The 53,915-nt window shown below is 63.8% G+C and carries 67 protein-coding genes (1 of these 67 running past the window's edge); 34 read left to right on the top strand and 33 right to left on the bottom strand.

What is annotated here, in order from left to right; all coding sequences use genetic code 11:
• The 14 genes from FIU88_RS18045 to FIU88_RS17980 all read left to right on the top strand — a co-directional run.
• Positions 1-73, top strand: the end of a protein-coding gene (locus FIU88_RS18045) for a thioredoxin domain-containing protein (protein ID WP_152480334.1). The gene continues 536 nt to the left of window position 1, outside the view; 73 of the gene's 609 nt are visible here — the last part of the coding sequence; its start codon lies beyond the left edge, outside the window; its stop codon occupies positions 71-73.
• Entirely contained in the window at positions 73-717 is a 645-nt protein-coding gene (locus FIU88_RS18040; RefSeq protein WP_152480333.1) for an OmpA family protein, read from the top strand. The genes FIU88_RS18045 and FIU88_RS18040 overlap by 1 nt, the downstream gene beginning before the upstream one ends.
• On the top strand, positions 714-1,499 hold the full coding sequence (locus tag FIU88_RS18035; protein WP_152480332.1) for a hypothetical protein: 786 nt from the start codon (positions 714-716) through the stop codon (positions 1,497-1,499). Before FIU88_RS18040 ends, FIU88_RS18035 begins: the two co-directional genes overlap by 4 nt.
• A 10-nt stretch (positions 1,500-1,509) precedes the next feature.
• Positions 1,510-1,923, top strand: coding sequence for a lytic transglycosylase domain-containing protein (locus FIU88_RS18030; RefSeq protein WP_022524272.1), 414 nt, complete (start codon positions 1,510-1,512; stop codon positions 1,921-1,923).
• The gene (locus FIU88_RS18025; protein ID WP_152480331.1) at positions 1,920-2,282 is read left to right on the top strand and encodes a TrbC/VirB2 family protein; all 363 of its coding nucleotides are present in this window, start codon (positions 1,920-1,922) and stop codon (positions 2,280-2,282) included. Before FIU88_RS18030 ends, FIU88_RS18025 begins: the two co-directional genes overlap by 4 nt.
• Positions 2,283-2,298: 16 nt before the next feature.
• A complete protein-coding gene (gene traL, locus FIU88_RS18020) occupies positions 2,299-2,592 on the top strand; it encodes a type IV conjugative transfer system protein TraL (protein WP_152480330.1) in 294 nt (97 codons plus the stop codon).
• Positions 2,592-3,149, top strand: a complete 558-nt coding sequence (locus FIU88_RS18015) for a TraE/TraK family type IV conjugative transfer system protein (protein ID WP_152480329.1) — start codon at positions 2,592-2,594, stop codon at positions 3,147-3,149. The genes traL and FIU88_RS18015 overlap by 1 nt, the downstream gene beginning before the upstream one ends.
• On the top strand, positions 3,146-3,838 hold the full coding sequence (locus tag FIU88_RS18010) for a type-F conjugative transfer system secretin TraK (RefSeq protein WP_152480328.1): 693 nt from the start codon (positions 3,146-3,148) through the stop codon (positions 3,836-3,838). The genes FIU88_RS18015 and FIU88_RS18010 overlap by 4 nt, the downstream gene beginning before the upstream one ends.
• Positions 3,831-5,318: a TraB/VirB10 family protein gene (locus tag FIU88_RS18005; RefSeq protein ID WP_152480327.1), complete on the top strand. Its 1,488-nt coding sequence runs from the start codon at positions 3,831-3,833 to the stop codon at positions 5,316-5,318. Before FIU88_RS18010 ends, FIU88_RS18005 begins: the two co-directional genes overlap by 8 nt.
• Before the next feature lie 4 nt (positions 5,319-5,322).
• Positions 5,323-5,820, top strand: coding sequence for a TraV family lipoprotein (locus tag FIU88_RS18000; RefSeq protein ID WP_152480326.1), 498 nt, complete (start codon positions 5,323-5,325; stop codon positions 5,818-5,820).
• 1 nt (position 5,821) lies between these two features.
• Positions 5,822-8,434 (top strand): TraC family protein, encoded by a 2,613-nt coding sequence (locus FIU88_RS17995; RefSeq protein WP_152480325.1) that lies wholly within the window; start codon positions 5,822-5,824, stop codon positions 8,432-8,434.
• Between the two features lie 9 nt (positions 8,435-8,443).
• The gene (locus FIU88_RS17990; protein WP_152480324.1) at positions 8,444-9,226 is read left to right on the top strand and encodes a M48 family metallopeptidase; all 783 of its coding nucleotides are present in this window, start codon (positions 8,444-8,446) and stop codon (positions 9,224-9,226) included.
• On the top strand, positions 9,223-12,369 hold the full coding sequence (locus tag FIU88_RS17985) for an HD domain-containing protein (RefSeq protein ID WP_152480323.1): 3,147 nt from the start codon (positions 9,223-9,225) through the stop codon (positions 12,367-12,369). Before FIU88_RS17990 ends, FIU88_RS17985 begins: the two co-directional genes overlap by 4 nt.
• A gap of 443 nt (positions 12,370-12,812) precedes the next feature.
• The gene (locus FIU88_RS17980; RefSeq protein WP_152480322.1) at positions 12,813-13,091 is read left to right on the top strand and encodes a hypothetical protein; all 279 of its coding nucleotides are present in this window, start codon (positions 12,813-12,815) and stop codon (positions 13,089-13,091) included.
• 249 nt (positions 13,092-13,340) lie between these two features.
• Here FIU88_RS17980 and FIU88_RS17975 read toward each other — a convergent pair whose 3' ends face one another.
• Positions 13,341-14,180, bottom strand: a complete 840-nt coding sequence (locus FIU88_RS17975; RefSeq protein ID WP_152480321.1) for a hypothetical protein — start codon at positions 14,178-14,180, stop codon at positions 13,341-13,343.
• 149 nt (positions 14,181-14,329) lie between these two features.
• Here FIU88_RS17975 and FIU88_RS17970 point away from each other — a divergent pair, with 149 nt between their 5' ends.
• The 14 genes from FIU88_RS17970 to FIU88_RS17905 all read left to right on the top strand — a co-directional run bounded on the left by FIU88_RS17970 (position 14,330) and on the right by FIU88_RS17905 (position 24,406).
• Positions 14,330-14,683: a hypothetical protein gene (locus FIU88_RS17970; RefSeq protein ID WP_152480320.1), complete on the top strand. Its 354-nt coding sequence runs from the start codon at positions 14,330-14,332 to the stop codon at positions 14,681-14,683.
• Entirely contained in the window at positions 14,676-15,071 is a 396-nt protein-coding gene (locus FIU88_RS17965) for a DUF6573 family protein (RefSeq protein WP_152480319.1), read from the top strand. The genes FIU88_RS17970 and FIU88_RS17965 overlap by 8 nt, the downstream gene beginning before the upstream one ends.
• Before the next feature lie 307 nt (positions 15,072-15,378).
• Positions 15,379-16,617, top strand: a complete 1,239-nt coding sequence (locus tag FIU88_RS17960) for a hypothetical protein (protein WP_152480318.1) — start codon at positions 15,379-15,381, stop codon at positions 16,615-16,617.
• A 187-nt stretch (positions 16,618-16,804) separates the two neighbouring features.
• A complete protein-coding gene (locus FIU88_RS17955; protein ID WP_152480317.1) occupies positions 16,805-17,269 on the top strand; it encodes a hypothetical protein in 465 nt (154 codons plus the stop codon).
• A gap of 147 nt (positions 17,270-17,416) precedes the next feature.
• A complete protein-coding gene (locus tag FIU88_RS17950) occupies positions 17,417-17,761 on the top strand; it encodes a single-stranded DNA-binding protein (protein ID WP_172977774.1) in 345 nt (114 codons plus the stop codon).
• 65 nt (positions 17,762-17,826) lie between these two features.
• Positions 17,827-18,396, top strand: a complete 570-nt coding sequence (locus FIU88_RS17945; RefSeq protein WP_152480315.1) for a hypothetical protein — start codon at positions 17,827-17,829, stop codon at positions 18,394-18,396.
• A 95-nt stretch (positions 18,397-18,491) separates the two neighbouring features.
• Positions 18,492-19,313: a thioredoxin fold domain-containing protein gene (locus FIU88_RS17940; RefSeq protein ID WP_152480314.1), complete on the top strand. Its 822-nt coding sequence runs from the start codon at positions 18,492-18,494 to the stop codon at positions 19,311-19,313.
• A gap of 125 nt (positions 19,314-19,438) precedes the next feature.
• The gene (locus FIU88_RS17935) at positions 19,439-19,765 is read left to right on the top strand and encodes a hypothetical protein (protein ID WP_152480313.1); all 327 of its coding nucleotides are present in this window, start codon (positions 19,439-19,441) and stop codon (positions 19,763-19,765) included.
• Entirely contained in the window at positions 19,762-20,214 is a 453-nt protein-coding gene (locus FIU88_RS17930) for a hypothetical protein (protein ID WP_152480312.1), read from the top strand. Before FIU88_RS17935 ends, FIU88_RS17930 begins: the two co-directional genes overlap by 4 nt.
• A complete protein-coding gene (locus FIU88_RS17925) occupies positions 20,211-20,585 on the top strand; it encodes a hypothetical protein (protein ID WP_152480311.1) in 375 nt (124 codons plus the stop codon). Before FIU88_RS17930 ends, FIU88_RS17925 begins: the two co-directional genes overlap by 4 nt.
• A 440-nt stretch (positions 20,586-21,025) precedes the next feature.
• Positions 21,026-21,961, top strand: a complete 936-nt coding sequence (locus FIU88_RS17920) for a recombination-associated protein RdgC (protein WP_152480310.1) — start codon at positions 21,026-21,028, stop codon at positions 21,959-21,961.
• 219 nt (positions 21,962-22,180) lie between these two features.
• The gene (locus FIU88_RS17915) at positions 22,181-22,954 is read left to right on the top strand and encodes a ParA family protein (RefSeq protein WP_152480416.1); all 774 of its coding nucleotides are present in this window, start codon (positions 22,181-22,183) and stop codon (positions 22,952-22,954) included.
• Between the two features lies 1 nt (position 22,955).
• Positions 22,956-24,131 carry a ParB/RepB/Spo0J family partition protein gene (locus tag FIU88_RS17910; RefSeq protein WP_152480309.1) on the top strand — a complete coding sequence of 392 codons (1,176 nt, stop codon included), beginning with the start codon at positions 22,956-22,958 and terminating at the stop codon, positions 24,129-24,131.
• 5 nt (positions 24,132-24,136) lie between these two features.
• Positions 24,137-24,406, top strand: a complete 270-nt coding sequence (locus FIU88_RS17905; protein ID WP_074211810.1) for a helix-turn-helix domain-containing protein — start codon at positions 24,137-24,139, stop codon at positions 24,404-24,406.
• Between the two features lie 62 nt (positions 24,407-24,468).
• Here the strand turns inward: FIU88_RS17905 and FIU88_RS17900 are convergent, their stop codons facing one another.
• The 32 genes from FIU88_RS17900 to FIU88_RS17755 all read right to left on the bottom strand — a co-directional run bounded on the left by FIU88_RS17900 (position 24,469) and on the right by FIU88_RS17755 (position 45,714).
• The gene (locus tag FIU88_RS17900) at positions 24,469-24,735 is read right to left on the bottom strand and encodes a hypothetical protein (RefSeq protein ID WP_152480308.1); all 267 of its coding nucleotides are present in this window, start codon (positions 24,733-24,735) and stop codon (positions 24,469-24,471) included.
• A gap of 14 nt (positions 24,736-24,749) precedes the next feature.
• Positions 24,750-25,709 (bottom strand): tyrosine-type recombinase/integrase, encoded by a 960-nt coding sequence (locus FIU88_RS17895; protein ID WP_152480307.1) that lies wholly within the window; start codon positions 25,707-25,709, stop codon positions 24,750-24,752.
• A complete protein-coding gene (locus tag FIU88_RS17890; RefSeq protein WP_152480306.1) occupies positions 25,702-26,022 on the bottom strand; it encodes a hypothetical protein in 321 nt (106 codons plus the stop codon). Before FIU88_RS17890 ends, FIU88_RS17895 begins: the two co-directional genes overlap by 8 nt.
• 140 nt (positions 26,023-26,162) lie before the next feature.
• A complete protein-coding gene (locus FIU88_RS17885; protein WP_152480305.1) occupies positions 26,163-26,441 on the bottom strand; it encodes a hypothetical protein in 279 nt (92 codons plus the stop codon).
• Between the two features lie 250 nt (positions 26,442-26,691).
• Positions 26,692-27,165, bottom strand: a complete 474-nt coding sequence (locus FIU88_RS17880; RefSeq protein ID WP_152480304.1) for a hypothetical protein — start codon at positions 27,163-27,165, stop codon at positions 26,692-26,694.
• 313 nt (positions 27,166-27,478) lie between these two features.
• On the bottom strand, positions 27,479-27,703 hold the full coding sequence (locus FIU88_RS17875; RefSeq protein ID WP_152480303.1) for a hypothetical protein: 225 nt from the start codon (positions 27,701-27,703) through the stop codon (positions 27,479-27,481).
• Positions 27,704-27,905: 202 nt separating this feature from the next.
• Entirely contained in the window at positions 27,906-28,796 is an 891-nt protein-coding gene (locus FIU88_RS17870; RefSeq protein WP_152480302.1) for a hypothetical protein, read from the bottom strand.
• A gap of 1 nt (position 28,797) precedes the next feature.
• Positions 28,798-29,028, bottom strand: a complete 231-nt coding sequence (locus FIU88_RS17865) for a hypothetical protein (RefSeq protein ID WP_152480301.1) — start codon at positions 29,026-29,028, stop codon at positions 28,798-28,800.
• Between the two features lie 25 nt (positions 29,029-29,053).
• Positions 29,054-29,674 (bottom strand): hypothetical protein, encoded by a 621-nt coding sequence (locus FIU88_RS17860; RefSeq protein WP_152480300.1) that lies wholly within the window; start codon positions 29,672-29,674, stop codon positions 29,054-29,056.
• Between the two features lie 27 nt (positions 29,675-29,701).
• Positions 29,702-30,058 carry a hypothetical protein gene (locus FIU88_RS17855; RefSeq protein WP_152480299.1) on the bottom strand — a complete coding sequence of 119 codons (357 nt, stop codon included), beginning with the start codon at positions 30,056-30,058 and terminating at the stop codon, positions 29,702-29,704.
• Positions 30,051-30,212: a hypothetical protein gene (locus FIU88_RS19240; protein ID WP_172977773.1), complete on the bottom strand. Its 162-nt coding sequence runs from the start codon at positions 30,210-30,212 to the stop codon at positions 30,051-30,053. Before FIU88_RS19240 ends, FIU88_RS17855 begins: the two co-directional genes overlap by 8 nt.
• Entirely contained in the window at positions 30,209-31,255 is a 1,047-nt protein-coding gene (locus tag FIU88_RS17850; protein ID WP_152480298.1) for a hypothetical protein, read from the bottom strand. The genes FIU88_RS19240 and FIU88_RS17850 overlap by 4 nt, the downstream gene beginning before the upstream one ends.
• Positions 31,255-31,671 carry a hypothetical protein gene (locus FIU88_RS17845; RefSeq protein WP_152480297.1) on the bottom strand — a complete coding sequence of 139 codons (417 nt, stop codon included), beginning with the start codon at positions 31,669-31,671 and terminating at the stop codon, positions 31,255-31,257. The genes FIU88_RS17850 and FIU88_RS17845 overlap by 1 nt, the downstream gene beginning before the upstream one ends.
• Positions 31,664-31,984 (bottom strand): hypothetical protein, encoded by a 321-nt coding sequence (locus FIU88_RS17840; protein WP_152480296.1) that lies wholly within the window; start codon positions 31,982-31,984, stop codon positions 31,664-31,666. The genes FIU88_RS17845 and FIU88_RS17840 overlap by 8 nt, the downstream gene beginning before the upstream one ends.
• 210 nt (positions 31,985-32,194) lie before the next feature.
• Entirely contained in the window at positions 32,195-32,836 is a 642-nt protein-coding gene (locus FIU88_RS17835) for a helix-turn-helix domain-containing protein (protein WP_152480295.1), read from the bottom strand.
• A 157-nt stretch (positions 32,837-32,993) separates the two neighbouring features.
• Entirely contained in the window at positions 32,994-34,349 is a 1,356-nt protein-coding gene (locus FIU88_RS17830) for a helix-turn-helix domain-containing protein (RefSeq protein WP_152480294.1), read from the bottom strand.
• Positions 34,350-34,604: 255 nt separating this feature from the next.
• Entirely contained in the window at positions 34,605-34,979 is a 375-nt protein-coding gene (locus FIU88_RS17825) for a hypothetical protein (RefSeq protein WP_152480293.1), read from the bottom strand.
• Between the two features lie 10 nt (positions 34,980-34,989).
• A complete protein-coding gene (locus FIU88_RS17820; RefSeq protein ID WP_152480292.1) occupies positions 34,990-35,220 on the bottom strand; it encodes an AlpA family transcriptional regulator in 231 nt (76 codons plus the stop codon).
• Positions 35,221-35,554: 334 nt separating this feature from the next.
• On the bottom strand, positions 35,555-36,901 hold the full coding sequence (locus tag FIU88_RS17815) for a site-specific integrase (protein WP_172977772.1): 1,347 nt from the start codon (positions 36,899-36,901) through the stop codon (positions 35,555-35,557).
• A 467-nt stretch (positions 36,902-37,368) separates the two neighbouring features.
• Entirely contained in the window at positions 37,369-38,109 is a 741-nt protein-coding gene (locus FIU88_RS17810) for a hypothetical protein (protein ID WP_152480290.1), read from the bottom strand.
• A 113-nt stretch (positions 38,110-38,222) separates the two neighbouring features.
• On the bottom strand, positions 38,223-39,011 hold the full coding sequence (locus tag FIU88_RS17805; RefSeq protein ID WP_152480289.1) for a hypothetical protein: 789 nt from the start codon (positions 39,009-39,011) through the stop codon (positions 38,223-38,225).
• A gap of 160 nt (positions 39,012-39,171) precedes the next feature.
• Positions 39,172-39,654: a hypothetical protein gene (locus FIU88_RS17800; RefSeq protein WP_152480288.1), complete on the bottom strand. Its 483-nt coding sequence runs from the start codon at positions 39,652-39,654 to the stop codon at positions 39,172-39,174.
• Between the two features lie 93 nt (positions 39,655-39,747).
• Positions 39,748-40,191: an AlpA family transcriptional regulator gene (locus tag FIU88_RS17795; RefSeq protein ID WP_152480287.1), complete on the bottom strand. Its 444-nt coding sequence runs from the start codon at positions 40,189-40,191 to the stop codon at positions 39,748-39,750.
• Positions 40,191-40,334, bottom strand: a complete 144-nt coding sequence (locus tag FIU88_RS19235; protein ID WP_172977771.1) for a hypothetical protein — start codon at positions 40,332-40,334, stop codon at positions 40,191-40,193. The genes FIU88_RS17795 and FIU88_RS19235 overlap by 1 nt, the downstream gene beginning before the upstream one ends.
• A complete protein-coding gene (locus FIU88_RS17790; RefSeq protein WP_152480286.1) occupies positions 40,331-40,513 on the bottom strand; it encodes a hypothetical protein in 183 nt (60 codons plus the stop codon). Before FIU88_RS17790 ends, FIU88_RS19235 begins: the two co-directional genes overlap by 4 nt.
• A gap of 72 nt (positions 40,514-40,585) precedes the next feature.
• The gene (locus tag FIU88_RS17785; protein ID WP_152480285.1) at positions 40,586-40,819 is read right to left on the bottom strand and encodes a hypothetical protein; all 234 of its coding nucleotides are present in this window, start codon (positions 40,817-40,819) and stop codon (positions 40,586-40,588) included.
• A 109-nt stretch (positions 40,820-40,928) separates the two neighbouring features.
• The gene (locus tag FIU88_RS17780; RefSeq protein WP_152480284.1) at positions 40,929-41,171 is read right to left on the bottom strand and encodes a hypothetical protein; all 243 of its coding nucleotides are present in this window, start codon (positions 41,169-41,171) and stop codon (positions 40,929-40,931) included.
• Positions 41,172-41,204: 33 nt separating this feature from the next.
• The gene (locus tag FIU88_RS17775) at positions 41,205-41,849 is read right to left on the bottom strand and encodes a ParA family protein (RefSeq protein WP_152480283.1); all 645 of its coding nucleotides are present in this window, start codon (positions 41,847-41,849) and stop codon (positions 41,205-41,207) included.
• A gap of 193 nt (positions 41,850-42,042) precedes the next feature.
• Entirely contained in the window at positions 42,043-42,318 is a 276-nt protein-coding gene (locus tag FIU88_RS17770; RefSeq protein ID WP_152480282.1) for a BrnA antitoxin family protein, read from the bottom strand.
• The gene (locus FIU88_RS17765) at positions 42,296-42,571 is read right to left on the bottom strand and encodes a BrnT family toxin (RefSeq protein ID WP_152480281.1); all 276 of its coding nucleotides are present in this window, start codon (positions 42,569-42,571) and stop codon (positions 42,296-42,298) included. Before FIU88_RS17765 ends, FIU88_RS17770 begins: the two co-directional genes overlap by 23 nt.
• A gap of 46 nt (positions 42,572-42,617) precedes the next feature.
• Positions 42,618-44,012: a MobV family relaxase gene (mobV, locus tag FIU88_RS17760; RefSeq protein WP_172977770.1), complete on the bottom strand. Its 1,395-nt coding sequence runs from the start codon at positions 44,010-44,012 to the stop codon at positions 42,618-42,620.
• A gap of 760 nt (positions 44,013-44,772) precedes the next feature.
• Positions 44,773-45,714, bottom strand: a complete 942-nt coding sequence (locus FIU88_RS17755; protein ID WP_216647332.1) for a replication initiation protein — start codon at positions 45,712-45,714, stop codon at positions 44,773-44,775.
• 1,676 nt (positions 45,715-47,390) lie between these two features.
• On the opposite strand from FIU88_RS17755, the gene FIU88_RS17750 reads away from it, so the two are divergent.
• The 6 genes from FIU88_RS17750 to FIU88_RS17725 all read left to right on the top strand — a co-directional run bounded on the left by FIU88_RS17750 (position 47,391) and on the right by FIU88_RS17725 (position 51,348).
• Positions 47,391-48,332: an integrase domain-containing protein gene (locus FIU88_RS17750; RefSeq protein WP_152480278.1), complete on the top strand. Its 942-nt coding sequence runs from the start codon at positions 47,391-47,393 to the stop codon at positions 48,330-48,332.
• A complete protein-coding gene (locus FIU88_RS17745; protein ID WP_152480277.1) occupies positions 48,329-48,601 on the top strand; it encodes a hypothetical protein in 273 nt (90 codons plus the stop codon). The genes FIU88_RS17750 and FIU88_RS17745 overlap by 4 nt, the downstream gene beginning before the upstream one ends.
• A gap of 222 nt (positions 48,602-48,823) precedes the next feature.
• Positions 48,824-49,168, top strand: a complete 345-nt coding sequence (locus FIU88_RS17740) for a type II toxin-antitoxin system RelE/ParE family toxin (protein WP_152480276.1) — start codon at positions 48,824-48,826, stop codon at positions 49,166-49,168.
• A gap of 10 nt (positions 49,169-49,178) precedes the next feature.
• Positions 49,179-49,481 (top strand): helix-turn-helix transcriptional regulator, encoded by a 303-nt coding sequence (locus tag FIU88_RS17735; RefSeq protein WP_152480275.1) that lies wholly within the window; start codon positions 49,179-49,181, stop codon positions 49,479-49,481.
• 436 nt (positions 49,482-49,917) lie between these two features.
• Entirely contained in the window at positions 49,918-50,277 is a 360-nt protein-coding gene (locus tag FIU88_RS17730) for a histone-like nucleoid-structuring protein, MvaT/MvaU family (protein ID WP_152480274.1), read from the top strand.
• Between the two features lie 36 nt (positions 50,278-50,313).
• On the top strand, positions 50,314-51,348 hold the full coding sequence (locus FIU88_RS17725) for a plasmid replication protein (protein WP_152480273.1): 1,035 nt from the start codon (positions 50,314-50,316) through the stop codon (positions 51,346-51,348).
• Positions 51,349-53,915 lie beyond the last annotated feature (2,567 nt).

Below are 53,915 nucleotides of genomic sequence, written 5' to 3'. Positions count from 1 at the left end.
TGAGCTGCTGAGCCTGTCTGGAGACGTGGATGGGAAGGCCGAGGCGGTAATCACGTATCTGGAGAACCTTTGATGTCCTTGCGAAACCCTGTGCTGGCCGCCTCGCTCGTGGCCACCCTAGCCGGCTGCGTGGCCCAGCCACCGGCTGAGGAGCCCAAGCGCCGGGAGGTGTTGCCTGACGCCTACAACACCGTGACCAGTCGCTATGTCCTGGTCCCGGGCTATGAGCACCTGGGTGTCTACGCCAACCGGACCTACAACTGGTACTACGGTGCCGGCAAAGGCCTGGAACGGTATGCCCGGGGCGGCACCATCTATGACGAGGCCTACTGGCAAGCCCGGTACGCGGCCATGCCGGATGAGTACAAGGACGCCCTGGATTCTGTGCCGCTGGCGCGATTCCACTTCGAGTTCGACTCCACCGCCCTGACCCCGGCCTCCCGGCGAGAGCTTGTGTCCTTCCTGGACGGGGAAGCCCTGACCGGCCGCGTGCTCGTGGTCGGGTACACCGACCATATCGGACCCGAGACCTACAACGGTCCCCTTTCCCAACGCCGAGCCGATGCGATCGCCCGTGAGCTTCGCCAGGCCTGGCCTGATGTCCGCTTCCTGACGGAGGGGCATGGCACTTACCCCAAGCTGGTTGACGGCACGACCGATGCAGCGCGGGCGGCCAACCGTCGCGCCGAGATTTTTCACCTGGAGGCAGATCAATGAACGTCTTTATCGCCCACGCCCAGATTCTCCGTAAGGAGCCGCCCAAGGAGTCCGGTCGCTCCGGCCTGATGGTTCTGAAGGTCGGCAAGAACAAGCGCACCACCGACGCGCTGATTCAGTCGGTGAACCAGATCATCGTGCGCATCCCGGGGCACCTGTCCGACCGTGCGGCCAAGCTGCCGGTGGATTCCTACATCGAGATTTTCGGCCATGTGGGCGGCATTGTTCGGCGCTCCCAGGTTTCCGGCGAGCAACACCTGAGCGCTGAGCTGGTTGCCAACAACATCCAGCCGGCCACGCCGATGATCGAGGGCAACATCGAGAAGCACCTGTTCAACCGCTTCATCGCGGTGGGCCTGCTGCGCGGCGTAAAGAGCCCGGAGAAGGAGGGGCCGCCCTCCACCGCCTACCTCCAGATTGGCCCGGATCGCCCGGACCTCGGCCGCTCGTTCCAGCATACCGGCGTGATCGGTATGGCGGCCTTTGGTCGTGTGGTCGACCGCCTCGCGGAGTATTCGGCCGGCACAGCTCTGCATGTCGAGGGCCGCGTTACCGGCCTGCTGCGCAAGATTCCCAAGCCAGGCGCCGAGGGCGGGTTCGAAGAGAGCCTGGAAGTCGGTCTGGTGATGGATCGGGTCACCCCGACCGCGATGGTCGCCGAGCGCATGCTGACGCCCTTCGAGGCGCCCAAGCCGCCCGCCGAGCGCCAGCAAACCACCCCGCAGTCCAGCGCCGAAAGCGAGCGCCAGCCGGCGACGGCTGCTGATCAGGCTCAGAGCTAGGAGGTCGTCAGTGTTCGCCCTACCCGATTGTGCCGTTGAGATCGCCGCCTACTACGAGGTGCCCATCCAGGTAGTCGCTGCTGTCCGCCAGCAAGAAAGCGGAAGCCGCGGCCAAGCAGTCGGCCGTATCGGGCCGAACAAGAACGGCACCTATGACCTCGGTGCCATGCAGATCAATACATGGTGGCTCGATCCAGAGACCAACCGGAATCACCTCCAGCAGTGGGGGATTACCGAGCAGGAGCTGCTGGAAAACGAGTGTACGAACATCGCCGTTGGAACGTGGATTCTCTACGAGAACATCACGCGCTATGGCGACTGGGAAGCGGCCTTGGCCGCTTACAACGCAGGGTCACCGGAGAGCCCGGTAGGCCAGCAATACGCAAACCAAGTCCTTGCGACACTAGGAGATCAGTACCAATGACTACTTCCGTCGAGATCCGCGGCACCAAGCCCAGCAAGTTCGCCCAGCTGCGGGAGTCGCTGACGACCAACAAGAAGCGCATCGGGGAGCGTTCCCTGCTGGTGGCCACCACGCTTTTCATGGCCATGCCCGCCTGGGCGCAGTCCACCGAGTTCCAGGACTTCGCCGACAAGGTGGAGGAGCTGGCGCATGGCCCGTTCGGTATCGGCATCTCCATCCTCGCGCTGATCATCGGCTGCCTGGTGGGCCTGGGTCGCCAGTCCGCCGCCCCCGCCTTCCTTGGGCTGGGGATTGCCGGCGCGTTCGCTGTCGGCCCCTTCATGATCAAGGAAATCTTCAGCTGGTTCTCAGGCACCTGAGAAGGAGTAACGGGTCATGTCCAACGAGTCCTATCGGATTCCACAAGATGTCGACGCGCCAATCCCCATCTTCGCGTGGGAAATCACCGAGGTGGTCGTGGCCATCATGGTTATCGGCGTGGGGATCATCATGCGGTTCTTCATCCCGGGCCTGGTGGCCGGGATCTTGCTCATGATGGCGGCCAAGAAGATGCGTTCCGGCCAGAAGCGGGGGCAGGTACAGCACGTCTTGTGGCGCATGGGGCTGCGGCTTGACCCGTTACTTGGCAAGTACGCCCCCCGTCCCATGCGCCTGGAGTACATCCGCTGATGAAATACCTCAACGCACTCCGTAATCAGTGGATCGCGGCCCGGGGCTGGATGTTCTGCACCCTGCTCCTGGCTGGGCTGCTGATCTACGTCATGCAGAGCTATGTGCAGCTGAGTGCCAACATGCCGACCCGGCTGGTCCCCTATGACCTGCACCTCATGGAGGGGCCAGTCGAGGTGGGCGCCAGCGCCGGTTACACCGATGAGGACTACCTCACCGAGATAGCCGTAGCTGACACCCAGCTGCACAGCACCTGGACCCCGAACAACGTCGAGAGCCAGTACGCACGCTTCCAGAACCGGATGACCCCGGCCCTGTACGCGAAGGTCGGCAACGACCTTCAGGGCCGCCTGCCGGACCTGGAAAACTCCGAGCGCTCCCAGGCGTTGTTCGTAGAGCACACCGAGGCCCTGGACGACACCGTTCGGGTCACGGGACGGCTTCGTGCCTGGATTGGCAGCGAGCAGGTTGAAGACCGGCCGATTGCCTACCGGGTCCGCTACGCCTTCAGCGATGGCGTGCCCTACGTCGCTGGTTTCTCTGTGGAGGAAGAATGAACAAGCCCAAGATGCTGGGGCTGATCGCGGCGGCGGCCATGGTCGCCGCCCCCTTCGCCAGCGCCAGCGATGAAGTCCAGACGGTGGCCGTGTCCACTGATGCCTATAACCGGCTCGTGTTCCCCGAGCCGTACTCGCAGATCGTGATTCCCCCCGAAGCCGAGCTGCGGGATAACCCCGTACCCACTGATGGTAAGCGGGGCCTGTTGATTCGGCCGGCTGATGATGCAGAACCCTTCTCTGTCTTCATTCAGCTGAAGAGCGGCGAGGCTTTCACTGTGAAGCTGGCGCCTGAAGCTGACATCGAAGCTCAGGTGTTCCGCTACCGGAATGCCCCCGACCTGTCTGAAAAGCCCGAGCAGGAGAGCCGGCCCAAGGATCGCTGGATTGCCGACACCATCCTGTCCGCCTTCCAGGGTGACCGCCCTGCCGGGTTCGAGCCATCGGGTCGCCCCTCCAGCGCCCGCATGGAAATGCCCAACGGCGGCACTCTCAGGCTTGCCGCCCAGGACCAATACCGTGGCTCCGGCCATGTGGTGAATGTCTATGTCCTGTCGGCAGACACCTCTGTTGAGGTCGAGCCTCGAGACTTCTACCGGGCCGGTGTCGTGGCCATCTCCCTGGATGGGGATGTGGTGAGCGAGCGCCAGCGCCCTCGGATGATCGTCGTGGAGGTGGACCGTGGCTGAAGAGCAAGGCACACAACAGCCCGAGGAAGCCGGTGGCGGCAAGGCCTCTGCCGTTTCCAAGGCCAAGTCCAAGATCGTGTCTCAAGGCCTGCTGGAGCGGGCACAGACGCGCAAGTGGCTCCTCTATGGAGGGGTTGCCTGTCTGGTGGTGTGGCTGGTGGCCAGTAAGGCGATCAGCGAGCGCAACAGTGATGATGACCGCGCCCCGCCGCCACCCGAGTTCGTAGACACCTCGCCGAACACTCGCGAGGGCGAGGAAATCACGATCGCTCGGCTTCAGCGCCAGCTCCGAGACGCCAATGAGCAGATTGCTCAGCAGCGTGAGCGCCAGGAGCAGCGTGACGAAGAGTTCATGGAGCAGTTGGAGTCGATCAAGTCCTCCATGGAAACCGAACGCGAGACGATGCAGACCACCATGGCGGAGCTTCGCGAGAGCCTGGTGAATGCCTCGGATAGCGACGGCGATGCTGGGGTGCGCATTGGCACCGGGTCACGCGGCAATGACAGCAGCGCCAATCGCTCGCCGACTGATTACCTCCGGCCGCCGCGGGGCGATGACCCCGGCGTGGTGCCGCCGCCCCCGCTGGCGCGTCGTGATAGTGACTCAGGCCGAGGCAACCTCCCCCCGCGCCAGCAGACCACCTCCAGTTCGAGCGGTGGGGTTATCCCCTCTCAGCTGCCCCAGCTGCGGCAGTCCGACGAGCCTGCCGACCCCATCGTGCTCGATGGCTCGAGTGGTGAGTCCAATGCCCGGATCATCCGCAACGAGGAAGTCGCCCAAGAGGACGACGAAGAGAATATGGGGCCGCCGAAGGCTGGGTTCCTCCCGATGGGCTCCTTCTCCGAGGTCGCGATGCTGACCGGCGCCGATTTTGGTGCCGCCGAACGGACGCGCAACAACCCGCAGCCGGTGCTTTTCCGCATCCAGAACGACGCCTTCCTCCCGGGTAGTGCGCGGTATCGCCTCGCCGACTGCTTTGGCATGGGCGGTGGCTACGGCGATCTCTCGAGCGAGCGGGCGCACATCAATGTCACCCGGATTTCCTGTGTCGATACCCAGACCGGGATGATGCTCGAGTCTCCCATCAATGGGTACATCGTGGACTCCGATGGTCGCCTGGGGCTGCGCGGCAAGGTTGAGCGTCGTGCTGGCGCCCTGCTGGGTAAGGCTATGCTGGCTGGCTTCGCCGAAGGCGCCAGCAGCCTCGCGGCGACCGCTGCCCAAGGCGCCGAGCAGACCGTGACCGGCAGTGGTGTGGTGACCGCTGTTGACCCCGATAGCGTTGCCGAGGTTGGCATGTACGGCGGTGCTGGCCGCGCCATGGAAATCCTAGCCGAGCGCTACATCGAAGAAGCCGAATCCATGTTCCCGGTGATCGAGGTTCCCTCTGGCCGCCGCGGGACCGTTGTGATCCAGGAAGGTCAGCAGCTTGAGTGGGAAGCCTACGAGCTGGCCGACAAGATGCCGACCCAGGAGTAACCCGATGACCAAGAAGCTGTTGATCCCCCTGGGCGCCCTGCTGCTCCTCGGCGGCTGCGCCACCGTCAAGCATGATTGCGACCTCGGCGAAGAGTGCGTGGGCACCAGCGATGTCTACACCGCGGCTGTGGCCAATGAGGGCTCAAGCGAGTCGGTGATGGAGGGCGTGGAGCCCGCCTCCGAGGCTGAGGAGGCGCAGATCGAGCAGTGGCGCCCCTACAGTGGCGGCGGTCTCACCGACCAGCCGGTATACCAGCCGGGCAAGCCCGTGCGTATCTGGGTGGCCCCGTGGCGCGGTGACGATGGGATTCTCCGCTCAGGCGAATACCTCTACGTCACCCTCCCCGATGCGTGGCGCTATGGCGAGCTGCGTAAGGAGGGCGTCGGCGCCGGCATGATCGGTCCCGCGCCGGGCGCGCTGCATATTGCACCTGCGGGCCGTGGCCGCCAGCCGAACCCGAACCGCATCCAGCCGCAAATGCAGATCGTCCAGGAGGACTGAGATGAAGATCACTGCGATGACTCGCATGCGGCACCAGTTGCGCCGCATGATTCAGCAGGGGGCACCCGACTACGGAGAGCGTGCTCTCCCTCTCCAGGCGGCTGAGGCGCTGACTGAGCGGGATGATCCGGCCAGCCTGCTGCCCTACCTCGACTATGAGGATGGCTACTGTGTCAGGGATGATGGCAAGCACCCTCAGCTGGGGTTTGGCATCCAGTTCTCTCCGCTCATGGTCGCCGGTAAGGACATCGAGGAGCAGATCGAGTCGCTGATTACCCGGGCGCCAGCTGACACGGTGATTCAGTTCGTCGCGCACAGCTCCCCAGCGATCGAGGACCGCATTCAGACCTGGGAGGCGCGGCGCCTGCGCTACTGCAAAGACCCCATGCTCAAGGAACTGGTGGAGCGGCGCAGCCAGCACATGCTCGATGCCGCGGCCAACAACAAGAGCCTGTTGCCGAACGAGCGCCTGTACCCTCGCGAGGTTCATTACTTCGCCTTCTTCACGATGACCTTCGACGGTGACCCGGAGCATGCTGAGGAGATCCGTTCATGGCGCCACATGTGCGACGAGTTTCGCCAGTCGGTGCAGGGGGCCTTCGCGTCGATGGGCCTCGGCCCCGCGCTGATGAACGAGCTGGGCGCCCGGCGCGTTCTGCGCCGGATCGCCAACCCGCAGATGGTCCCTGGTGAGCTTCAGCGCCTCGAGGAGGAGGACGGGAGCTTTGTCGATTCCATTTTCGACAAGCGGACCCGCATCCGCGTGAAATCCTCTGGCGCCATCCAGTTCAGCGATGACGAGCGCGAAGTCGACGTGGTGCCGATCACCATCGACACCTACCCGGACTACCTGCGGCTCTTCATGACGGGCGACCTCCTGGGCGAGCTGAAGTCGGCCACTGACCGGATTTCGCCGGCCTACTGGATGCACACCACGATCTACAAGCCGTCGACCGAGAAGGCGCGGAACGACATCACCATGCGCATGGGGATGATCTCCAAGCAGTGCATGAGCGATTCCGAGTGGTACAAGGGCATGATGCCCCACCTGTTCACTCGGCGCCGGGACACCCAGCAGCTGCTGAACGACACCCGTTCGAGCTACTGCCCGGTGCGCATGTGGTCAGGGATCAACATCATCACGGAGCCAGAGCGTGCTGCCTCGGATGCCGATTACGTTACCTCGCTGTGGCGGAAGGCGGGGTTCCGGGCGTCCCGTGAGCGCTACATCACCCTGCCGATCTGGCTGTCCTCGCTGCCCTGGGGCTACAACCCGCGCATGGATAAACCGACCTCGGGGCTCCAGCGGGCGCAGATGGTCTCGAGCCTTAACGGGGCCTGTGCGTCGGTCTGCCAGGGCGACTGGGGCGGCAATGGCCCGGTGGTCCGCAAAGACCCCCAGGGCAACCCGTACCTCTATGCCAACGGCCTGCTCCTGATCTCGCGCCGTGGGCAAATGTCGTGCATCGACATTTTCGACTCGGCGACCTCCTACAACTTCTCGGTTATCGCGACCTCGGGGGCGGGCAAGTCCTTCCTGGCCAACGAGTTCGTCACCGACATGCGTTGCCGGGATGGCGTGGTGCGGATCATCGACGTGGGCGGTTCCTACAAGGAGCTGTGCGAGCTGCTGGGCGGCCAGGAGCTGCGCTTCGACCCCAACTACCCGGTGTCCCTCAATCCCTTCTGGGGCATCCGCGGCAAGCAGCGCTACGACGATGATGACGGGGGGAGCGAGATCGCAGAGATGATCCCGGTCCTCAAGGACGCTATCTCGCAGATGGCCTTCCCGCTTGGGGAGCCGGACAACTACGAGTACCAGCTGATCGAGAAAGCCATCCTGGAGACCCATGACACGCATGGTGAGGTCATGGAGACTAAACACGTCTACCAGTGGCTGGAGAAGCGGGCAGACAGTGATCGGGTGGCCAAGAACATCGCGTTGCAGCTGGAGCCCTATGCGGTAGGCCGCCATGCCGCCTGGTTCAACGGCGAGCCCCAGCTGGACCTTTCCAACGAGTTCACGATCCTCGAGCTGGAAGAGCTGAACGTCGACCGCGAGCTGCGCAACGTGGTGATGACGCTGCTGATGGCCCGGACCACCCGAGACATGTACCTGAGGCCCCGCAACATCCCGAAGATGATGCTGATCGATGAGGCCTGGGATCTGCTGGCAGACCCCAAGAGCGGCAAGTTCATCGAGACCGCTTTCCGCCGTATCCGTAAGTATTACGGCAGCGCCGGCTTCATCACCCAGGGCTTCAAAGACACCGACCTCTCGCCGGCTGCCCAGGCCGCCTTCGATAACGCGCCCTGGACGTTTGTGCTCAAGCAGTCCGGCCCCTCGCTGGACTATGCCGAGAAGAACGGCAAGCTGGGCGGCGAGGACGAGTTCCTGTTCGACATGCTGCGAGGCGTTAAGCCCGGGGCGGGCTACTCTGAGGTGTTCGTTAAGCACGAGAGTGGTGGTGGTCTCTTCAGGTTCGTGGTCGACCCCTACTCGTACTTCCTCTACTCGACCAACCCGAAGGATCAGGCTCGCTTGATGAAGCTCACCGAGGCGGGTCACAGCACGCAGGAGTCCATCCGCATGCTTGCCGAAGGGCAAGGGTAGGGCTGTCTGGTGCTGGCGCTTCTATCCGCCCTGTCGGCCTGTCTCGCCGGGGCGGTGGGCTACTCGGTCATGGTGGTGCTGCCTGTGGTGGTGTTCATCGGGGCGCCTCTGGAGCTGCTGCGACCACCGGGCGAGATGGCCGTCTCGCACACCCTGGCCCAAGGCACCATTCTGGCGGGAGCCGCCGTCTCCATCCTCGCTTGGCTAGGGTATCGGCTGGCGCCAGCCAGCTATCGGGTCGGTCGCCTGTTCCCTGGGGCTCGCGAGCTGGCTGATCGCGTCTGGGTCTACGAGTCCCCTGCCCTTCAGGCCTATGCCATGCCCAGCCCCACGGGTGGCGTGGTCGTCCTGACGCGGGCTGCCCTGAACCTCCCCAAGGCAGAGCTTGACTGGCTGCTGGCGCATGAGCGATCGCACCTGCGCCGGGGGGATGCCTCGGCCAATCTCTGGTGGTGGACCCAGCACCTCATCCTGCGGTTGGCACTCCGCGTGGCCCTGGTGATTCACACGCTGCTGCGTCCCGTACCTGTCCTGGGGCTGGTCAGCCGCCTCTATTACAACGTCGCCTTCCTGGGCTTGCGGATGGCGCTGTGGCTGTTCAAGGCGCTGGACCGGCACCTGGGCCGCCTCATGGAGTATCGCGCCGACAGCGATGCAGCACGCGCCACCACGGCGGTGGCCGGCTGCTACCTCCTGAGCCGCCTGCCAGCCGGGCTCGAGCCAAGCTGGGGGCTTTTCTCTACTCACCCGCCCACCTATCGGCGGATTCGGCGTCTGGAGCGCATGATATGAGCCTGATGGGCTATCGCTCGACTCTCCTGCGATCCGTCATTGCACTGACGGTCTTCTACAGCCTCGCTGGCATGGTGGCCTTTTACGCTATGGGGCCAGAAGCTCTCCAGGCGTGGCTGGAGGCTCGTGGTTTCTGGGATGCGGGCAGGGGCGACATCAATCCCGCGAACGCCGCCTCTGCCGCCACAGAAGCGGTGGTGGCCAGGGTAGATAATGTCTGGCCCTGGCTGGTTGGAGGCATGGGCGTGGGGACGCTGATCGTCCTCATGGTGGTATTGGTCGGCCGGGTCGTGCGTCGTTATCGAGCGAAGTCTCGGGGCGAGTTTCGCGGCATGGATCTCACCATCACGTCCATGCCCACGCTGGACCTAGTGAAGTTCAACCCGATCAAGGCGCAGCTGGCGGGCGAAGTGCCCCGTCATCATCGCCCGCTGATTCACCAGCTGCTGGGCTACCTGCAAGCACATCCTGACGCCTACTGCGGGGATGGCCATGGGACGACGCTGCTCGAGCACCACCTCGGCGTCATGGATCAGGCCTTCGAGTATGAAGGGGCCGACCCGCTTCTGGCCCTTGCAGCGGCAGCGCACGACATCGGCAAGACGATTTCGCATGCGAAACAGGACGGCGAGTGGGTGCGGCTTTCCCCGCACGACAAGGAGGGCGGTCGACTCCTGCCGAAGTTTCCCGCCTGGTGGGAGTTGCCCGATGATGAGCGGGCGATCCTGCTGCTGGCGGTCAAGTATGAGCACTCGCCCTCCAAAATGCCGCGCACCTTTCCAGGGCTCACCGGCAAGGACTTGCGCCGAGCGACCACCCTCCTCCATCAGCTACGGGAGATCGATGGACTCACCACGCGCAGCGAGAAGAGCAAGGTTCTGGAGTCAGTTAATGTGGAGGAGCTGGCGATCGATGCCTTCCTGCGCGTCATCCCCCTGGTGCCTTATCAGGTCAAGGGCCTGGCCAAGGGGGTGAAGGCGGCGGGCTTTCGCGTGGGCGATCGCCTGTTCCTGTCCGAGCCGATGATCCGTGAAGCCGCCCTGACCAAGCTGGGGCAGGGTGTTGCCGAGGCGCTTGGCGGTGGCTATCGCGCCCCTGGCAAGACTGGGCAGTTTACTCAGATTCTCTTAAAGGCGCTCCATGATCGCGGGTGGCTAGTGACCGAAGCCGAGGGCGTGCCGGAAGGCAGTGAGACAAGCAAGACATGGACGCTACCAGCGGATCAGGCGCTGTGGCGCGTGCGATCCGGCATCATTGAGTTCCGGGGCATGATCGCCGTCGAGCTGCCTGAAGAGCATCACGGGCTGTATCCGCGAGAGACTGCCTATGAGGTGACGGTGATCGGCCCGCTGCGCACCAGCGCTGGCAGTGGCGTCGTGCCGACCAAAGACAGCGGGAAGCGTGAAGAGCGTGCCGAGATTCCCAAGAGCATCCCTGCCTCCGAGGTGTGCGAGGTCAGCCTCTTCGCCGCTTCACAACCTGGAGGCGATGCGGGGAAGGTGGAGCCGTCAGCTTTCGGTGGGGATGTTGCACAGAAAGGCGAAGAGGCCCCGGGCGCTGGGAGTGCCCCTGCCCAGGGTGAGGCCTCGAAAGGCGACGTGTCCTGGCTGCTGGACGATGGCTTCGAGGACACTGCGGCTCCAGTAGGTGGGAACGCAGCACAGAAAGAGGAGCCGGCAGCCGGTGGGGATGCGGAACAGGAAGGCGAGCCAGTAGGTGGGGATGTTGCACAGAAAGGCGAGGAGTCCGCTGGCTCGGCCGGCGTACCTGCCCCGAAGAGCAACACCTCCTGGCTCCTCGAGGACGATGACAGCGCCAGCACCGCACCAGTAGGTGGGGATGCTGCACAGGAAGAGTGGCCGGCAGCCGGTGGGAACGCTGCACAGAAAGGCGAGCCAGTAGGTGGGGATGTTGCACAGAAAGGCGAGGAGTCCGCTGGCTCGGCCGGCGTACCTGCCCCGAAGAGCAACACCTCCTGGCTCCTCGAGGACGATGACAGCGCCAGCACCGCACCAGTAGGTGGGGATGCTGCACAGGAAGAGTGGCCGGCAGCCGGTGGGAACGCTGCACAGAAAGGCGAGCCAGTAGGTGGGGATGTTGCACAGAAAGGCGAGGAGTCCGCTGGCTCGGCCGGCGTACCTGCCCCGAAGAGCGACGCCTCCTGGCTCCTCGAGGACGATGACAGCGCCAGCACCGCACCAGTAGGTGGGGATGCTGCACAGGAAGAGTGGCCGGCAGCCGGTGGGAACGCTGCACAGAAAGGCGAGCCAGTAGGTGGGGATGTTGCACAGAAAGGCGAGGAGTCCGCTGGCTCGGCCGGCGTACCTGCCCCGAAGAGCGACGCCTCCTGGCTCCTCGAGGACGATGACAGCGCCAGCACCGCACCAGTAGGTGGGGATGCTGCACAGGAAGAGTGGCCGGCAGCCGGTGGGAACGCTGCACAGAAAGGCGAGGAGCCCGCTGGCGCGGCCGGCGAACCGGCCCCGAAGACCGACGCCTCCTGGCTCCTCGGGGGCGATGACAGCGCCAGCACCACACCAGTAGGTGGGAACGCTGCACAGAAAGGCGAGCCAGTAGGTGGGGATGTTGCACAGAAAGGCGAGGAGTCCGCTGGCGCGGCCGGCGAACCGGCCCCGAAGACCGACGCCTCCTGGCTCCTCGGGGACGATGACAGCGCCAGCACCACACCAGTAGGTGGGAACGCAGCACAGAAAGAGGAGGCGCCAGCCGGTGGGGATGCGGCACAGAAAGGCGAGGAGCCCGCTGGCGCGGCCGGCGAACCGGCCCCGAAGAGCGACGCCTCCTGGCTCCTAGATGGCGATGACAGCCCCAGCACCGCACCAGTAGGTGGGAACGCTGCACAGGAAGGCGAGCCGGTAGGTGGGGATGCTGCACCGAAGACTGAGCCAGTAGGTGGGAACGCTGCACAGAAAGCGGAACCGGCTGGAGGGGATACGCAGGAGGATGAGGCAAAGCTGTCGCCCATCGAGCGACGGTTGCAGAAGCGTCGAGCGAAAGCCAAGAAGGCCGGTGCCAGCGCCCCCGGCAGCGGTGCTCCACAAGCAGGAAGCGACAATGGTGCTGGCGCGAAGGGCAAACGAGCAAAGGCTGAGGTGGCGGGGCCGCCCAAGCTCTTCAGCTGATCCTCGTGTCTGGTCATCGGGGGTCATGGTCATCCCTATCTTTCTTCGAGACCTGCAATCCCGCAGGAATGAGGAGAGAGACCATGTTGAACCCTGAAGGCGTGCTGATTGTGCGGGAGGAGAGCGACCTCCGTGGATTCTGGCGAGCTTACGAGCGCCACCATGAGAGCGCAGACCCTGCCGAATTCGGCATTGAGCGCAGAAGCGCCCAAGTGCGGTTCCATCGGAGTGGCTGGCCATGTTCAGCCTCCACGAGGCTTACGATCGATGGTGTGCGCCGTACTTATCCGGTCACGCACGGGCTCTATGGCCTAGTTGTCCGGCCCGATCGCTGATTCACAGCCTCCCTCAGCTGATGCTGCGGGAGGCTTCCCTCCAAGTGTCACTCCTCTCCCTATCTCCTATTGAGACCTGCAATTAAGCAGGAATGAGGAGAGAGAGTTATGCAACAGAAAGTACGACGATGGGTAGGAAAAGTCCGACGATGGCTGGCAAACCGCCCGCCGCTCATGGGGCCTGAAAGCCTCGCTGTTGTGACTGAAGACGTGCGCAAGCTCGGCATCGGCGCCATGGGTGCTGGAGTGTTAGGGCTATTCGCGCCGAGTGACAAAATCGCCCTTGGCGATTCAGTTGCCTTGTTTGCCCTGGGTGCTATCATCTGGGTAACAGGCATCATGCTGCATGCGCTCAACGAGCGTAGCCGTCCTGATTCCGAGGAGTAGGTTATGACACCCTTCAGTTGGATGATCTTGTCTTTTGCGCTTCTTATGGCTGGCGTATGTGGATTCACATTCGTTCAGATTATGCGCAACGAGCACAAGCAGCACCGTAACGGGCAGAGTTAGCCCAATCCAGGCGATTGTCATTCTCGCCGGGACAAATCATTGTGATTTGCTATTCAACAGGCTCCCTCCGGGAGCCTTTTCCATTTCTGGGGGGGGGCGCATTGAAGCGGGCAAGCCAAGCGCCAGCTACCCCACCGCCTTGGCCAGGGATAGGGCGACAGCCCCGGCGCCGACTATGCCCCAGGAATACGGGCTGGCAGCCATGCGCACCAACACCTGCCCGGCAGCCGGGCGTGTAGTGCTCAGGCAGGCGTGACGACGCAGCAAGGCCTCACTCTCGAGGTTCTGGACTTGCTGCGCCAGCTCGGCGATCTCCCGCTGATGATCCGCGATCGCGTCAACAGCGCTGCGCTCCCTGATGTTTGACCGCCAGGCCTGTTCTGCATCCTCTGTGACTAGCTCGCCAGCACGCATTGGCTTGGACGTGGCCGTTATGGAGCCTCCCGGGGTGCCCGGGGAAAAGGCTATGCCGAATTGCTCATAGAACCGATCACGCCTCTCCTTGTTGCTCCCTCCCCAGGCCCCGTCTTTCTCATCTTCCCAGGACAGCTTGATTCGCATGACCTCAGCGGTGGGCCATTGCTTAGCCCATGCAACGATCTCTGCCATGAGGTATGTGCCAACGCGGTGACCAAGGAGGTCAATCATGCGGAGGATGATGTCCCCTCCAGGGCTGCATTGTCCGTCAGTGAGCTTGATGCGCTCTGGTGTCCCGTAGCCAGCCGGCGAGTAGCAGGCAGACCAGGAGAACTGGTTGCAGCCAAATAGGGGGTGCTCGCCGATGCGCCTCACCTTGAGCGTGAGGCGTCGGTCCTGACTCACTTGCTGCTCGGTGCGCTGGATGAGCAGTAGCGCTACGGGTTCGTGGCTATCAGGGTGCTTCGGGTGCCGGACCTCGATCACTCTGTCATCGCTGTTGCTGGCGCCTTGGCAGGCGGCTCTGAGGCCGTCAGAAAGAGGGTGCATGGTGTGTCGTTCTGCCTCCGGTTTCGCATGCGGAACTGATCTCACCACCTTACCACCACCCTCCCGGCCGAGTGTCAGTCCCGCCTCTACCTCCTCTTGAGACCTGCATCCGCAGGAATGTGAGAGAACCAAGAGAGAGAGAAGCAATCATGGAAACGATCGGCGATCGTCTGGAAACCGTTGTCTTCACCCGCAAGAGCGGGAATCACGGAGAGTACCTGGGCACTGAGCCTGGCGTGTTCGCTGTGGTACGAGTAGATGGCCAAACCTTCAAGGTGCGGTACGGCGTGGATCTTGATGCGCCGTGGTGCTGGGAGGTTGAGCATGTGGCGAGTGGCCTTGCCGCCCGCGGCTGTAAGCGCTGGGATCTTGGCATGGCCGCTGAGCGGCTGAAGCGCCTTGTCATGCGCAAAGGTGCCTGGGAGCCTGTCTGGAGCACGACTGAAGTGCCGATGGAAGCCTTCCTTGCAGCTCGGTCTGTGGGGGTGCGTGCTCATGTTTGAGGCTACCGACCTGATCCACTCGTACACCCGTAGCGATGCCATCGAAGATGGGGATCTTATCGAAGTCAGCGAAGCCGCCAAGGAAGCTGGGTTCAAGGTGCCTGTCGCCATGACCACTGCTGCCTGGCATGAGCTGGTGGCTTGGGATCAAGCTGCCAGGCCACATGGCCCGCTTCAGGATGAGGCTGGGCGATTGTGGGATGTTCTGTCGCTCGCGATCCATGCGGCTCGCAAGGAGCGAGACTCGAACCAAGTCGAGTACACGGTGAGAGTCATGGAACCACTGGAGAACGGCCCGCGGGTTGTTCCCAAGCGTGCCGTGATGCACATAGGCCCAGGAGACAATCTTGAGCCGGTGATCACGATCATGCTCCCTGGGGAGGACTGACGCGCTCGCGTCTTGCTCCATCCCTTTTCTCAAACCCCTGTCAGCCTAGCGCTGTCAGGGGTTTTCTTCTGCTCGAGCTAATATATGCAGGGCTTGGGCGCCGGCCGATTTCGCATGTGGAATCGGAGCGGGCAGTACCTCGCAGCATCTCGACGATGCTGGAGTGCTCGCATAATCCTTCCAGCCCCCTCTGCTGTTCGCAGCACGGGGCTTTTCATGTCTTCCCCAGGGGCGACCGATAGGACACTGCCCGCCCTACCTCCTCTTGAGACCTGCAATCCCGCAGGAATGAGAGAGGAGAGCAATCATGACTACCCAGACGAGCAAGACCACTTGCTGGATTCCGAAGAGCCACCTACCGGCCCTCAAGACGAAAGTGGAAGCACTGGATCGCAAGGCAGCAAAGCTCGGCATGGAGCCGTTCCGCATCGAAGTGCTTGAAGAGGCTGTGAAGCCTTGGACGCGGCAAATCCTCGACCTCGAGGACAAGATCGGCTACCACCGCGAAGAGACGATCCGAGCCGTAATGGTTCGCGTCACCGGAGAGCCGCCGCTGATCAATGGCTACCGGCTGGTTGCCAGGATCGATATGGCTGCCGCGGCGGCCGTCAGGGTCACTCCCTTGGCATGGGCCTATGATCGTCTTCCCGAGCCGTATCGGTCGGGTGAGGCGACAGGGCACTGCGACCACTGCCATCAGCCGCGTGATCGTCGTTGGCTGTTCCTCCTGGAGGAGATGGAGACCGGGAAGATCCTGGAGGTAGGCAAGACGTGCCTCAAGGACTTCCTCGGGCGGCAGGGGGGCGAGGCCATGCTTCGGCGTGCTCAGATCCTGTTCTCTGTGATCAACATGATCGAGGAGATCGATGAGGATGGGGGAGTACAGGGAGGCAGGCCACCGGAGCCGGTGGTCGACCTCCGCTGGCTCATGTGCGCCGCGGCCATGCAGATCCGCAAGCGTGGATTCGTCTCGCGAACGCGAGCTGAGGAAACCGGGGATCTGGCTACCGCCGAGATTGTTGGCGAAATGACGCGCTCAAGCGTGATGCGCCGCAAGGGCATGGCGGCTTTTGCGTCTGAGGATGTCGCGAAGGCGGATGCTGTTCTCGCCTGGGCTAGAGAGGTGCTGCCGGCGAAAGCCGACCACTCCGAGTTCGAGACGATGATCGTGCATCATGCTCGGTTCGACATGGTAGGCCTTAGGCGAGGGGTCGGGGTGATGACAGCAGCTATCACCGCCTACGACCGCTATAAGGAGCAGACGGCTGGCCTGGAGGGGCTTATCGCCTTGGGCTATGCCGGCGACCCGGGCGAACGCCTGGAGCTGGTGTGTGAACGCAAGCGGTCCTTCTCCTCGGAAACGAAGTGGGGGCTGATGTGGAAGCACATCTTCTGCGACACCGATGGTCGGCAACTGGTTTGGAAGACCGGCAAGGCCATCGAAGAGACGAAAGTGACGCTGAAGGGGCGTGTGAAGGAGCACGGAGAATACCGGGGGATTCCCCAAACCGTGGTGACACGCTGCTCGATTCAGCCAGCATCATGATTCACTCGCCCCCTGCACGCTAAGCGTCAGGGGGCTTTTTCCTGCACCGCCTATCCTCTCGCCGAGGCCGATCGCCGGTTCCGCATGCGAAATCCGTTCGCCAGCCTTCCCGCGCCAGCTGAGTGGCAGTCACCGCCCTATCTCCCTCTGAGACCTGCATCACGCAGGAATGTGAGAGGAGAGAGCAATGAACATCGAGCTGATCGTGAATCAGGAAGACGCGCTGGCCTTTGGTCGTGAGTTTGGCGGGCTGCCCCAGGACAGCCTCGAGGAGGGGCAGGTGGCTTTCGCCATCGACCTTCAGAAGGGCTCGCGATTCGTCCTCCCGCGCCAAGCTGGGCGCAGCTGGCGCCAGCCAACGCAGCGTGAGATGGCCAGCCTTGGCACTGATGCCAACGTGGCCTTTGAGGTGTTCTCGCTGAATGACCTGGAGGGCTTCGCGTTCTCCACCGAGGACGGGACTGTGATCCAGGTGCGCCGGCCTGACCGCGGGTTGCATCGGGAAAGCACATTGCAGTCTATCGACAACGATGAGGACGTGTTCGTGGTGAGCTTCACCAAGCGGTTCTTCCGCCGCATGTTCCTCGACAACCTGGCGCAATGGAAATTCCTCCAGCCCAGGGCAAAGATCTCACGTCACCTACAGCGGTGATTTTTCCAGCCCCCTAACTCTACGAGCTAGGGGGCTTTTCTCGGCCTATCAAAAAAAATCACCCGGAGGCGGCCATTAGTGTCAGTGGTGCCCCTATCCCCTACCGAGACCCATTCGGTGGGAATGTTGAGAGAGAGGAGATTGAACATGTGGGGCAAGACTATCCAGATCGGTCACATCGGTGAGCCTGAAGTACGTACCAACGACAAGGGAAAAACCTACGTTCGGTTCGGCGTCAACATGGCCAAGAAGTCGACTGATGAAGCCATGTGGCTCAACTGCATCATTGGTGGCCGCTTCGCTGAAGTGATGAAAGACCGCCTGATGCGAGGCCAACTGGTCTTTGTGGAAGGCGCCTTGTCTTTCCGCAAAGCACAAAATGGCACGGTGTACACCAACCTGATGGTCGACACATGCCGCATCCTGCGTGACCCGCGCTCTGCCAATGGCAGTGCTGGTGACGGGGAAGAAGATGGGGAAATCCCCTTCTAAATCATTCATTCATAGCCCCTGGGTAACTCCTGGGGCTTTTTCATGCGTAGACGACAGGGGCAGCCATGAGCGACACCGATCCGAATTCACAGAAGCCCAGAGAGCAATCTCCCTTGGCCAGGGTGCTCCCCGCCGTGGGCGGGGTGCTGGGCATTGCCGCCTTCGCCATGACCATCATCCCGGTTCAGCTTCCCTGGGCCTCGTCCGACGCAGAGACACCGCAGATCGTCACCTTCGACACCGCGAAATACGTGAATGCCCGCCGTGCCGCGGCCAGCAGCTTGTTGGGCGAGGACGGCGAGGCTCGAGACGCTGCGATCTCCACCCTGTCCCGGATCGACAGCGGTGTTCGCCCCGCGATTGAAGAGGTGGCGGACGGCGCTGTGGTTATTGTGCGCCAGGCGGCCGTGCTCGATGGGGCGCTCCCGGACATCACCGACACAGTGCTCAACGACCTAGGGCTGCCGACAGAGGCGCCCACGCTTGAAACCAGCCTGGATCGCCACGGTGACACCTCCTACAGCTCCTCGGACCTCTATGAGGAGGCCCGAGAGCTTGTTCGCCGAGCCAACCAAGAGGCTCGTGAACAGGCCGCCTCGCGCAGCGAAGCGGACATTGAAGAGCTGCTGCCCTGAGGCAGTGGATAGGAAAACCCCGATGTGGCCATGCCCGACATGGCGAGAGACACGCCAGCGATGCTGGCGCAAACCTAAGCTCAAGGAGCACACCCATGAAGCAACTCACCCTGATCGCCTCAGCTGTCACCATCGCCTCTGCCCTGATGACCGGCAGTGCCTTCGCCGAAGACTCGACAGCTGAGGGAAGTATGGAGCTGCCCAAAGCAGTAGCGGACCTGGGCATCCCGGGCGCCCATGTGGACAAGAAGTTCGACACGGGCCTGGACGGAATCAATGGCTGGGTAATCAGCGTCGAGAATGACACCAATGTGATCTACACCACCGAGGACGGAAAGCATGCGTTCGTCGGCATGATCCTCGGCGAAGGCGGTGAGAACCTGACCCAAGCACACATGGAAGAGCACATGGAGAATAGCCCGCTGGCGGGCATGCCTGGTCGAGCTGGCGCCAGCCAGGCTGACAACGGGTATACCGACGACGAGGAGGCCAAGGCACTGGAGCTGGTGCAGAGCGCCCCCTTCTATGTCGAGGAGGGCTCCGGCGAACAAGTCATCTATGTCATCTTTGACACCCAATGCGGCTACTGCCAACGCATGTACCAAGCGTCTCGGAGCGTTCTGGATGACGTGACGATTCGCTGGGTGCCGGTAGGCTACCTGGGCGAGCAATCTCTCCGGCAGGCTGCCCAGATCGCGGACTCAGACACCCCGGCTGACACAATGGCGCTCTTTGAGCAGGGTGGCGGCGTTACAGCAGCGCCCAGCACGGAGGCAATGGACCTCGTGAGCCAGAATAGCCAACTGGCTCAGCAGGCTGGCATCACCGCCACTCCGACGACGATCTACGAGGATGCGAACGGCGAAGCTCAGATCCGCCGCGGCGCCCTGCGTGCCGCGGAGATCCGCAACCTGTAACCTCTCCTCCGACCGACCAAGGCGCCCAGGCCCCTCTTGAGGGAGCCCGGGCGCTGTCCTAGAGGGCGTGTATGTCACACCATGAATCACCACGCATAAGTGTTGCCCGCCGTTCCCTGGAGGGCATGTTCCCGCAGCTGGCCGTCAACCGAATCTTCCCGCGAAAGCCTCGCAAGGTAGGCCAGGGGAGTCGTGAGAAGACCGTCTACCCCCGCCGCTGGCTGCACCACCCCCTCACCCCGGAGCAGGCCCGTTGGGTCGCAGAGCGCTCTGCGGATTACTGGTTCCGCTGGTTCATTGCGTTCGGTGCGTCAATGTTCCTCTCGGTGAAGCTGGGGCCGCCCTATGGGGCATTTCTCCACCTGGGCTTTACCATCGTGGCTGGCTGGACGCTGATTGGCGTAGCTGTCGCAGTCGGCAGGAACCGGAAAAACCCGAGGATTGACGCATGACACAAGGCAAGGAGCCCTGGCTGGCAGGGCTGGGCCGGTGGCTCACCGGCCGGAAGAACCCCTCTGACGAACAGGCAGCTGTCGACCCTGGGGATCGAGCCATAACGGCAGCCACCCGCAGTCTGGCGCTGGACATGCTGAACGAGGCCTCCTCCCATGAGCGATTCGCCCCCAAGGAGGTTGTCGTCTGGAAGTGGGGGATGAAGAACAAGGCCGTGCCGCTAGCGGGGCAAACTGCCCTGGTGATGAAGGTCCGGGAGGAGGCGCTGATCGATGACTCGCAGCAGCCGTCATCGACCTACTACCTGGAGCCCTTGGATGTCCTGATCGGCATCTACACCCATGAGGGCATTTTCCGGGAGCTATGGGTCGACGGCCGTAGGTTGTGCCATCGCTCTGATCGGCGAGCTAAAGCATCCAGTCTCGGCTCCACCGGGGAGGCCTCATGAAGGACGAAGCCAGCATCAAGGCCTCTGATACCCCGCCGCAGTTCGATGAAATGATGAGCAGCCTCGCTCGCCAGCAGCTAGGACTTGATGCCCGATTCACCGTGTATGCCGTGGCCACTGACCAGATCGATGAAATCGAGCTGGACTTGATCGACAGCTTTGAAGACCTGCACCTCCAGAGCTTCACAGTTCATCTCCCTGCCGGCCTGGCCAGGGTTAGCCTGGCTCCCTACGAGGATGGCGTCTGGAACCTCAAGGAGGCCGTTCATGGCGTGGTGAACCTAGGTCATGACGCTCGTGAGGCGCTTGCTGCGGGCAGCCCCCTACCGCGCCCCCGGATCGCTTTACCACCCCGCGGGGGGCGGCATTAGGTATTAGCCCCTGGGTAATATATAAATCGTCGTGTGGTATTGTTACAATATGGCGCATGCAGATAATCGCCTCGATCAGCTCCACGAGCTACCTCTCACGAAGGAAGACAAGCGCTACATCACGCACTGTCTCGATGAAGGCGGGGTGGTGGACGCTGAGCCGGTCCTGGCAGCGTATGCGTCATGCTGGGCCTCCGCGGCTGAGAGAGCCCCAGACCGGATGCGAGATAATGCCGGCCGCCGATCGGCCAACACCTTCCTCCGTGAGGCATTGGGGGTTGATGGGCCGGCATCTCTCCGGTAGCCAGCAGCGCCAGCCGTCGACTTAGGTGGGCGGGGAGGAGGAGTTATACCGTTATCTATATCGGCATCTCCGTTCATGCTCCAAAAACGACACCTGAGCCCCTATCCATAGTTACCACACCGCGATAGGGGGTTACATGTTCGACAATGCTCTGATCTACCGAGCCCACAGCCACTTTCCTGATGCCGACCAGCTTGCACAACTTTGCGGCAAGCAGCGTTTCCGAGCTTGCGCTTCGACCGAGGCTAAAAGGGTAGGGTGGTCTGCCGTCTGTGGCGACCAGATGGTGCATCCGGTGAACTCGCAATTCCTGGTCCTGCGCTTCAGCCGGCAAGAACGGCTGCTTCCTCCCGCTGCGGTAAAAGAAGAGGTTGAGGAGCGTGCTGCGGCTCGCGAGAAGGCGTCTGGGTCTCCGTTGCGGCGAGCTGAGAAGCAGATCCTGAAGGAGGAAGTCTACGAGGAGCTGCTGCCCAGAGCCCTGAAGCGCACAGGTCACTTCCTGGTGGCCATCGACATCCAGCGAGGCTGGATTCTGGTGGATGCCGCCAGCCGAAAGAAAGCTGAGGAAGCGCTGGACTTGCTCCGGCTGACAACTGGCTCCTTGAAGGTCACGCCTCTCGCCACTCGCGATCGCGCCACTGAATTGATGACGCGCTGGCTGGCCACCCCGGCCGAGCGCGCAGAGGGCTGGGAGCTGGGCGAGGCATGCCAGCTTGAGTCCCCATCCGGGGATGAGGGTGTGATCAAAGCCACTGAGGTTGACCTCGAGAGTGACGAAATCCAGCAGCACCTCGAGGGCGGCCGAATCTGCTCCGCACTTGCGGTGGCGAGAACAGACCAGCTGGCGCTCGTCCTCCAGGACGACCTGGCGTTCAAGAAGATCAAGTTCGATGACGCACTGATCGAGGGCGCCGAACCCTCCGATGACGATGCCTCGGCCTTTGACACCGAAGCCCATTTGCACATCCCAGCCCTTGCGGCTGTCATCGAGGAGCTGATCGGCTTACTCGGTGGCGAGGTCAGCCCGGTCCTCGAGGAGGACGCCTCCACCGAGGAGCAAGATGCGGCGTAGGCCTCGGTATAACTCCCAACGGCCTGGCACCCGCTAGGCCTTTATAATGCTCCATCTGTCCCGCCTTATGATCCTTGTCGACTCACTTTATGTCGACTATTATGTTTCGCATGCGAAATTGGCCTGGCCAGGCCCTGCACTCTGAGCCGGGCAAGGATCGACTATCCTGCCTCCCCTGGAGGTCGGACAACCGGGGACACCATGACCAATATCATCAGCTTGACCAAGATCATCAGCTTCGCCAATCAGAAAGGCGGCGTCGGCAAGTCGACCATCTGCCTCCAGACGGTCTTCCACCTACAGGAGGCAGGTTTTCGGGTGCTCGCCATCGACCTGGACCCTCAGGGCAACACCTCCAGCCGCCTGAGCCAGCAGGAAGGCGAGTACACGGGAACCCCCTCCGCGCACCTGTTCCGAGAAGACTACACCGACATCCGCCCGATGCGCTGTGCTCGCGGCATGGACCTGATCTGGACCGAGAAGAACGACCCTGAGCTGTCGGAAATCGAGTCCATGCCACTCGGCTGTGTCCTCAACCCGATCAACAACCTGAAGGCCAGCGGAATCCTTGAGCACTACGACTATGTAGCGGTCGACTGCCCGCCCAGCCTTGGCCGGAAGCTGGTGGCTGCCCTCACCATGTCCACCCACGTCATCTGCCCGGTCCAAGTGAGCGGCTTCGCCCTGGATGGCGTCGAAGGCCTGCTCAACACCATCATCAACGTCCAGGAGGAGCTGAACCCCGACCTGGAGAACACTGGCATGGTGATCAACAACCTGAACCGAAACTTCCCCTCCCACCTGCGTGCCTGTGAGCAGCTTCGAGAAGCAGTGCCCGATCTGGTCTACACCGCCGAGATCGGCCTGCGCGGGAAGCTGGACGAGGCCAACAACCTCGGCGTCCCTGTGTGGAGCATCAAGGCGACCTCGGCGCGTGATGCTGCGAAGGACATTCGGGCGGTCATCAACGAACTCATGGAAAAGGTGGGCTGACATGGGACTGGGAAACCTGAGCAACCTGCAAAGCCTGTCTCGTCGCTCCAAGGGCGCGAAAGAGGTACTTCTGCTCGACACGGCAGAGGTGGAGCCCAAGCAAGGACAGGTACGGGAGAAGTTTGCTGGCATTGAGGAGCTGGCCGAGTCGATCAAGGTCAACGGCCAGGAACAGCCGATCATCGTCTACCCCAAGGACGAGAGCGGAAAGTACCGCATCCAGAAGGGCGAGCGGCGCTGGAGGGCCTGCAAGCTCGCGGGGCTGCCGGTCGAGGCGATCGTCAACAAGAAGGAGCAGGATGACCTGGATGAGACGGCCGGCGAGCTGATCGAGAACATCCAGCGCGAGAACCTGACTCCTATGGAGATCGCCAAGGGCATCCAGAAATTCATCGATCGCGGTTGGCAGGGCATGGATGTCGCCAAGCGGCTTGGCAAGTCCCGGGGCTATGTCTCCTCCCACCTGTCCCTGCTGAAGCTCCCAGAGTGCGTGATGCGCCTCTACGATGAGGAGGTTACGTCTGATCCCGAATCGCTCAACGCACTGCGGCAGCTGCACACCATTGCGCCCGAGCAGGCAGAACGGATCTGCACCAAAGCCCTTGAGGAAGGAATCAGCCGGAAGGCATGCCGGGAGCTGCTGAAGCAGGCTAAGAAAGGCGGCCTGCCGGAAGACCCGGAGATCCCTTCCTCAGCCCGACAGGAGCCCACCCCTGGCCCTGGGACCAATGATGACCAACCAAACCTCCAGGGGCTCGAGGAATCGGCCGGGGGCGCCGATGGCGGCAAGGAACCGGGGGCCGGCACACCCGGGGGATCAGGTGAGGAATCACCAACCCCTTCACCTGGCCAGGGAGGCTCTGCTGCGGGCGATGAAGCTGGCGCTGGTGCTGATCCGTCGCAAGAGGACAAGTCCACTTCCAAGCGGGAAGAACGGAAAGGCCCCGAATCCAAGAGCGCCACCCCGCCACAGCCGGTGCCCACCAAGGAGCCGGCTCGGGCTCGGATCGTTGTCAGCGTCAGCACCCCTGACGGCCATCGCAGCGGTGTGCTGCAAACAGACCGGATCGACCCTGAAGCGGGCTATTGCTGGGTTCGCTTCGACAATGGTGGCGAGGAGCCGCTGCGGGCTCGAGTGTCGGACGTACAGCTGCTTGGCGTCGAAGGAGAGGAATAGTACCGATGCCGAGCCTATCGCGAGACACACAGCGCAAGTACGCCATTCTGCGGGCGATCGACACCATGGAGCGGCCGTCGCTCCAGGACATCGCCTCAGAGACTGGCATACCTGCCGGCACCGTCAAACGACAGCTGACCTCGATCCGGGAGGAGCTGAAGGTGAAGATCCTCTTCATCCGAGATCCAAGCTCACCAGAGGGCGCGAACGGGTACTACTCCCTGGAGGGCTGGGGCATTCTCGACCCTTCTTCTTTCCGCAATCACTTCGGCTGATGCCGAACGACCATGCTACCCAGGGAGGCCACGGCCTCCCTTTCTCATGCCCAGCCGCCAGGCTAGAGATGGCTCAGAGGCCGGAAGTCAGGGTTCAGCTCATCCAGGAGGTCTCCTAGCTCGGCCAGCGCGTCTCCGTAGCATTCGTGGGCGACCTCTGAGGATACCCGGTTGGGCATGTCATGCTGATCGAGCACGACAAGAAGCAGGCCCGGCACACCGTCTCGAGCTATCACGTCGATGTTCCCCCACAGATTCTCCCGCGAGACCGCATAGCTCAGCATTTCCCTGAAGCGCTCACGGTCATGCAGAATCTGGATGTTTGCCATTCTGATCTCCTGGTTCATTGCCCCTTCATTGCCTCCTCGAGGCGACGTTCCGCGCTGCGGTCATAGCGCTGCGTGGTCGCAAGGTTCGAGTGCCCCAGCGCGTACTGCACGGTCAGCACGTCAATGCCCCGATCGAGCAGATTGGTGGCGAAGGTCCGCCTGAAGTCGTGCGGGGCGCATTCATCAATGCCGGCCTGGGCCGCACGCTCCTTGATGATGTAGTAGACGGCCTGATCGGTCAGCCTCTTATCGCACACCACGCCATGCCGGCGCACCCGCGTGAACAGAGGCCCCGTGTCACGGGCAAGACAGGACTGCCAGGCCTTGAGCCGCTTGAACGTGCGGTCAGGCAGGAAAACCAGCCGCTCCTTGTTGCCCTTGCCGACGATCCTGATGGCTTGCCGACTGGTATCGATAGCCTCAAGATCCACCGAAACGCTCTCTGACCGACGCAGCCCGGTCGACACCAGCAACTGGAGCAACGCTGCATCACGGATGCCCTTGGGGCTGTCATCAGTTTCGCATGCGGAACTGAGGGCCTGGATCGAGGCTTCGTCCAGGTGAACCCCCTTAGGAAGGCGGGAGCCGGGGACGCCTTTCAGGTCACGGATCTGCTGGTAGCTCTCGCTATCCATGGCCCCCATGACCCAGGCCTCGCGGGCTACACCCTTCATGGCCGACAAGGCGGCGTTGACCGTGGCTGGGGCCTTGCCCATCTCAGTCATCATCTCCACGATCGACCGGACATGATCACGGCGTATCAGCTGCCATGGGCACCCCTGGATGTCGTAGCCTCCGCTCAGCGTGGCGATGATCTGTAGGTGCGAGCGCATTGTGACCCGGCTACGCCGTGAATTGAGGTTCAGCAGGTACGAGAGCCCTGCATTGCCCCTAGCCTCCGAGAGCGCATCCTGAGCACTGGCAGCGAGGGCCTGGGAGCCCTGGGGGCGAACAAGGGTCAGATCGCTATCCATGGCCATCCTCCGCTTCGGCCGACACCAGCTGCATGAGGTGGCCGCCTTGGTGGCTCGAGCACTGCTCAACCGCGTCCAGGTTGCCATGCTGGTGCTTCAGCTCGAAGAAGCCATCGCCGCCAGGCACCTCCTCGACATAAACGCGCTGGCGCCTGAGCCCGCCCGGGATGGTGCAGCTCAGGTGCTCCAGGACAGAATCAGCATCTTCCCGGATGCTCACGATCTCTCCGTGATCACGCAGGATCACCATGAAGTCGTTGGTCAGAATGGCCGAGTACGCGGCCCGCGGCGGCATCGTGATCTGGTCTACCATTCAGGTCTCCATTACAGATGGTTGGCGGGCACCCCCGGGGCCGGAGCCCCGCTGGCGCCGCCAGGTGGATTCAGCCATGGCCATCACTTCCCCTGGCCAGGGGCAGTGCGTTGGGCAGCCGCAACGCTGGCGGTCGATCGCTACGCCTCCTCGATGCACCATTCGGTGAAGGCCTCCTGCTGGTGCTCGCTACAGGGGGCGAAGCCTGTGACGCGCCCACCCTCGACTCTGATCTCATCGAAGCGCCCCATGGTGTCGCGGTAGTAGACGCGCCGCCGCCCCAGGTCACCCAGCTCGGCAGTCAGCCGGTCAATGACGCCCTGGGCATCATTGGTGATGGAGCGAGGTCCGTCCTGATCGATGATCACCACCAAGGTGTCGCTGACCAGCGCGATCTTGTAGATGGCCTGTAGCCTCATGCGTGAATCCTTCTCCAGGTGATCCTCAGAACAGGCTAGATGCCCTATCGCTATTCTCTACTTTCTTAAATCATCATTTTAATAAGTAGACCCGCCTCGCCTGCGAGTTACTCCCATCTGAGGCACGCCCAGACGGCCTGAATGCGGGATAATCTCGACTCGCGTAAGTTGTTGATTTTTCTAGACCATGAAAATCAAGATAAGCCGCGTAATCTTGATTTTTGTGCATCGCACCATTTCCGCTTTCGGGCTATGAGAAGCCCGGGTGGACCACCCGACCACCGCGCCGACGATTGAAGCGCGGATTGGGCTTCTTACCGGCGGTGTATTGGCACGACGGGCACACATATCGGTATTCCGTCTCCGTCAGCACCGACAAGCGGCCGTCTTCCTGGCACGGATGGCAGATCGCATGGGGCGGCCGGTCATCGGTGACGCACTCATCCCTTAGGGGCAGGATGTAGCCGCCCATCGGCGTCTTCTCCATGCGGTAATCATCGAATCGGGCCTTGTTGTCGAGCTCTCCCCTCAGGCGCTCGACCTCCTCGAGGAGCGACTGGTACTCGGCTTGGGTGTCAGCCAGCTTGGAGTGCACCTCTGCCAACTGCTCCATGACTCCGATAACGGCAGCATGTGCCTGGTGCTGGTCGCTGACATCCTTGGCCGACCTGGCCATATCGAGCGCTGCCTTGGTGCTGCTGATGAGCGCGGCGAAGTCGATCATCGCTCCCTCCCTGGTGGTTTCCGGGCAGTTCACACCAGGGGGCCCGCGCTGTCCAGACACGACCAGGGCGGCCGTCACAAGCAGCACGGCGGCCACCACTCGGCCAGGCGCTGGACGATATCCAGCATCACGGTCAGCAGCTCCAGGAAGAGGCGGGCAAGCTCAAGGCGTTCACGCATGGGGTAGGCCTCACGTTCGTTGGTGGGCCTCCCATGGTCGTGTCACGACATGGCGCCGGCGACAAGCGCGCGTTGTAAAACCGGCCTCCCACAACACGCCGTCAGGCTGTGAGCTCCGGAGCCGTTAGAACCTCTCATGCATCCCTCTCGGCCAGCTCCTGTATCACTGCCGTCGGCGACTTCCCATCCGACAGCATCTCCCTCGCTTCCACCTTCAGCTGTTCCGCCAGCTGGGTCTGGTACGCGCGCGCCCTGGCATAAGCGATCTGATTGATGGCCTTCTTGATCGGCCTCGGCAGGGGCTTTCCGAGGGCATCGGCGTCGATCTCGCCCATCAGGGTTTCCGTGGTTTTCGGCATTGAAATTCTCCGTGCGTCATGTGGGTTGCATAAGGGTGAAATGCCCCGCCCCGCATAAGGGTCAAGCCGGCGTCCTGCTTCTGCCTCGCCATCCCCCGCCAATAGTCGCTTCGGCAGCGAAGTCTATGGTTTCCGACGCGGGTTATCCGGCGGTTTTCGGAAACCTCGAAAACCACCGCCGAAAACCTCACGAGAAACCACCTCAATAACTCGGCAAACCCTGCACATTCCCGTACAGGCCGCCGTGGTTCACGTTGAAGCCGTTGGGCGGCTGCGCACCCTCCCAGCCAGCTCCATCCCACGCCGTCAGGGTGGCGAACGTCACCGGCAGCTGAAGTTGCACAAAGCGCCCAGCGCTGTCGGACGGGGAGTTGAGCGGTACACCGATGCTCTCGATCACCAGCGGGGCGAACGTCCTCTGCTTGTACTTGACCGCCAGCAGGGCCGGCGCCGTTGAGGGGAGCGCGGCCTCGACCAGGCTCGTCGCCGTTTTGTTGTCGCTTCCCGCCCACTCCATCGCCGCGGTCAGCAGCGTCCCCTCGGGAGCCAGGTATCTCGGCATTGCCCAGTCCATCAGCAGGTTGAGGGCATCCTCGACCTCCGCTTGAGGATCTCGCCAGGCACGCAGCATGAGCGTCACGTCCAACTTGATGGGCGCCATGCCGGTGAACACCTGCGTGCTGTTGAGCTTGGTGATCCCCGTGCGCCCGCGCGCATGCTCGGCGGCAGCGGCTGTCTGGTCCGCCCAGCCCCCACCAGGCGTAGACTCATCGAACTTCTTCCGCTCATCGCTGGACAGCACGCCACGGACGTTCTCGATGATGGGTTGGACCATGCCAGACTGCAGCATTGCGCTGAGGCTGGGTGTCAGTGAGCCAGCGCCACTATTCTCGAATGGCGACTGCCAGTTGAAGGTCATCTCCAGGTTCGCGTCGTCGACGAACGGACAGCGCAGAATCGGGGCAACGTCGCTCACCGGATCGCCGTGATGATCCACCTCGTAGATCGAGGCAATCAGGTTGGGGTTGAGCCCGTCCCACAGCGAGCCGACCTCTCTCATCGGCGCTGCGGCGGTCACCACCATGGTGTCCATATCAGCCCTCCTCTCGTGCGGCCGCCTTGGCAGCCTCTAACAGGGCCTGCGCATCCCGGGCACGCACCGCCACCGCCTTGAGCGCCTGTTCTGGAGTACCGAACCGCTCCAGGTCGACCCGATAGCGCACGGCGGCCGGCATGGTGGCCAGCTCAGCCAGCGCCTCGTCCACGGCCTGACAGGCGGAGGCGTGGAGCTCAGACGGCAGCGGCGTCACGTTGTTGTCAGCCATCGTTCTCTCCCGTCGGCGGGGCCGCTTACGCGGCCTCCTCCTCGTCATCGTGGGCGGTGTCGGCCAGGTAGAGCTCCACTCGAGCCACGTAGCTGGTCAGCTGATCCTGGTTGCGCTCGATCTCGCCCGGGATCTCGGTCAGCTCCTGCTCCAGAGCCTCGATGTCGGACACGGTCGGTTTCGCCTGGCGATGCGCCATCTGGCGCGGCAGCCCGGCCTCCACCAGATCGCCGATGGCCTTCTCGCGGGCAGTGCGGGCGCGCTCGATGAGTCCGTTGCCACGGTAATCGCCCTCCAGGGCCTGTTTGCGCTCGCGCAGCTGGCGGCCACGGGTGATCAGACGGGTGGTGACGGGGTTCAGCATCTCTTTCAGCTCGCGGCGGTCCTGCTCGGCATCTGAGCCGGCCACGGTGGCCTCATGAAGGCGCTGGGCCAGCGCGTCGACCTCGAACTGGACGGCACGCACAGCGTCCGAGGAGCTGCCGTGCTCAGCGACGGCGGCAGTGAATCGGCCCTGGGCACGGACATTGCTCAGGTCACGGCGCAGGCGGTCGGCCTGGCGGGTCAGTCCCAGCCACTCCGTGAACTCGGGCGAGTTGAGGGCGTCGAGGCGGCGGGCCTGATCGATCAGGTTGGTGTCGGTCATGGATCTCTCTCCTTCGGATTGCGGGTCTTACTCGTGGATCAGGCGGCGCAGGACGCCCTGATTCTTCGGCCGGTGACGGCCGCCCATGGCGCCGGCGGAGTCCTCGAGGGTGCTGACGAGGGCGAGCGCGCGATCGGGCGTCAGCGGATTGCCCAGCGCCGTGAGGCGCAGCTCGTCCATCAGGCCGGCGAGGCTGTGGTCGATGTGGCCCGTGGTGCCGAGGCGCTGGCGGGTCACGTTCAGCGCCTCGCGCACGACACAGGCCTCGCGGCGGCTCATCTCGACGCCGTGGCGCAGCTGTTCCAGCACCTGGTCGGCATCGTCGATGACGGTGATCGGGTCGAGGTCGGGATGGATCATCTGGATCGGCGTGGCATCAGCCATGGCGGTTCTCCTTGGCGGTCTTCTTGGCGTCGAGCGCGCGCCACAGGCGGCGTAGGCCACGCAGGCGCAGGAACGCGGCACGGTCGCCGCTCATGGCCTGGCGGTGGAGCCGCTCCTCGAGGCGGTCGCGCTGTAGTGGGTCGCGGGGCGTCATGACTGGTCCTTGGCGGCGGCGGCCAGCAGCTTGGCGGCCTGGTCGGGCGAGATGCCCAGATCCCGGGCGGCGGCCAGCAGTTTGTCGCGGGCGCCGGCATTGCCTCCCAGCGCGGCAGCGGCGCGGCTTCCCTTCGCTGTGCGCTTGGGCTGGGTGGTGGTGGCAGAAGCCGCCTTCGCGGCCTTGCGCAGGGCGCGCCGGGAGCGGTCGAAATCGCGGTCGCCGGTTTCTTGGGCGTTGGCCGCCATGGGGCGGCTATCTTGCTTTTGGGCCTGACGGTCGGCGGACTTCTGCGACGTGCGCTGAACCGCGGTGCCGCCGCCGCGAGCTTTCTCGATGGCCCGGGCGAGGAACATCTGGACGGCGCTGCCGCCCTCGATCTCGGACATGACGCGCAGCACGTGCTTACAGGCCACGCCTGACAAGTCGGGGTTAGTGATTTTCGGGTAGCCGGTCTCCGGGCGGCCGGCGTTGTAGCGCCCGATGGTGGCGATGTACCGACGCCGGTAGCGGTGGTGCTCGCATGTGCAGTCGAAGCGGATGCTGCCCCGGGCCAGCTCCCGCGCGGCCTTGCGCGGACTCAGGCTGCCGTTGGCGACCAGGCCCTCGAAATCGACGAACTCGACGATCACCTGGTGCCGAGCGTGCTTGCTCTGCGGGCTCGAGCTCGTCATGAATCGGGTCTCGAGGGCCCCACCCTTCACCTGGCGAGACGAGGCAGGCACCGCGGAGGGAATCTCCGTGCGAGCGCGCTTCCGGTCTTTGCTCAGGCTCAAGTCGACGACCTGGCGCACCGTGATGCCGCCCTTGAAACGACGGCCGGCGGTGCGCGCGTTCTGCCGGAATGCGGCCAAGTCCTCGTTGGTGATCGGCCGCGCCTCGCCGCCGAGCGTGGTTTCCATCATCCGCCCGGCGTCGTAGTCGCCCCGAACCTCGCTCGGATCCAGGATGTTCGCTGCCGCGCGCCGCTGCCGGGCGTCCTCGCCGAACCGGGAGCGAAGCTCCTGCGAGCTGCCTTTGACGCTGCCGATCGAGGTGGCCATCAGCCGTAAATCCCTGCCAGGACGTCCTCCAGGCTATCGCCAGCGCTCTCCAGAGCGTTCACCAGCAGGAAGGCCCTCCCTGGGCTCAGAGCATCGCCCAGAGCCACATTGCGCAGCTCCTCGAGAACGGAGTCGATGCAGTGGTTGGCGTGGCTCACTGCCTGATCCCGGCGCTCGCCGTCGAATGCTTCGACGCTGGCCGCCATAGCCTCGTGCTGAGTCATCGGCGCCGGTGATTCGGCGGGGACCGGATGCAGCATTCCGATAGCGAGCTCTACGGCCGCGTGGGCTCGATGTTTGGCGCTCTCGGTCAACTCACCGCCGTTCATCGAAGCGACGAGTTCCTCGGCGGCTTGCTCCATGGATTCACGCAGTTCGGTCTCGACGGCGGCGCACTCGTGATTGGGGTTAGGCATGGGCTTGGGCTCCTTGGGTAACGGGCTGGGCGCCCGGCGTGCGAGTGGCATCCTTCAGGGCGGTTTCCAGCCACTCAGTGAGGTCGGAAAGGCGATAGCGAACGGTCGTGTCCAGCTGGAGGTAGGGAGGAGCGGGGCGACCCAGCATGCGGCCGGTGCTGCGCGCATTGGCGAGCAGTGATAGGGACACGCTGAGGATGTCGGCGGCCTCACTGGGGCGCAGCAGTATCAAGGAGGGCTCTATGCCGTAGGCGGCGTTGATGATCGCCTCCCGCCTGGCCTTCCGGGCCTCAGCCTCACTGGTTGTCGTCATGGGCAATTCCTCGTCGCCTGAATGATCGAAATGATCGTTATGACGACAATGACCCACGCGGAGAGGGCCCCGACGGCCAGTTTTCCGCATCCGGAAAAGGAAGGGGCCAGAAACACGAAGCCCCGCACGAAGGCGGGGCTGGGGGCAGGTTGGAGTGGTGGTCTCGGCGACGAGTCGCAGACCCGGGCGGGGTCTACCACTGGGCAGTGGTCAGGCGGCGGCAATCTCGAGGTCGAGCAACGTCTCCGGTGCAGCATCGATCACCTGGCGGTCGACGTAGACGCTGGAGCGGCGGCTGAGCACACCGACTGAGGAGCGCAGAGAATCGATGGTGCTGACCAAGCGAGCACCGGCCCGGAGGTCTTCCCACTCGTCGGGGTTCAGCTCGGCCACGCGCTCCAGGGCGATCTGGACAGCATCAATCCCGGCGTCGACCTCGGCAGCGAGCTCGCGGAACTCGGCGAGATGGGCATCACGAACGACCAGGTCCTCGACGTGCCGCTCTCTCTCCCGACACGCACGCTGGTGAGACAGCCAGGCCATCTCCTTCCAGGTCGGACCCGGCTCGTCGGGCTCGGACTCTTCAGTGAGGCCCAGCAGGAAATCGGCTTTGACGCAGCAGACGACGGCGATCCGCTGGAGCATCCAGGGCGCGGCACCACCTTCGATATCGGTACCGGACTCTACGCGGGTCAGGACATCGCGACCGATGCCAACGGCGCGGCAAAGGTCAGCCTGGTTGAGACCAGCGAGCTGCCGGGCTTCTCGGACCCGGGCGCCGACCGCACGGTTGTAAGCAACGACATCTGCGGTCGTCGGTGATGAAGCATCGGAGGAAGTCGGGGCAGGCATGGCGTCTCCAAGTCAGTCGCGATCGATGACGATGGTAGACGCGCGCGCGTGAGCCCAAGTGCGGATTATCCGCACCCCCAGTAATACGCACGGACCCTGAACGCCCTCGCCTATCCCCTGTCAGGCTACGCCACAAGTAATACGCACGGACCTGTTATCACCCTTTCAGTAGTCTTGCCACCAAGGGTTGGGAGACGCCCAGCTCCTTTGCAATGGCTCGCTGTGACAGGCCTTCGTCTCGCATCTTCAGTGCTACCTGGCGGCGCTGTTCTGTGGAAGAGGCCATGTTCTTGAGATACTCCCCTCGATCGACGGCCCCTGCCTTGCGACGACGCTCTCGCTCACGCTCGGCGTGCCTCCGGGCAGCCTCAGCTTTGCTGATGATCGTCTTGAGCTTCCGTTCCTCCTCGACGGTGATCTGAAATGTGTCGATGAGGGTCTGGTTGCGGGGCGTGTAGAGCGGGCTGTATGTCTGGCCGTTGAATTCGACCGTCTCGCCGCGAGCGTGCGCCTTCGCCTTGGCGAACTGCGTACTCAGATCGCAGTCGTGATACGACCAGCCCGGGGCCAGCTCAGCGGCGAGCGTCCTGGCTTCGTAGTGCAGATGGTTGGCTTTGATCGGCTCGGCCAGGGCCATGAAGTTCAGGCACCAGTGTAGAAACAGCATCCGCTGCCCCTCGATGCTGTCGGCGCGCATCTCGGCCAGCTTACGGAGGTCCTCGAGTCGATCCCACGCGAGGGTGCGCTGTGAGAGCTTGCGGAGGCCGTACTTGCCGCCCCTGACCATCTGGAAGGGGTTGCCCTTGGGGTTGGCCTTCTCGCGCTGCTGGAGCGTCTCCCTGAGCTCTTCCCGGGGCATATCGACCAGCTCGTCAAACAGGCTGTCGAAATCGTGCCGCACCGGCTCACCGGCGACGGGATCCCGGTCGAGCCAGACAACGCGGCAGTTCTCGCCCGTGCGCGTGTTCACCGTGCCCTCGAGGCGCAGCACGCGGCTGGCATCCTTGGCATTGGCGTCGGCGCCGAGATGGGCGAACCGCTCGACCAGGTTGCGCTGGGCCAGATTCCAGCGGGGCAGGGCCTGGCGTGGTACCGGGTTCTGCAGCAGCCATTTCAGGTGGTAGCCGCGGCCGCTGAACACGATCAGGCTGGGCGCCGGGATGCCTTCATCCTTACACGCCATCAGCAGCCGCATCGCCCACTGGTCGGAATCCAGGTGGTGGCCATCGACGGGATCGATGTCGAGAAACATCAGCCCGATGCGCGTCAGATTGAGCACGCGCCTGTTGGGCTTTTTGAACTCGCCCTGACTGATGTAGGTGTCACGATCGCGCGGCGCTGCGGCGGTGACGTCAGGCAGGTAGCTCAGCGGGTAGGAGCTCTGTCGCAGCCGGCCACCGTCGGGTCGCTGTCGCGACAGGACGGAGAACCACCCCCAGCGCTGGGCGTCGTGGTAGTGCTGCGGCTCTGTGATGAGGTCTAGCTGTGCTGGGACGGGGCTGGTCGCGCTCATGTGCGCACCCCATGCCCACGGCAGGTGTCATCCCCCGCCAGTTGGGTTATACTGGGCATACAGATTCACGCCCTCCGCGGCGTCTGTAGCCCCGGTTTCCTCGTCGCCCGCCAAAGCTCAGAGGATTCCGGGGTTTCGCTTTTCTAGGGCCTCTCCCGGCCCGACTCTCACCATTGTGACACATTTCGACGTCGCGATTGGGCTGCCCGGGCGAACCCAGCGAAAAAATCGCCGGCAGGCAGCCACTTCCCTGATTCAGGCGCACGCGTCCTCAACGTCAGCCCGGCTGATTCCGCGGCGTCCCGCCCGGTAGATCGCCAGCATGATCTCGGCCTTTTCGACGCTCCCCGCCGCCAGGCGATAGTCCTGATACAGCGCTCGGCCGCCGTGGCGATGCACATGCGGGTGATCGCGCTGGACGAACTCCAGGCCCTTCTCACGCAGCTCGGCGACCGAGCTGTGCCAGCAGGTGTCTCCGTGGTCACGCAGCGCGTCCAGGGCGCACACATAGCGCTGCTCGTGGTACGCCTCGAGCAGCAAACCCAAGGCCATCTCGATCTTCAGCGGCGGGCGCACGCGGGCGTCGTCCTGTTCGGCAGCGGACAGGACTCGATCCATTGAAACGGTCATGACGCACCCCCTAGCTCTGGGCGGCGCGGCACTCGACCGCGTTATGCTCGACCCACTCCAGCAGGTCGCGGCGGCGATAGCGCACCTTGCGACCCAGCTTTACCCACTGCGGCGCTTCATGGCCCAGCAACGTCCCGCGCGAACGGGAGTTCCTGAGGGTGGCGGCCGAGACGCCAATCAGGCGGGCCGCGTCGCCGTCCGGCAGGTACTCGGGGGTGATCTGCGATGCTGCATTCTGCATAGGTTCCGTCTCCGGCTGTGCCGGCGACGACAGCGCTGGTATCCTGTTGCGGCTAGGCTCAGCGCCTGGCCCGGGATGGTTCGCTATCTCGCCGGCTTTCGTCGGTGACACGCCTGGCAGGGCGTGCCGGCTCTCAGTTGAGGAACACCCGGGCCGGACGTGTTGACGCACTCCGGCCCTTCCTTTGCCCTCTCGATGTGCTCGGCTTGTCTCTAGAGCACGCCTAGACGTTACCTGGCTGCCTCATGGTCGATTCGGCCGTTTTTCCGGGTTCGTGCGCACAAAAAAGCCGCCTCGATGGGCGGCTCTCGGTATTGCGGTGTGACAGGTGGGATCAGGCAGTGGCGTCGCGCCGGAACGGCACCACCGCGGCGCCGGGATCGCTGGCCACGTGGTCGCGCACCAGAGCGCCCCAGCGGGCAACCAGGGCGCGTTGCTCGTCGTGATACCGCTGCCGCTGATAGACGGCCTCCAGGGCGTTGGCCGGGGCATGGCCCAGCAGGCGCTCGATGACATGCGGCGGCGCGGCCAGATGCTCGCCCCATAGCGTCGCGCAGGTGCGGCGCAGGTCGTGGACGGTGAACGGCTTGGCTTGGCCGAGAGTGGCCAGCGCGCCCCCGCCCTTGCCCTGTCGGTCCGGCTGCCGCTGAAGACGCTGGACGGCACGGCTCAGGCTCGCCGGCGTCAACGCCTTGTCGCCGGTCCCGGCACGGAATACCGGCCCTGAGGCGGCGCCGATGGCGGCCAGCCGGGCGCGCAGCAGCGCCACCGCCTCCTCGCACAAGTAGACCACCCTTCCCTCCTTCGTCTTCGTGCGCTCAGCCGGCAGCCGCCACTCTCCCCGGTCGAGATCCAGCTCCTCGACGGCCATGCCGGCGACCTCGGCGCGGCGTGCCCCGGTCAGGATCAGCAGCCGAATGGCGTCGACGGTGGCCGTCGACAGACGCCCGGCGTCCAGGGCGACCCACACCTCGCGCAGCTCCTCGAGGCTCAACGCCACGTCACGTGCCCGGCCTGGCTTGCCGCCATAGGTGGCCGGCCGCATGCCGCTGGCCGGGTTTTCGGCAACCCAGCCCTGGCCGTGCCCCCACTCTAGGGCGCTGCGCAGCGTCGACAGCGTGGCGCGGGCCTGTACCGCCGAGCGCTCGGCGGCGCGGGTCAGCTCCGGGGCGATATGCTGTCGCGTCAGCTGGTCGACCGGCACGCCGTCGAGGCGCGACAGGTAGGCCTGCCAGCGCTGGCGATGGGCGGCCTGAGTCGACGTGGCCAGCTCGTCCATGCGCTCCAGGTGAGCCAGCCAGCGGCGCATCAGCTCGCCGAACAGTGGGACCACCTCACTGGCGGCCATCAAGTGGCGGGGGTCGTGGCCACGCGCGGCCGCGGCGACATGCTCACGATGACGCTCCCGGGCGGCGTCGAGGTTCCATGCCGGCCAGGCGCCTATCTGGACGTCGACGCGACGACCAGGGCGGCGGCGCAATGGCTCACCGGGTACCGCCGGCGGCAGGTGGCCGGCAGCGATCGTCAGCCGCGACAGCCACGCACGGTGGCCACTGGGGTAGATCACCAGCATCAGGCCCGGGGCCGGCGCGCCGGTGTCGGGCACGCGGTAGGGGCGATCCTTGGCGGGAAGGGTCTCGACGCGACGCGGAGTGAGGCGCGGGCTTTGGCTGGTTCGCATGATGCCCTCGTTGTCGTGGTGGCTCTGGGGCGGCCGATGGAGGCCATGGGTGAGGCGGCGCCAATGGTGTTCACGCTCTTGGGAGAAGTGTGAACACATTCGTGAATAACCCTTTAAATGTGGCGCTATCAACCGATCACTTGATTAGCTTACCACTTCCACCACCCCGGCAGCGTGAAATTTCGAGCGCACAGTCGGAAAAGTGGCGTTCGGCGAGTCGGGGAGGCTCGCTATCGTGAATCTGCCCATCCGGGAGGTCTCTCCTTCCTCACGTCGCCGGGTGGGCGTTTCATCCTTGGAAGCAAAGAGGGCAGACGCTGCGGCGCCTGCCCTCTCTTCGTTCATGGTGGGAAAACACGCCCGACTAGGCCTTGGGCGCGGGGTATCGTGAGGATGCTCCTTGGTGAAGGGGCACCCTTGGTGGGATGGGGGAGTCGCTTCGGCGGCTCCCCCTTCTCATTTCCTGGCTACTCGCCGGACAGGCGCCGGTGGGCTGCCTCCTCCTGGAGATGCTCCTGGCGCAATTCCTCCGCCCTATTCAGCACCTCGACAGGCTCACGCATCTCATGACAGCTGCGCTGGAGCATGTCGTCCTGTCCCGGGCACTGGAACCACAACCACTCATCGTCGAACTGGTACCGGACCCGGTAGCCGTCGGCACTCTCGACGTGGATCGCCTCGAGCTCCTGGTCATACCGATACTGCCAATCCCCCAGCCGCTGGTTGTGCCAATCCGACTGACGCGCCTCGATCCGGCCCAGCAGGCTGCCTACGGCGCGCCGCGCATTCTCGTTATCGCCCTCGCGGAGCATGTCGCGCACCGCCTCGAGGTCGGTATGGGCATCACGCAACAGATCCCGATCCAGCTGTGGGCTGGTCTTCATCGTCGGCATGGCGCGCTCCATCGCGTCGTTGTCCTTGGGTGGTTCCTCGCCGGTCTCGGCACAGCCCGCCGCGTCATCCCACAGGTCGCGAAACTCCTGACATGCCAGCCACGTCAGGCGGGCACGATTCGCGTGATCGTCATCCAGCTCGCTCGGCGACCACCTGTCAGCGGCAGACAATTCTGCTCGAACGACACCAGGCGCCAGAGCATTCAGTTGGCCGGACAGGCAGTCGGCCAGCTCCGCGACCAGGGCGTGACCCTCGATGGCCGAGCCCCCGGGGACCGTGTGCGCCACCTGCTCGACCAGCTCCATCGGCATCATGGACAGCTCGGCGCCATGATCTCCGTACCAGGCCCCGACCTCGCCGGCATCAGCATCAACGTCCCACCTGGCTCGACAATCAGCACGCATCGGATTCTCCTCCGCTTCACCGCTCAGTCGTTCTCGATGTTCGCGCGGAACATCAGGGCACGGGCCTGCGCCTCTTCCACGTCGATCACCGCCTCGGCGCCGGCGTCGCATAGCTCGCCGATATGGCGACTGACGATCACCGGCGACTCGCTGCGCTCTGGATCGTCCGACAGCAGCACCTCGTCATGGCGCATCATCAGCCATGCCAGGGCCGCTTTCTGTGGATCCGCGACACGCCCCGTCTTCACCAGGGCCACGAACTCGGCAGCCTCCCGGGGCAGCCAGGCGCAGGTTGCCTCTGTGGGACCATAACGCCCGAACTCGGCGGCCAGCCGCTCATCGTCGGCAGCGAGGGCTGGCTCCGGCGATGGCCGCGGCGCCATCACCTCTCCCAGGGCGTCACGCAGCACTGTCGCCAGCGACGGATAGCCGCCGGCCTCGCGCAGTATCTCGCCGGCCTCGTCGACTATCTCCCAAGTGTAGGCGCCCAGCTCGGGCTCCCTGACAACTACCGACCCGCCCTGCTCGAGCGGGAACTCGTGGATCACGCCAGGTGTCGCCACGATGCGCAGATTGACGGCCAGCCGGTGGCCGGCGTGCCAGCCGCTGTTCCAGGCGTCGCACTCGGCCGTGCCACGCTCATAGCGACAGGCCGTCTCCCGGTTGCGCTCCGGCGTCGGTGTGGGCTTGCCCGCAAGGCACCAGGCCAGGGCATAGCACCGGCCCTCATGGAACGCCTCGCTGTGTCTGCCCCGACCATCAGCCAGCATGCGCTCGGCTTCGTCGAAGTGGCGTTGCTCGATCATTGTCATCGGCCCTTCCCCTCTGTCTGGCGAAATCCCGCGGCTCGAATGCTATCCGCGGCTCGCAGCATGTCCCGCAGCGCTCGCTTGGAGCGCAGGGGGCGGGATTCCGCCCTTTGGCGGTAGGCCTCCAGAGGCGCGACGGGCAGACGCTCAGCCTTCATCGTGGTCATGCCCCCACCTCCTCGGCACCGCTCGCCTTCGGCGTCAGCTTCGGGTTCAGGGCCATGCGCTCGACGAGCGGCAGCACGCTGGACGCCATTTCCATGGGGTAGCAGTCGTACGGCAGCATGTCGTCATCGCCCGGCCGGCGAAACAGAACGGAGGTGGTGCCCAGCACGTAGTTGGCCTCATAGGCAGGCCGGTTGCCGGCCCTGACCTTGCTGGACGCTTTCACCACGCCGGCCTGCTCCGCCAGATTCCAGCGGGACGCCAGTTCTTCGTCCCACAACTCCTGACGCTCCTCGAGACGCTCCACCAAGCCGGACAGGATGCCGTGGGCCGCCTCGATCGCGGCCCGGTCATGGGCGTGGAGCCGGTCCACCCCGTCGCGGGTGATGACGGCCTCCAGCAGCAGAGCCGCACGGTTGGCGTCCCTCTCGGATTCGCAGACGATCAGCTGATCATCGTTGCCCAATTGCTCAAGACGCATGACGGCGCTCCATGACTCGTTTGTCGAACTCCACCAGCCCCGGCGTCACCAGGGCCAGCACGGTAACCACACTCAGCAGCTCAATCAGGGGAATCATGCCTCGATGTCCTCCGCTGCCTCCAGGCGACACATCGCCTGCTGCCGCATCCAGGCCTCTACCTCGGCTTCGACCCAGCGAATCATGCGAGCCCGACCGGCGGCCCGGCTCAGCACGACCGGCTTGGGGAAAGTCGGGTCGTTCTCGCGGCGGCGCTGAAGCGTAGTGCTGGGCAGGCCTGTCTTGGCGATGACGTCCTGCGTGGTCAGGAACACCAGTTCGTCCTGGTCGCCCCACGCCTGCTCCGTGGCCACCTCGCCGACAATGGGGCCGCTGTCGAGCCGCAACGCCCGAGACATGGGCAGTCCTGCCTTGCGGTCGCATTCATCAGCCAGTGTGCGAAGCAGGTTGGCCAGCTCGAACCCCGGCGACTCCTCGACGCTCGCGCGCTGCTCAGGATCCGCGATCAGGCTGCTGTCGAATATGATCGTGGTTTTCATCAGGCCGCCCTCTGGATGCGAGTTTCAGTGGATTCCCGGCGCTTCAGCGTCTGCTCGGCCGTCGGCCCGCCGGCCAACTCAAGCCGCAGAGCGTCATAGGCGTCGTCGAGGCGTTCCTGGGCTTCACGTGACAGGCGTTTCATTGGGCGGCCTCCATGCTGGCGTTGGCGGTCTCGACGCGGGCCAGCCTGGTGGCCAGCTCCATGACGGGGGCGGTGACGGGCTCGGCGCTGTACGGGGTCAGGACCTCGACCAGGGCGGCCAGCTGTCGGCGGGTCAGGGTTCCCACGCGCACACGGCGGGGCTTATCATGTACATGCATTGCGCTTCCTCCCAAGGTTTGGCGCGGTGTCATGGCTCCGGACGGCTCCACCCGTCGCGGGGCCTTTTTCGTTCAGCCCTCTAGGGCTTCGAACGGCTTCAAGACTCCTTCCTCTCTTGCAAACTTCTCCAGGTCCTCGATGCCGTGATCGGCGATCGTGCCTTGCTCCATATTGACGACATGCCAGGTGCCAAGCTCTTGCTGAGCACTCGGCGGTGTCTTATGGACCTTCCTTCCGTCCTTCTTCAGCCGGCGATTCAGCCTGGCCATCAGGGCGCGCTCGGTAACCGGCTTCTTCAGTGTCATGGGGTGGGCGTCTCGCCGTGCTGTTGTCATGGCTTCACCATAGCGCGATTTTGTGAAATCGTCAAAACGTGATTTTGTGATTTTTTGAAAACGAGCGATTCGGCACACTTCAGGCCCCGCCCTTGCGCTCCATGTACTCGTTCACGGCCGTCTCGAACACCTCAACCATGCTCATGTCGTGTGTCGCAGCGAACGTCTTCAGGCGCTTCTTGAACTCGGGATCTACCCGGAAGTTACAGGGCACCGTGGCGCCGGCCTCAGGCTTACTGGTGTGGTTGCCCACCACGTGGGCGGTCTGCGTCGGCTGCGGGGGAAGCCCCTTGCTGCCAGGCTTCTTGCTGGGTGCGGCCATGTCGGCGACTCCTTGCGTTAAAGCGTTATTTCGTTAATTCGTCACAGATTCTAGGCGGTCGATGATGGCCTGAATCAGGCGATCCGCCTGCTCACGCGGCCCCTTGTACGGGGTCTCCACCACGGACAGGCCGCCGTCCTGTGCACGACGAAGGGCGGTCTTCTCCGGTATCTGCGAGTCGAGCACGTGGTAGGGAGTCGCCTCCAGGTAGGCGCGGGCCTCCTCGAGCTCGCGAGGGCTGTCGCCGACTCGGCTCAGCGCAATGGCGATGCGCTCCACCGGCACGCCGTGCTCGCTGACCAGGGTGTTGGCCAGGATCACCGTGGGCTCTAGGTCATCCAGGGACAGGCCCGACGGCAACACCAACAGGTGCGATTTCTGTCCGATCTCGGCGGTCGCTCGCGTCGCGTGCGGGGCACCGTCCAACACCATGAGGTCATAGGCGTCGGCAATTTTCAGGGCCTGCCCCACGGTGCCGAATGTCTCGACGGCCACCACGGGCTCAACACCTCGGCCCAACCGGCGCTGAAGCCAGGTGAAGCTGGTGGACTGGTTGATGTCGAGGTCGCCGATCTTCACGTTCCAGTCGGCGGCGGCGTAGGTCGTGGCAATGGCCCGGGCCACAGTGGACTTGCCCACCCCGCCCTTCTGGCTCACCACGCCGATGATGTAGCCCATGGCGTCTGTCCCTCCTTGCGTTATTGCGTTAATTCGTCAAAGCGTTACGAGTGGGGCCGCTCTATGTCAGGAAAGCGCCACCCGATGGGATGTCCCTGACAGTATAACGCAATAACGAAATAACGCTTTAACGCAAAAAAGAAAGCCGCCTCGATGGGCGGCTTCCTCGCAGGTTCGGGGCTGAGCTGAAAGGTCAGCCGTGCCCGTGGCCATGCTCGCGAATGTACTGCTTCAAGGCCTGGTCGATGCGGCGTTGCCAGCCTTCGCCTTCCTCCTTGAAGTGCTCGATCACCTCTTGGGAGAGGCGAATCGAGGTCTTCACCTTCGTCGGCGCGTGCTGCTTGCCACGCTGGCCGATGGTGCGCTGAAGGTTGGCGGGCAGAACCTCCGACATGGGACGCATACGCTTCACGTCGGCGTCGGTGAGCTCGCGGACCTCGCCGTCCTTATCCGTGAGTCGCGTTTTCATAGCGGCGTACCTCCCGTGGGTTGGCCTTCCTCAGGCTGATGACTCGGATCCCGTCCTCGATCGGCGTGAAACACACTACATGGACGCGCTGACCGATCTTCCCCATGGCGATGAAGCGACGCTCCGGGTACTCGAAACGGTTGTCTTCCGAGAACACCGCCCCTTCCCAGTCGAAGCGCTCGACCTCCGTGAAGGGGAGGCCTCTCTCGCGCTCGTTCCTGGCGCTCTTGTTGGGATCGAAGTCGATGATCATGGATTTAATTGTATGGACAAAAAGAAAGGAAGGGAAGTTCCTTCGCTCAGCGCTCGAACGGCGAGCGTGACGACATGCCCGGCCAGGGCTTCGCCGGGGTCGCCTCGCGGGCAGGGCCACTCTCCGGCGCCTTGGGAGCCTCCCCCTCGATCAGGGCGCGCCCCTTCGGCGTCAGGGTGCCGTCCACCTCGAACAGGCCGCTCTCTGCCCAGGCGCCCAGCGTCGCCTCCAGGTCATCGCGCTTCACTGCCAAGCGCCACGCACGCACGCGCTCGCCGCTCTCCAGCCGGGCCAGGGCCTCGGGGGTCAGGCGAAGCAGCCGGGCAGCTCGCTCGTCCTCGAGGCGCTGACGCTCCTTGCGCTCCGCTTCCTGCCGTTGGGCCTCCTCACGCTTGCGAGCCTCTTCGGCCTCACGACGTTGCCGGCGGCACTTCCGGGCGAACCCCTCGATCTTGGCGACTTCCTCCGCGGACAAGCCGCCTGCCAGAGCCGTCAGGCGCTCCCGAGTCTGCCGGTGGGCTTCACGCTCCTTCTCCAGGGCGGCCTCCGTGCGCCGAGCTGTCTCTTCCATCTCGTCCGCGCGGCGGCGATCAAGGTCGGCCGTCGCCGCCCTGGCCACCGTAGGTGCGTAGTGCTCAACCACGAAGTTCGTCACCCGGGCGGCGTGCTCTTCGGGGCTCTCACGGCCCCACAGCAGCCCCTGGCGGGTCAGGTCGTCAGGCGACAGGCTCAGGTTCTCGGCCAGGCCACGGGCCAACGCTTGGTGATACGCCTTGGTGGTGACATGTGTCGCCGCGGAGTGGCGAAGTCCCCGGCGCAAACCATGCGGGGTGGCCACCTCCTCGGCGAACCTCGTCTGGAGCTCGCGAAGCTGGTCACGGCGGCCCATGAAGTGCGTCGCGCTCAACGCCGTGCGAGCCGGCACGTCGAAGGTCTTCGGGCCCCGGACCCACTCGCCACCTTGCTTCCCCAGGATGACGTTGCGCGTGCGCGTGGTCGCCGGGTAGTCCACCAGTGGCACCGCGTAGACCACCAGGTGGGGCGTGCGCTCATCGAGCTGGACGTTCACCCCGACGATGTTCTCGGCACCGTGGCGAGCCTCCAGGAAGGCTAGGGCGTCGCTGAAGTAGCGTCTCCACTCCACGGGGCCTCCCTGCTCGGCGAACACCTCATGAGGGCCCGTCACCACGTATTCGATGGCCCGCACCGAGTCAGCGGCCACGTTGTCGGCGAAGGCCAGGCGCCCACGGATCGCGGCACGCAGCTGGTCAGGGCCCGACGCCGGCCGCCAGTCTTCGTTGAGGTGCGTCCGCTCCGGGTCGGCGTGTGGTACCGACATCGTGCGCCAGGTATGAGCGGCACTGCCCCCCAGCTTGTGGCGGTTGAGCTTCGTCGCGCGGATGACGGCGTTGTTGCGGGTGGTCTTCGTGCGAGCTGCCATGATGGCCCTCCGTGTCGTGGTCGAGATCCAGAGGGCCGGCATGTCCGCCGCCCTCGCATCTCTATAAGGGGTCCAACACGGTGTGTTTGCGGCTCGGCAGCGAAAAAATTGGTGGTTTCCAACCAGCGACCAGGGATCACATCGGCTGTGACCCCCTACGGATGGGCAGCACGGCGGGAGGCAGGCACTACGGCGGTTCTGCACCAGGAGGGGAAGGCCCTATGGCCTTTCAGGCAGAGGGTAGGACGCCACTACGGGCGGTCTGTCGCCAGCTGAAGAGCCCTATGGTCGATCAGCGAGCCAGACTGAAGCCCCGTAACTCACTCTGGGCGTTCTGCAGAATGGTGGGGGGACCCTCGGATTTATTTCCGACCCTGCCGGAATCCGGTATCGGGCGCCGACGTCCCGCGCACCTGACGGCAGCAGGTGTACGCACGTCGGCATACCCTGTCCGGGGTGGCAGGCCGACATCAGGGCGCACTTCACGATCACGTCTGGCGGCACGTTCACGTCACAACGCGCGGAGCGTGCCAGCCTCGCAGAGCAGGACACCCGCGGCGCACCGACAGCCACTCGTGGCGTAGGGGTACGCCGCACATCCTGCCATTCGCCCGCGCCGCAATCTGTGGCATTTCGGTTCATTTTGCTGCATTCCGAAGGGGCGCGCTTGGTGCCCTACACCCTCTAGGTCCAGTGCTTCTACCAGCCCAACCCCCACCCTACGGGTGCCCTATCTGATATAGGCTATTGACTCACCCTGTCAGCCTGACCGCTTCAACCAGCGACTCACCGTCTTCTGAGGCACTCCAACCAGGTTGGCCACTTCCCGCTGCGACTTGCCCTGGCCGACGAGCTCGAGCACGCGCGGCATCAGCTCCTCACGACGCTTGGCACCCTTGGCCTTGCCACCCTTGCGGCCCCGCTTGGCTTGAATCTCGGGTGTGTGCGTGCGCTCCACGAAGTCCCTGAAGGTCTCCGGGCTGAACCGCTTCCACGTCCACTTGGCCACGCTCCGGGCGATGCCTTCGACTTCCTTGGCCGGCAGCGGCGTCGTGAATGCGCCCTGGATGTCGCCGGCCACCTCGACCAGGTGCGCCTTGAAGCGCTCTTCGCCGCCCGGCCCCCAGAAGTCGCGCACGGCCCGGTAGGCGTGATGCCTCAGCCGCTCGAAGGTCTCGCAGTTGCGCCCCAGACCGGCGATCTCGTCATTCGCGGCCTTCTCGAAGGGGATCAGCGTCAGCTCGTCGGCCAGCTCGCCCAGGGCGTAGGCATCGGCCCACTGGTGGACGCGCCAATGGGCGTGAAGCGGATTCTTGACCAGGGTGCGGGCATAGCCGCGGTCAGCCTGTAGCGCGGCTCTCAGGCTGCGCTCGACGGTCTCGGCATAGCGCAGCGGTCCCAGCCGGGCGGCATTGGTGCGCGCCACGGGGACGGTCAGGGCATACAGCAGGTGCGCATGGCCGTTCTCGGGGTTCTGGCAGGTCAGGGTGGGCGCCGGCACGCGGCGGTCTTCCCAGTCCAGCACGGCCTCGGGGCGGTCGACATCGAACATCAGCCACCGGACCATGCCGGCGGTGTTGGGCTCGATAAGGCGATAGCCCAGCGCTTTGCTCCGGATGCGGATCCGGTTGTCGACGGCCGGATCGTTCGCGCAGCGTGGGCGCGCCGGCAGCGTTTCGGCGAAATGGCTCACGGCCTCCATTGCCGTTGGCTCCTCAAATCGTTGAGCCGCCCGGCTGCCGCCGCTATCATGGACGAAGCGGTGACGCACAAGCGGCATCGTGGTGATGGCTAGACGGCTGAACGGCCCTCAAAGCGATCACGTTGTTGATATGCCCCACCAGCCAAGGCGGGGAATCCAACGCGGCGAGCTGCCCTCCCTCAGGGCGCCGCGTTGCGAGACATGCGGGCTTCTCAGCCCCACTCCAGACCCTCGGTGTTGCCAGCACCGGGGGTCTTTCGCTTTCGGGCTCCGGCGTGCCAGCGCCAAGAACCCGACTCGAATCAGTCTACTACCGCTGTTGGTGCCTTCGGAACCATCGTTACAGGGGTGGGTGCTCGTGGGTCTTCATGGGCAATGACATTGCCGATTCGCCCCAAAGGCGCCGCACAAGGCGCTATGAGCTGCGCACCTCTCAAACCGACCATTGGCCTACCCCATCCCCTTATCGGCGCTCACGCAGCCACAGGGGCGCGAGACGAGGCGCTCGCATTGCTATTCATCAATGCTTCCTGCCCTTTCAACCCTTGCTACCCCTCAATACTTGCTTGTGGGGGATAAGCCGGCGCCGGCTCATCCGGCGACGGCACGGCCGGGCCCGGATAATCCGTTCACGGTGGACTTCACAGCGCCTCGAGACCGCGATAGCCTGACCATGCTGATGTCGCCGATGGCGACCGGGGATGCCGGCCTCGTTACCAATTCGGACTATGCAGTCTCGCCCACGGGCGACGGGGTAGCTGGCCCCGAAACTCCGCACAGCATTTTCTCCTCGGCCCTCGTGCCCTGCTGAACCGGGCTTCGTGCCCTGCTCCGCTTCCGGCGGATGACCTGAACCGCCTTCGCTCGCGCCTGCCTGCGTCGGCACTATGCCCAAGGTGCGCCCTCTCAACGGCACCCTGTCGCATCTGAACCCGACCTCGAGCCTCCCCGCCGCCATCCCCAAGGCGGATGATCCCCTGCGGCCATGCCGCACGCTTCGCCCTGCCAGGCGAATGACCTCCTCCAGTCGTGGGCCCTGCCCGCTGCTGGATGACCTCCCCGGCCCATCGCGGCCGTGATCCAAGACGGCCCGCTCCGCCGCTGGCGTGGTGTGCGTGTTCGCTGGAGTGCTTCCGGGCGCGTCACAGGCAATTCACCGCCGACGCCCGGGCGCTCTTCGCGACCCGCACGCCGCCCAGCCAAGGGCGCCGCCGTCCTGCCCATGCGTCTCTGTCGCGTCAGCACAGAGACGCATGGGCCTACCACCCCGGGAGCCCGCTATTCACGGGCCTCTCGGCTTCACGCTCGCCGGACGAAAACCGGCGAACTGACTTCCCCATGAATACCAGCGGCGCAACGCCGCATGACCTGAAACGCCGTCCCTGTGCCAGCAGGACACGGCGACGTGACGACGATCTCGGGCGGCCCTTCGCAAGGGCCGGGCCCTTGGCCTACGCCGGAGCTGGCAGCGCCTGACGCTGCCGGCGCGCGCATCCCCCGCGCCATAGCACCCGATGAGATCCCGTCACCACACACGCGATACCAGTCCGCCGATCTGCCGCCGGCGTGAAACAAGCGGCTACCCCAAGGCTTGCGCGTGCCTCAACGCAGCGAATCACTTACCGCCAACGGCGGGGGATGGGGTCGACCAGGAGCACCAGGAACAGGAGGAGGGCATGGCCAAGGCCAACAACTTCGGCTTGCGAACACGGGATCTCGCCAAGGCGGGGACCTTCGCCGCCAACCGCGCGGCCCGGGAGGGCGTCGCCTCGTATGCGTCTGCGGCGGCGCTGGGCGACCGCTGGCAGGCGTTCGCCGCCTATGCCAGGCAAGAGGGCATCCGGCGCATGGAACACGTCACAGCGCAGCACGTGGCCGCCTATGGCCAAGGTATCGCCGAGCGCGTCGCCGCTGGCGAGCTGTCGGCCAGCTACGGGCAGAACCTCGTGTCGGCGGTGAATAGCGTCATGCGGCTGGCCAGCCAGGGACGGTGGCAGAGCGTCAGCCCCACCAAGGACTGCGGCATCGAGAAGCGCTCGAATGTGCGGCAGGAAGCGCCCCAGGGCGTCGAGCGCGGCACCGTGGCCACCGTCGCCGACACCCTGCGCACCAGCGGGAATGAACGCGGCGCCGCGGTGGTGGAGCTGGCCCGGGAGTTGGGCCTGCGCAGCAAAGAGGCCTCACTGATCGACGCTCGAGCAGCACTGAGGCAGGCCCAGCAGGCTGACCAGGTCACGATCACCAGCGGCACCAAGGGCGGCCGGGAGCGCACGGTCCCTGTCACGACACAACAGCAAGTCGCGGCCCTGACCAGGGCCGACGATGCCCAAGGCGGGGCCCGGAGCCTTGTTCCACCGGAACAGAACTGGCGGGAATGGCGAGAGGGCGGCCTACGCGATGCCCGAGAGGCGCTCCAAGCCGCGGGCATCGGGCGCCTTCACGAGCTGCGGGCCGCCTACGCCGCCGAGCGGTGCCAGCAGCTCACCGGTCACCAGCCGCCGATGCTGGGCGGCCAGGCCAGCCGGGAAGCGGATCGAGCGGCACGCCTGGCGATCGCCAAGGAGTTGGGTCACAGCCGCGTGGCGATCATGACGGCCTACATCGGGAGGGCAGCATGAGGCTACCGGCAGAGGTCCGGCACCGGCTCAACCTCCACGCCCGCAAGGGCGGCAAGGCTGCCAGGCGCCGGCAGGTGAAGCGCGCGGAGGCCTTCGCGACCTGGTGCGGCTGCGATCCCCGTCAGATCGGCAAGGCGCACATCTACGCCTACTTCAGAGCCCAAGGCTTCGCGCCTACCACCGCCCGCGACCACTGGTATGCAGTGCGGCTGCTTTGGCAGGCGACGGGCAGGCCTGGCGATCCGCCCAAGCCACCACAGGTGCCGTGAGGCGCTCATTTGCCCATATGAGTAAATGAGTATTTGAAGCAATGAAGTCTTGATGGCGGCCAGACGCAGAGGCGCCCCACCGTTGCCGGCAGGGTTCTGGACGGAACAGGCCCCCGCTGCTGCGTGGGCGAGCGGGATCGATGCGCCCGGGACCATTAAGGGCTTTACAATAGGCCAAGACCTATATAGGATATAACCTATAAACAGAAAAAGAGGTAGCCGATGTGGTCGATAGAACAAACCGAGACATTTGAAGACTGGTATTACTCGCTGGATGACGTTGATCGCGAGAACGTCCTGGCATCGATGCTGTTACTCCAGGAGAAGGGGCCGATGTTGTCACGCCCGCATGCTGACACCGTGAACGGCTCCCGGTATCCCAACATGAAAGAGTTGCGGATCCAGAGCCAGGGCAAGCCCTTCAGGGCCTTTTTCGCGTTTGATCCCAACCGAACCGGCCTGCTGCTTTGCGCCGGGGACAAGGGTGGGAATGAGAAACGCTTTTATGATGAGATGATTCCAATAGCTGATCGGGAATACGCCGCGCACCTGGAATCACTGAAGTGAGGTGAAAACGATGGCACGCAAACTGGAACAGCTTCTGGCCAACGAGAAACCGGAAGTCGTTGCGGCTGCGAAAGCGAAAGCCGACGAGATGCTGCTGGAACTGCGACTCTCGGAGGTCCGCCGTCTCGTAGAGATGACTCAGGCTCAGATGGCAGACGCTATGGGCGTCAGGCAACCGACTGTCGCCGGCATGGAGAAGGGCGGGCAAGATCTTCGCCTGAGCTCGATCAAACGCTACGTTGAGGCAGTAGGCGGCCGAGTCCGTCTGGATGTCGAGCTACCTGACGGTAGCCACCATGGCTTCCCGGTCTGAAGCCAGCGCCAGGGCGGGCGAAGCGTCCGCCCCTCTCTGATTACGTCAGACTCCTCGCGGGTCCTGGCTCAGGTGGCCACCGCCTCTACTTCCTCAAATCATCATTTTAATAAGTAGAGACAGGGATAGCCAGCACAAGCTACATTTTTTGTGGTTTGTTGGCGTCACTCACTGCCGTGTTTTTTCAACATAAACGGATGCTTTTAAAGGGTTTTTTACTCATTCGCACAGCTTACTAGGAGGCTGTACTCAAAATCTGAGCTTCCCTACGGGTTATCCCCTTGCGGATTTTGCCAGAGAGCATCGTTCCAAGCGCCTCCCAAGGGTGGCTCGGGGGTGCGAATCCGGGCGACCTCATCGAGGTAACGCCATTGACACCACCCTTCCCTACCGCCAATATGTGCTTTGCACACTTGCTATACCCAAAGGAATCACGATGAGCATGCTTTCCAGGTACTCCCAGCTTGAGCAGGAAGCCGCTGAGATCCGCAAAAAGTTGCAGGCTTTAGAAGAGTCTCCTCAGTTCCAGCAGGAAAAGGAGTTTCTTGATAAGCTGAAGTCTTTGATGAATGAATATGACAAGTCTCCTGGCGAAGTTATTTCCACATTAGCTCCAGAGCCTACTTCCGAGTCTCCCAGCATCAAAAGAAGGAAGAAGCGGAAGCTAAAAGTTTACAAAAACCCGGAGACTGGCGAAGTTGTCGAAACTCGAGGCGGTAACCAGAAGACTCTGAAGGCATGGAAAGATCAGTACGGCTCAGAAACCGTTGATTCCTGGATCATTGAAGAGAAATAACAGGTTACATTTAGCAGCAGGCTGTAGGGGCTTAGAATGTCGAAAAAACGCGGCGATGACAAAGACATACAGGCAATAGCGGTGAGCAAGACACCCCAGCTCGACCTATTCAGCCTGCTGGATACTCGTGATAACGATTACAGCAATAGCATCGACATTTATGACTCTTTGCCAAAATACTCATTGGACCGCCGCCGTCGCTTTACAGATATTCGTCAAGCTGCTGCGAGAGAAAGAGAGTGCCGGGTGGGCGGAAGGGTTATCAAAGTAAAGGTTCGCCCTGCCCTTATTGAAACACGCCCCGGGGAACCGGAACTTGTTTATCCTGGTGAGCGTGAAGAAATCATAGAAGATGCTTTAAGGAAACTCGCCGTAAACGGCGGTATCGCAATGATTGATGGCAAGGTCGGCGTACTCTTTACTTTTTACCAGCTTCGCAATGAGCTTAAAAAGAACAATCACGAATTCAAGCTGAGCGAAATAAAAGAGGCTATACTTGTGTGTCGGGGCGCACAACTTGAAACGGTTTCCGAAGATGGGGAGACGGTAATTTCGTCCAGTTTCTTTCCAATGGTAGGGTTAACTACAAGGAAAGACCTCAAACTTCGCGAAGGCGATACCAAGTGTTATGTGCAATTTAACCCATTGGTGACAGACAGCATCCACAACCATACTTTCAGGCTGTACGACTATAAAACATCCATGTCGATCAAGAGCCCATTGGCTCGCTATATTCATAAAAGGATGAGCCACCACTGGAGCCAAGCCTCTTCCAGCAACCCCTACACGCCGCGCCTTGTCTCGTTCCTCAAAGGCAGCCCACGGGGCCTCACTGAGCCCATGTCGACTAACGTGAGAGCCATGAAGACAGCGCTTGAAACACTAAAACAGCACAATGTCATTGAAAGCTACGATGACAGCGAGCGAATTAAGGATGGAAAAAAACTAGCTGATATAGTTTATAAGATATACCCTACTAAACAGTTCGTTAAGGTTGTCAAAAAGGCAAACTACAAGAACGGTGTATTGTCTACCAGGAAGGCACTAAAAGACTCTGGACAGAGAGAATAGTCCTGACTGAGACCCCTCATTTATAAACTGGCCGCAGGGAGTACCTGCGGCCAGTTTTATTACATGATGCTGGTCATCCCTCCTCTCCCCAGGATAGGTGAGGGCATTGCACAGTAGGCTGCCCCGGCGCAGGCAGCCGGCCGCGCCGGTATGTGGGAATGCTGCACAGCAGGCCGCCCTGGGCGCCGCCTGCCGGGCCTAGCGTAGGTGGGAACGCTGCGCCATTGGCCACCTCGAGCACCCGCTGCCGCCCCCACCGATCGGTGGGGATGCTGCACAGTTGGCCGCCCTCGGCGTCAGCACCCGGCCGTGGCGGTAGGTGGGAACACTGCACAGCTGGCTGCCCCGGGCACCCGCTGCCGACTGCACCGGATCGGTGGGGATGCTGCACAGTTGGCCGCCCTCGGCGCCAGCACCCGGCCGCGGCGGATCGGTGGGAACGCTGCACAGCAGGCCGCCCTCGGCGCCAGCACCCGGCCGCGTCGGTAGGTGGGGATGTTGCACAGCAGGCCGCCCTCGGCGCCAGCACCCGGCCGCGGCGGATCGGTGGGAACGCTGCACAGCAGGCCGCCCTGGGCGCCAGCTCCCGGCCGCGTCGGTAGGTGGGGATGTTGCACAGCAGGCCGCCCTCGGCGCCAGCACCCGGCCGCGGCGGATCGGTGGGAACGCTGCACAGCAGGCCGCCCTGGGCGCCAGCTCCCGGCCGCGGCGGATCGGTGGGAACGCTGCACAGCAGGCCGCCCTGGGCGCCGCCTGCCGGGCCTAGCGTAGGTGGGGATGTTGCACAGCAGGCCGCCCTGGGCGCCGCCTGCCGGGCCTAGCGTAGGTGGGGATGTTGCACAGCAGGCCGCCCTGGGCGCCAGCTGCCGGCCGCGCTGGTAGGTGGGAACGCTGCACAGCTGCTGCCCCGGGCACCGGCTCCCGGCCGCGTCGGTAGGTGGGGATGTTGCACAGCAGGCCGCCCTGGGCGCCGCCTGCCGGGCCTAGCGTAGGTGGGGATGTTGCACAGCAGGCCGCCCTGGGCGCCAGCTGCCGGCCGCGCTGGTAGGTGGGAACGCTGCACAGCTGCTGCCCCGGGCACCGGCTCCCGGCCGCGTCGGTAGGTGGGAACGCTGCACAGCTGCTGCCTCGGGCACCGGCTCCCGGCCGCGTCGGTAGGTGGGGATGTTGCACAGTTGGCCGCCCTCGGCACCGGCTCCCGGCCGCGTCGGTAGGTGGGAATGCTGCACAGCTGCTGCCTCGGGCACCGGCTCCCGGCCGCGCCGGTAGGTGGGAATGCTGCACAGCAGGCCGCCCTGGGCGCCGCCTGCCGGGCCTAGCGTAGGTGGGGATGTTGCACAGCAGGCCGCCCTGGGCACCGGCTCCCGGCCGCGTCGGTAGGTGGGAACGCTGCACAGCTGCTGCCTCGGGCACCGGCTCCCGGCCGCGTCGGTAGGTGGGGATGTTGCACAGTTGGCCGCCCTCGGCACCGGCTCCCGGCCGCGTCGGTAGGTGGGGATGCTGCACAGTTGGCCGCCCCGGGCTCCCGGCCCCTCTCCTGGCAAGGGAAGGGGGCTGCGACGATCGCAAACCCGCTGCAAATAGCACGATAGCTGCCATCGGTTGCGAAAGGACGATCAGCACTAGACATCCAGCTATGTCGGTAGGTGGGAATGCTGCACAGCTGGCTGCCCCGGGCGGCGGCTCTCCCGGCCGCGCCGGTAGGTGGGGATGTTGCACAGTTGGCCATCTCGGGCGCCAGCTGCCGGCCACGCCGGGTAGCTCGCAGGAGAACCAACGATCGCTGACGGCATCCATGAAACCACGATGAGCACCGGCAACAGCCCTACCCTCTCCTAGGCTCACGCGCTAACCCAAGACTCCCCTACCCTCATACCTAAGCCCGGCCCAGTCGAGGTACAGCTGACCATGGTTCTGTCTCCGAGCTGTCGACCCGGGCCTGTAAGGTCGCGCTCCAAATGTTAACGGTATAAAATGGGTACTCAGCCGGGCCTGTATCCACATTTCCTGTGGGCAACCTTGTGGGTAAGTGCTATTTCATAGGTGGGAATGCTGCACAGAAGTCGGGCACTTTCGGTGGGGATGTTGCACAGGTTACTTTTTGACCAACTGAATGGCCGTTTCTTTCGGTGGGGATGCTGCACAGAAGCGGAGAGCCCAGACGACCGAGCGCTTGTCAATCCCAAGTGCAGCCATTTCCATAGGTGGGAATGTTGCACAGTTGGCGCCATCACCCCGTAAAATGTGGACAATTTCGACTTTCCTGTGGGTATCTCCTGAATAACTTTCGGCTGTAGGTGGGAATGCTGCACAGCAAGCGGTGGGGATGCTGCACAGCAAGCGGTGGGGATGTTGCACAGAAGATTTGCCACTTATCCTTTCCACTCATGGGCTTAGGAGTTTTTCTACCATCCCTATCCCTGTTTTAGCCCCGCCTAAACCCTATAGCCCTTTAAAACCCTATAACCCACTGTCGACTTGGGCCGCTCTCCAGCCAGGCTTGGTCAGTCACATCAGCCACGAAAGCTCCAATCCGCTCCGTTGCTCTACATGGCAGTGGCTACACC

It is taken from the genome of Halomonas sp. THAF12, assembly GCF_009363675.1.
Classification (GTDB): Bacteria; Pseudomonadota; Gammaproteobacteria; order Pseudomonadales; family Halomonadaceae; genus Halomonas; species Halomonas smyrnensis.
The sequence above is the reverse complement of the archived record's forward strand: the minus strand, read 5'-3'. Positions and strand labels throughout refer to the sequence as shown.

Bases quoted from the DNA above. Each gene is read 5' to 3' on its own strand.
- traL (WP_152480330.1), top strand. From the start codon at position 2,299: ATGTCCAACGAGTCCTATCGGATTCCACAAGATGTCGACGCGCCAATC.
- FIU88_RS17735 (WP_152480275.1), top strand. From the start codon at position 49,179: ATGGCACGCAAACTGGAACAGCTTCTGGCCAACGAGAAACCGGAAGTC.
- FIU88_RS17775 (WP_152480283.1), bottom strand. From the start codon at position 41,849: ATGGGCTACATCATCGGCGTGGTGAGCCAGAAGGGCGGGGTGGGCAAG.
- FIU88_RS18040 (WP_152480333.1), top strand. From the start codon at position 73: ATGTCCTTGCGAAACCCTGTGCTGGCCGCCTCGCTCGTGGCCACCCTA.
- FIU88_RS17935 (WP_152480313.1), top strand. From the start codon at position 19,439: ATGTTCCCGCAGCTGGCCGTCAACCGAATCTTCCCGCGAAAGCCTCGC.
- FIU88_RS19240 (WP_172977773.1), bottom strand. From the start codon at position 30,212: ATGACGCCCCGCGACCCACTACAGCGCGACCGCCTCGAGGAGCGGCTC.
- FIU88_RS17905 (WP_074211810.1), top strand. From the start codon at position 24,137: ATGCCGAGCCTATCGCGAGACACACAGCGCAAGTACGCCATTCTGCGG.
- FIU88_RS17860 (WP_152480300.1), bottom strand. From the start codon at position 29,674: ATGACCGACACCAACCTGATCGATCAGGCCCGCCGCCTCGACGCCCTC.
- FIU88_RS17740 (WP_152480276.1), top strand. From the start codon at position 48,824: ATGTGGTCGATAGAACAAACCGAGACATTTGAAGACTGGTATTACTCG.
- FIU88_RS17750 (WP_152480278.1), top strand. From the start codon at position 47,391: ATGGCCAAGGCCAACAACTTCGGCTTGCGAACACGGGATCTCGCCAAG.
- FIU88_RS17980 (WP_152480322.1), top strand. From the start codon at position 12,813: ATGCAACAGAAAGTACGACGATGGGTAGGAAAAGTCCGACGATGGCTG.
- FIU88_RS17850 (WP_152480298.1), bottom strand. From the start codon at position 31,255: ATGGCCACCTCGATCGGCAGCGTCAAAGGCAGCTCGCAGGAGCTTCGC.
- FIU88_RS17995 (WP_152480325.1), top strand. From the start codon at position 5,822: ATGAAGATCACTGCGATGACTCGCATGCGGCACCAGTTGCGCCGCATG.
- FIU88_RS17930 (WP_152480312.1), top strand. From the start codon at position 19,762: ATGACACAAGGCAAGGAGCCCTGGCTGGCAGGGCTGGGCCGGTGGCTC.
- FIU88_RS17940 (WP_152480314.1), top strand. From the start codon at position 18,492: ATGAAGCAACTCACCCTGATCGCCTCAGCTGTCACCATCGCCTCTGCC.
- FIU88_RS17780 (WP_152480284.1), bottom strand. From the start codon at position 41,171: ATGGCCGCACCCAGCAAGAAGCCTGGCAGCAAGGGGCTTCCCCCGCAG.
- FIU88_RS17770 (WP_152480282.1), bottom strand. From the start codon at position 42,318: ATGAAAACGCGACTCACGGATAAGGACGGCGAGGTCCGCGAGCTCACC.
- FIU88_RS17755 (WP_216647332.1), bottom strand. From the start codon at position 45,714: ATGGAGGCCGTGAGCCATTTCGCCGAAACGCTGCCGGCGCGCCCACGC.
- FIU88_RS17870 (WP_152480302.1), bottom strand. From the start codon at position 28,796: ATGGACACCATGGTGGTGACCGCCGCAGCGCCGATGAGAGAGGTCGGC.
- FIU88_RS17895 (WP_152480307.1), bottom strand. From the start codon at position 25,709: ATGGATAGCGATCTGACCCTTGTTCGCCCCCAGGGCTCCCAGGCCCTC.
- FIU88_RS19235 (WP_172977771.1), bottom strand. From the start codon at position 40,334: ATGAAACGCCTGTCACGTGAAGCCCAGGAACGCCTCGACGACGCCTAT.
- FIU88_RS17730 (WP_152480274.1), top strand. From the start codon at position 49,918: ATGAGCATGCTTTCCAGGTACTCCCAGCTTGAGCAGGAAGCCGCTGAG.
- FIU88_RS17745 (WP_152480277.1), top strand. From the start codon at position 48,329: ATGAGGCTACCGGCAGAGGTCCGGCACCGGCTCAACCTCCACGCCCGC.
- FIU88_RS17830 (WP_152480294.1), bottom strand. From the start codon at position 34,349: ATGAGCGCGACCAGCCCCGTCCCAGCACAGCTAGACCTCATCACAGAG.
- FIU88_RS17960 (WP_152480318.1), top strand. From the start codon at position 15,379: ATGACTACCCAGACGAGCAAGACCACTTGCTGGATTCCGAAGAGCCAC.
- FIU88_RS17790 (WP_152480286.1), bottom strand. From the start codon at position 40,513: ATGCATGTACATGATAAGCCCCGCCGTGTGCGCGTGGGAACCCTGACC.
- FIU88_RS17975 (WP_152480321.1), bottom strand. From the start codon at position 14,180: ATGCACCCTCTTTCTGACGGCCTCAGAGCCGCCTGCCAAGGCGCCAGC.
- FIU88_RS17840 (WP_152480296.1), bottom strand. From the start codon at position 31,984: ATGACGACAACCAGTGAGGCTGAGGCCCGGAAGGCCAGGCGGGAGGCG.
- FIU88_RS17825 (WP_152480293.1), bottom strand. From the start codon at position 34,979: ATGACCGTTTCAATGGATCGAGTCCTGTCCGCTGCCGAACAGGACGAC.
- FIU88_RS17925 (WP_152480311.1), top strand. From the start codon at position 20,211: ATGAAGGACGAAGCCAGCATCAAGGCCTCTGATACCCCGCCGCAGTTC.
- FIU88_RS17890 (WP_152480306.1), bottom strand. From the start codon at position 26,022: ATGGTAGACCAGATCACGATGCCGCCGCGGGCCGCGTACTCGGCCATT.
- FIU88_RS17805 (WP_152480289.1), bottom strand. From the start codon at position 39,011: ATGACAATGATCGAGCAACGCCACTTCGACGAAGCCGAGCGCATGCTG.
- FIU88_RS17820 (WP_152480292.1), bottom strand. From the start codon at position 35,220: ATGCAGAATGCAGCATCGCAGATCACCCCCGAGTACCTGCCGGACGGC.
- FIU88_RS18015 (WP_152480329.1), top strand. From the start codon at position 2,592: ATGAAATACCTCAACGCACTCCGTAATCAGTGGATCGCGGCCCGGGGC.
- FIU88_RS17955 (WP_152480317.1), top strand. From the start codon at position 16,805: ATGAACATCGAGCTGATCGTGAATCAGGAAGACGCGCTGGCCTTTGGT.
- FIU88_RS17950 (WP_172977774.1), top strand. From the start codon at position 17,417: ATGTGGGGCAAGACTATCCAGATCGGTCACATCGGTGAGCCTGAAGTA.
- FIU88_RS17945 (WP_152480315.1), top strand. From the start codon at position 17,827: ATGAGCGACACCGATCCGAATTCACAGAAGCCCAGAGAGCAATCTCCC.
- FIU88_RS18035 (WP_152480332.1), top strand. From the start codon at position 714: ATGAACGTCTTTATCGCCCACGCCCAGATTCTCCGTAAGGAGCCGCCC.
- FIU88_RS17795 (WP_152480287.1), bottom strand. From the start codon at position 40,191: ATGAAAACCACGATCATATTCGACAGCAGCCTGATCGCGGATCCTGAG.
- FIU88_RS17835 (WP_152480295.1), bottom strand. From the start codon at position 32,836: ATGCCTGCCCCGACTTCCTCCGATGCTTCATCACCGACGACCGCAGAT.
- FIU88_RS17800 (WP_152480288.1), bottom strand. From the start codon at position 39,654: ATGCGTCTTGAGCAATTGGGCAACGATGATCAGCTGATCGTCTGCGAA.
- FIU88_RS17910 (WP_152480309.1), top strand. From the start codon at position 22,956: ATGGGACTGGGAAACCTGAGCAACCTGCAAAGCCTGTCTCGTCGCTCC.
- FIU88_RS17970 (WP_152480320.1), top strand. From the start codon at position 14,330: ATGGAAACGATCGGCGATCGTCTGGAAACCGTTGTCTTCACCCGCAAG.
- FIU88_RS18000 (WP_152480326.1), top strand. From the start codon at position 5,323: ATGACCAAGAAGCTGTTGATCCCCCTGGGCGCCCTGCTGCTCCTCGGC.
- FIU88_RS17985 (WP_152480323.1), top strand. From the start codon at position 9,223: ATGAGCCTGATGGGCTATCGCTCGACTCTCCTGCGATCCGTCATTGCA.
- FIU88_RS17785 (WP_152480285.1), bottom strand. From the start codon at position 40,819: ATGACACTGAAGAAGCCGGTTACCGAGCGCGCCCTGATGGCCAGGCTG.
- FIU88_RS17965 (WP_152480319.1), top strand. From the start codon at position 14,676: ATGTTTGAGGCTACCGACCTGATCCACTCGTACACCCGTAGCGATGCC.
- FIU88_RS17815 (WP_172977772.1), bottom strand. From the start codon at position 36,901: ATGCGAACCAGCCAAAGCCCGCGCCTCACTCCGCGTCGCGTCGAGACC.
- FIU88_RS17885 (WP_152480305.1), bottom strand. From the start codon at position 26,441: ATGAGGCTACAGGCCATCTACAAGATCGCGCTGGTCAGCGACACCTTG.
- FIU88_RS18025 (WP_152480331.1), top strand. From the start codon at position 1,920: ATGACTACTTCCGTCGAGATCCGCGGCACCAAGCCCAGCAAGTTCGCC.
- FIU88_RS17920 (WP_152480310.1), top strand. From the start codon at position 21,026: ATGTTCGACAATGCTCTGATCTACCGAGCCCACAGCCACTTTCCTGAT.
- FIU88_RS17865 (WP_152480301.1), bottom strand. From the start codon at position 29,028: ATGGCTGACAACAACGTGACGCCGCTGCCGTCTGAGCTCCACGCCTCC.
- mobV (WP_172977770.1), bottom strand. From the start codon at position 44,012: ATGGCAGCTCGCACGAAGACCACCCGCAACAACGCCGTCATCCGCGCG.
- FIU88_RS17880 (WP_152480304.1), bottom strand. From the start codon at position 27,165: ATGATCGACTTCGCCGCGCTCATCAGCAGCACCAAGGCAGCGCTCGAT.
- FIU88_RS17765 (WP_152480281.1), bottom strand. From the start codon at position 42,571: ATGATCATCGACTTCGATCCCAACAAGAGCGCCAGGAACGAGCGCGAG.
- FIU88_RS17900 (WP_152480308.1), bottom strand. From the start codon at position 24,735: ATGGCAAACATCCAGATTCTGCATGACCGTGAGCGCTTCAGGGAAATG.
- FIU88_RS17875 (WP_152480303.1), bottom strand. From the start codon at position 27,703: ATGCCGAAAACCACGGAAACCCTGATGGGCGAGATCGACGCCGATGCC.
- FIU88_RS17810 (WP_152480290.1), bottom strand. From the start codon at position 38,109: ATGATGCCGATGGAGCTGGTCGAGCAGGTGGCGCACACGGTCCCCGGG.
- FIU88_RS17855 (WP_152480299.1), bottom strand. From the start codon at position 30,058: ATGGCTGATGCCACGCCGATCCAGATGATCCATCCCGACCTCGACCCG.
- FIU88_RS17845 (WP_152480297.1), bottom strand. From the start codon at position 31,671: ATGCCTAACCCCAATCACGAGTGCGCCGCCGTCGAGACCGAACTGCGT.
- FIU88_RS18010 (WP_152480328.1), top strand. From the start codon at position 3,146: ATGAACAAGCCCAAGATGCTGGGGCTGATCGCGGCGGCGGCCATGGTC.
- FIU88_RS17725 (WP_152480273.1), top strand. From the start codon at position 50,314: ATGTCGAAAAAACGCGGCGATGACAAAGACATACAGGCAATAGCGGTG.